The 56,614-nt window shown below is 60.7% G+C and carries 56 protein-coding genes (2 of these 56 only partly in view); 31 read left to right on the top strand and 25 right to left on the bottom strand.

What is annotated here, in order from left to right; genetic code table 11:
• The 4 genes in view from Q0908_RS15085 to iolD are tightly spaced (at most 11 nt apart) and all read right to left on the bottom strand, a layout consistent with a single transcriptional unit that may run on beyond the window.
• Positions 1-131 carry the beginning of a 5-deoxy-glucuronate isomerase gene (locus Q0908_RS15085; RefSeq protein WP_299286168.1) on the bottom strand. 712 nt of this gene lie to the left of the window's left edge, so the window shows 131 of its 843 coding nt (coding positions 1-131); it begins with the start codon at positions 129-131; its stop codon lies off the left edge, out of view.
• A gap of 11 nt (positions 132-142) precedes the next feature.
• Positions 143-1,123, bottom strand: a complete 981-nt coding sequence (gene iolC / locus Q0908_RS15080) for a 5-dehydro-2-deoxygluconokinase (protein ID WP_299286164.1) — start codon at positions 1,121-1,123, stop codon at positions 143-145.
• A complete protein-coding gene (locus Q0908_RS15075; protein WP_299286161.1) occupies positions 1,120-1,965 on the bottom strand; it encodes a phytanoyl-CoA dioxygenase family protein in 846 nt (281 codons plus the stop codon). The genes iolC and Q0908_RS15075 overlap by 4 nt, the downstream gene beginning before the upstream one ends.
• Before the next feature lie 3 nt (positions 1,966-1,968).
• Positions 1,969-3,837, bottom strand: coding sequence for a 3D-(3,5/4)-trihydroxycyclohexane-1,2-dione acylhydrolase (decyclizing) (iolD, locus tag Q0908_RS15070; RefSeq protein WP_299286158.1), 1,869 nt, complete (start codon positions 3,835-3,837; stop codon positions 1,969-1,971).
• A 120-nt stretch (positions 3,838-3,957) separates the two neighbouring features.
• Here iolD and Q0908_RS15065 point away from each other — a divergent pair, with 120 nt between their 5' ends.
• The 3 genes from Q0908_RS15065 to Q0908_RS15055 are packed head-to-tail and all read left to right on the top strand — an operon-like array spanning position 3,958 to position 7,133.
• Complete coding sequence (locus Q0908_RS15065; protein ID WP_299286155.1) at positions 3,958-5,061, top strand: Gfo/Idh/MocA family oxidoreductase; 1,104 nt, start codon at positions 3,958-3,960, stop codon at positions 5,059-5,061.
• A gap of 19 nt (positions 5,062-5,080) precedes the next feature.
• Positions 5,081-5,977, top strand: coding sequence for a TIM barrel protein (locus tag Q0908_RS15060; protein WP_299286152.1), 897 nt, complete (start codon positions 5,081-5,083; stop codon positions 5,975-5,977).
• Position 5,978: 1 nt separating this feature from the next.
• Positions 5,979-7,133 (top strand): Gfo/Idh/MocA family oxidoreductase, encoded by a 1,155-nt coding sequence (locus Q0908_RS15055; RefSeq protein ID WP_299286149.1) that lies wholly within the window; start codon positions 5,979-5,981, stop codon positions 7,131-7,133.
• On the opposite strand, the gene Q0908_RS15050 is transcribed toward Q0908_RS15055, so the two are convergent.
• The 7 genes from Q0908_RS15050 to Q0908_RS15020 form a co-directional block, all read right to left on the bottom strand.
• Positions 7,130-7,861 (bottom strand): SGNH/GDSL hydrolase family protein, encoded by a 732-nt coding sequence (locus Q0908_RS15050; RefSeq protein WP_299286146.1) that lies wholly within the window; start codon positions 7,859-7,861, stop codon positions 7,130-7,132. The two genes, Q0908_RS15055 and Q0908_RS15050, sit on opposite strands and share 4 nt — an antisense overlap.
• 33 nt (positions 7,862-7,894) lie before the next feature.
• Positions 7,895-8,899: a LacI family DNA-binding transcriptional regulator gene (locus tag Q0908_RS15045; RefSeq protein WP_299286143.1), complete on the bottom strand. Its 1,005-nt coding sequence runs from the start codon at positions 8,897-8,899 to the stop codon at positions 7,895-7,897.
• 3 nt (positions 8,900-8,902) lie between these two features.
• Positions 8,903-9,106, bottom strand: coding sequence for a hypothetical protein (locus Q0908_RS15040; RefSeq protein ID WP_299286140.1), 204 nt, complete (start codon positions 9,104-9,106; stop codon positions 8,903-8,905).
• A 6-nt stretch (positions 9,107-9,112) separates the two neighbouring features.
• Complete coding sequence (locus Q0908_RS15035; RefSeq protein WP_366869287.1) at positions 9,113-9,889, bottom strand: ATP-binding cassette domain-containing protein; 777 nt, start codon at positions 9,887-9,889, stop codon at positions 9,113-9,115.
• 8 nt (positions 9,890-9,897) lie between these two features.
• On the bottom strand, positions 9,898-10,971 hold the full coding sequence (locus tag Q0908_RS15030; protein WP_299286134.1) for an ABC transporter permease: 1,074 nt from the start codon (positions 10,969-10,971) through the stop codon (positions 9,898-9,900).
• Between the two features lie 84 nt (positions 10,972-11,055).
• On the bottom strand, positions 11,056-11,994 hold the full coding sequence (locus tag Q0908_RS15025) for a sugar ABC transporter substrate-binding protein (protein WP_299286131.1): 939 nt from the start codon (positions 11,992-11,994) through the stop codon (positions 11,056-11,058).
• Between the two features lie 221 nt (positions 11,995-12,215).
• Entirely contained in the window at positions 12,216-13,262 is a 1,047-nt protein-coding gene (locus tag Q0908_RS15020) for a LacI family transcriptional regulator (RefSeq protein ID WP_299286128.1), read from the bottom strand.
• Between the two features lie 187 nt (positions 13,263-13,449).
• On the opposite strand from Q0908_RS15020, the gene Q0908_RS15015 reads away from it, so the two are divergent.
• The 7 genes from Q0908_RS15015 (at position 13,450) to Q0908_RS14985 (ending at position 21,913) form a co-directional block, all read left to right on the top strand.
• The gene (locus Q0908_RS15015) at positions 13,450-14,679 is read left to right on the top strand and encodes an ABC transporter substrate-binding protein (protein WP_299286125.1); all 1,230 of its coding nucleotides are present in this window, start codon (positions 13,450-13,452) and stop codon (positions 14,677-14,679) included.
• A 67-nt stretch (positions 14,680-14,746) separates the two neighbouring features.
• Positions 14,747-15,652: a sugar ABC transporter permease gene (locus Q0908_RS15010; protein ID WP_299286122.1), complete on the top strand. Its 906-nt coding sequence runs from the start codon at positions 14,747-14,749 to the stop codon at positions 15,650-15,652.
• The gene (locus Q0908_RS15005) at positions 15,645-16,535 is read left to right on the top strand and encodes a carbohydrate ABC transporter permease (protein WP_299286119.1); all 891 of its coding nucleotides are present in this window, start codon (positions 15,645-15,647) and stop codon (positions 16,533-16,535) included. Before Q0908_RS15010 ends, Q0908_RS15005 begins: the two co-directional genes overlap by 8 nt.
• A gap of 3 nt (positions 16,536-16,538) precedes the next feature.
• Positions 16,539-17,612 (top strand): ABC transporter ATP-binding protein, encoded by a 1,074-nt coding sequence (locus Q0908_RS15000; protein ID WP_299286116.1) that lies wholly within the window; start codon positions 16,539-16,541, stop codon positions 17,610-17,612.
• Positions 17,609-20,005 (top strand): glycoside hydrolase family 2 protein, encoded by a 2,397-nt coding sequence (locus tag Q0908_RS14995; protein ID WP_299286114.1) that lies wholly within the window; start codon positions 17,609-17,611, stop codon positions 20,003-20,005. Before Q0908_RS15000 ends, Q0908_RS14995 begins: the two co-directional genes overlap by 4 nt.
• Positions 20,006-20,016: 11 nt before the next feature.
• The gene (locus Q0908_RS14990; RefSeq protein ID WP_299286112.1) at positions 20,017-20,772 is read left to right on the top strand and encodes a sugar phosphate isomerase/epimerase; all 756 of its coding nucleotides are present in this window, start codon (positions 20,017-20,019) and stop codon (positions 20,770-20,772) included.
• A 16-nt stretch (positions 20,773-20,788) separates the two neighbouring features.
• Entirely contained in the window at positions 20,789-21,913 is a 1,125-nt protein-coding gene (locus Q0908_RS14985; RefSeq protein WP_299286109.1) for a Gfo/Idh/MocA family oxidoreductase, read from the top strand.
• Here the strand turns inward: Q0908_RS14985 and Q0908_RS14980 are convergent.
• Complete coding sequence (locus Q0908_RS14980) at positions 21,906-22,679, bottom strand: MOSC domain-containing protein (RefSeq protein WP_299286106.1); 774 nt, start codon at positions 22,677-22,679, stop codon at positions 21,906-21,908. The genes Q0908_RS14985 and Q0908_RS14980 overlap by 8 nt on opposite strands.
• Before the next feature lie 286 nt (positions 22,680-22,965).
• Between Q0908_RS14980 and Q0908_RS14975 the strand changes: the two genes are divergently transcribed.
• The 10 genes from Q0908_RS14975 to Q0908_RS14930 all read left to right on the top strand — a co-directional run bounded on the left by Q0908_RS14975 (position 22,966) and on the right by Q0908_RS14930 (position 33,658).
• On the top strand, positions 22,966-24,285 hold the full coding sequence (locus Q0908_RS14975) for an extracellular solute-binding protein (RefSeq protein ID WP_299286103.1): 1,320 nt from the start codon (positions 22,966-22,968) through the stop codon (positions 24,283-24,285).
• 94 nt (positions 24,286-24,379) lie between these two features.
• Positions 24,380-25,324: a sugar ABC transporter permease gene (locus Q0908_RS14970; protein ID WP_299286100.1), complete on the top strand. Its 945-nt coding sequence runs from the start codon at positions 24,380-24,382 to the stop codon at positions 25,322-25,324.
• 100 nt (positions 25,325-25,424) lie between these two features.
• Positions 25,425-26,363, top strand: a complete 939-nt coding sequence (locus Q0908_RS14965) for a carbohydrate ABC transporter permease (protein ID WP_299286097.1) — start codon at positions 25,425-25,427, stop codon at positions 26,361-26,363.
• Positions 26,360-26,548 carry a hypothetical protein gene (locus Q0908_RS14960; RefSeq protein WP_299150841.1) on the top strand — a complete coding sequence of 63 codons (189 nt, stop codon included), beginning with the start codon at positions 26,360-26,362 and terminating at the stop codon, positions 26,546-26,548. Before Q0908_RS14965 ends, Q0908_RS14960 begins: the two co-directional genes overlap by 4 nt.
• Before the next feature lie 4 nt (positions 26,549-26,552).
• Entirely contained in the window at positions 26,553-27,650 is a 1,098-nt protein-coding gene (locus Q0908_RS14955; RefSeq protein WP_299286094.1) for an ABC transporter ATP-binding protein, read from the top strand.
• Entirely contained in the window at positions 27,643-28,638 is a 996-nt protein-coding gene (locus Q0908_RS14950; protein WP_299286092.1) for an ABC transporter ATP-binding protein, read from the top strand. Before Q0908_RS14955 ends, Q0908_RS14950 begins: the two co-directional genes overlap by 8 nt.
• 16 nt (positions 28,639-28,654) lie before the next feature.
• Positions 28,655-30,280, top strand: a complete 1,626-nt coding sequence (locus Q0908_RS14945; protein ID WP_299286089.1) for a dihydroxyacetone kinase subunit DhaK — start codon at positions 28,655-28,657, stop codon at positions 30,278-30,280.
• Positions 30,281-30,297: 17 nt separating this feature from the next.
• On the top strand, positions 30,298-31,350 hold the full coding sequence (locus Q0908_RS14940) for a LacI family DNA-binding transcriptional regulator (protein ID WP_299286086.1): 1,053 nt from the start codon (positions 30,298-30,300) through the stop codon (positions 31,348-31,350).
• A 25-nt stretch (positions 31,351-31,375) separates the two neighbouring features.
• A complete protein-coding gene (locus Q0908_RS14935; protein WP_299286084.1) occupies positions 31,376-32,431 on the top strand; it encodes a sugar phosphate isomerase/epimerase family protein in 1,056 nt (351 codons plus the stop codon).
• Between the two features lie 102 nt (positions 32,432-32,533).
• Complete coding sequence (locus Q0908_RS14930; protein WP_299286081.1) at positions 32,534-33,658, top strand: Gfo/Idh/MocA family oxidoreductase; 1,125 nt, start codon at positions 32,534-32,536, stop codon at positions 33,656-33,658.
• A 6-nt stretch (positions 33,659-33,664) separates the two neighbouring features.
• Here the strand turns inward: Q0908_RS14930 and Q0908_RS14925 are convergent, their stop codons facing one another.
• Entirely contained in the window at positions 33,665-34,393 is a 729-nt protein-coding gene (locus tag Q0908_RS14925) for a Crp/Fnr family transcriptional regulator (RefSeq protein ID WP_299286078.1), read from the bottom strand.
• Positions 34,394-34,481: 88 nt separating this feature from the next.
• Here Q0908_RS14925 and Q0908_RS14920 point away from each other — a divergent pair, with 88 nt between their 5' ends.
• Positions 34,482-34,853 carry a hypothetical protein gene (locus Q0908_RS14920; RefSeq protein WP_299286075.1) on the top strand — a complete coding sequence of 124 codons (372 nt, stop codon included), beginning with the start codon at positions 34,482-34,484 and terminating at the stop codon, positions 34,851-34,853.
• Here the strand turns inward: Q0908_RS14920 and Q0908_RS20430 are convergent.
• Both Q0908_RS20430 and Q0908_RS14915 read right to left on the bottom strand, forming a co-directional pair.
• The gene (locus Q0908_RS20430; RefSeq protein WP_366869285.1) at positions 34,804-35,139 is read right to left on the bottom strand and encodes a phage holin family protein; all 336 of its coding nucleotides are present in this window, start codon (positions 35,137-35,139) and stop codon (positions 34,804-34,806) included. The two genes, Q0908_RS14920 and Q0908_RS20430, sit on opposite strands and share 50 nt — an antisense overlap.
• Before the next feature lie 3 nt (positions 35,140-35,142).
• Positions 35,143-35,478: a DUF883 domain-containing protein gene (locus Q0908_RS14915; RefSeq protein WP_299286072.1), complete on the bottom strand. Its 336-nt coding sequence runs from the start codon at positions 35,476-35,478 to the stop codon at positions 35,143-35,145.
• Positions 35,479-35,638: 160 nt separating this feature from the next.
• On the opposite strand from Q0908_RS14915, the gene Q0908_RS14910 reads away from it, so the two are divergent.
• Together Q0908_RS14910 and Q0908_RS14905 are read left to right on the top strand one after the other, a co-directional pair.
• The gene (locus Q0908_RS14910; RefSeq protein ID WP_299286069.1) at positions 35,639-35,806 is read left to right on the top strand and encodes a DUF1328 domain-containing protein; all 168 of its coding nucleotides are present in this window, start codon (positions 35,639-35,641) and stop codon (positions 35,804-35,806) included.
• A gap of 207 nt (positions 35,807-36,013) precedes the next feature.
• Positions 36,014-36,697, top strand: a complete 684-nt coding sequence (locus Q0908_RS14905) for a YrbL family protein (RefSeq protein ID WP_299286066.1) — start codon at positions 36,014-36,016, stop codon at positions 36,695-36,697.
• A 48-nt stretch (positions 36,698-36,745) separates the two neighbouring features.
• Here the strand turns inward: Q0908_RS14905 and Q0908_RS14900 are convergent, their stop codons facing one another.
• Positions 36,746-37,555 carry a response regulator gene (locus Q0908_RS14900; RefSeq protein WP_299286063.1) on the bottom strand — a complete coding sequence of 270 codons (810 nt, stop codon included), beginning with the start codon at positions 37,553-37,555 and terminating at the stop codon, positions 36,746-36,748.
• A gap of 103 nt (positions 37,556-37,658) precedes the next feature.
• Here Q0908_RS14900 and Q0908_RS14895 point away from each other — a divergent pair, with 103 nt between their 5' ends.
• The 4 genes from Q0908_RS14895 to Q0908_RS14880 are packed head-to-tail and all read left to right on the top strand — an operon-like array spanning position 37,659 to position 41,612.
• Positions 37,659-37,823 (top strand): NepR family anti-sigma factor, encoded by a 165-nt coding sequence (locus Q0908_RS14895; RefSeq protein WP_299286060.1) that lies wholly within the window; start codon positions 37,659-37,661, stop codon positions 37,821-37,823.
• Positions 37,820-38,374, top strand: a complete 555-nt coding sequence (locus Q0908_RS14890) for an RNA polymerase sigma factor (protein ID WP_299286057.1) — start codon at positions 37,820-37,822, stop codon at positions 38,372-38,374. The genes Q0908_RS14895 and Q0908_RS14890 overlap by 4 nt, the downstream gene beginning before the upstream one ends.
• Complete coding sequence (locus tag Q0908_RS14885) at positions 38,374-40,077, top strand: sensor histidine kinase (protein ID WP_299286055.1); 1,704 nt, start codon at positions 38,374-38,376, stop codon at positions 40,075-40,077. Before Q0908_RS14890 ends, Q0908_RS14885 begins: the two co-directional genes overlap by 1 nt.
• On the top strand, positions 40,077-41,612 hold the full coding sequence (locus Q0908_RS14880; RefSeq protein ID WP_299286052.1) for a phospholipase D-like domain-containing protein: 1,536 nt from the start codon (positions 40,077-40,079) through the stop codon (positions 41,610-41,612). Before Q0908_RS14885 ends, Q0908_RS14880 begins: the two co-directional genes overlap by 1 nt.
• 68 nt (positions 41,613-41,680) lie before the next feature.
• Here the strand turns inward: Q0908_RS14880 and Q0908_RS14875 are convergent, their stop codons facing one another.
• Positions 41,681-41,869, bottom strand: a complete 189-nt coding sequence (locus Q0908_RS14875; protein ID WP_299286049.1) for a PLD nuclease N-terminal domain-containing protein — start codon at positions 41,867-41,869, stop codon at positions 41,681-41,683.
• A gap of 75 nt (positions 41,870-41,944) precedes the next feature.
• A complete protein-coding gene (locus Q0908_RS14870; RefSeq protein WP_299286046.1) occupies positions 41,945-42,751 on the bottom strand; it encodes a formate/nitrite transporter family protein in 807 nt (268 codons plus the stop codon).
• Positions 42,752-42,918: 167 nt separating this feature from the next.
• Between Q0908_RS14870 and Q0908_RS14865 the strand changes: the two genes are divergently transcribed.
• On the top strand, positions 42,919-43,842 hold the full coding sequence (locus tag Q0908_RS14865) for a mechanosensitive ion channel domain-containing protein (RefSeq protein ID WP_299286043.1): 924 nt from the start codon (positions 42,919-42,921) through the stop codon (positions 43,840-43,842).
• A gap of 77 nt (positions 43,843-43,919) precedes the next feature.
• Here Q0908_RS14865 and Q0908_RS14860 read toward each other — a convergent pair whose 3' ends face one another.
• Complete coding sequence (locus Q0908_RS14860) at positions 43,920-46,208, bottom strand: adenosylcobalamin-dependent ribonucleoside-diphosphate reductase (protein ID WP_299286040.1); 2,289 nt, start codon at positions 46,206-46,208, stop codon at positions 43,920-43,922.
• Positions 46,209-46,374: 166 nt separating this feature from the next.
• Here Q0908_RS14860 and Q0908_RS14855 point away from each other — a divergent pair, with 166 nt between their 5' ends.
• Positions 46,375-46,806, top strand: a complete 432-nt coding sequence (locus Q0908_RS14855; protein ID WP_299286037.1) for a DUF1489 domain-containing protein — start codon at positions 46,375-46,377, stop codon at positions 46,804-46,806.
• On the opposite strand, the gene Q0908_RS14850 is transcribed toward Q0908_RS14855, so the two are convergent.
• The 4 genes from Q0908_RS14850 to hisS are packed head-to-tail and all read right to left on the bottom strand — an operon-like array spanning position 46,801 to position 50,663.
• A complete protein-coding gene (locus tag Q0908_RS14850) occupies positions 46,801-47,412 on the bottom strand; it encodes a class I SAM-dependent methyltransferase (RefSeq protein ID WP_299286034.1) in 612 nt (203 codons plus the stop codon). The two genes, Q0908_RS14855 and Q0908_RS14850, sit on opposite strands and share 6 nt — an antisense overlap.
• A gap of 22 nt (positions 47,413-47,434) precedes the next feature.
• Complete coding sequence (gene hisG / locus Q0908_RS14845; RefSeq protein WP_299286031.1) at positions 47,435-48,124, bottom strand: ATP phosphoribosyltransferase; 690 nt, start codon at positions 48,122-48,124, stop codon at positions 47,435-47,437.
• The gene (locus tag Q0908_RS14840) at positions 48,121-49,191 is read right to left on the bottom strand and encodes an ATP phosphoribosyltransferase regulatory subunit (RefSeq protein WP_299286028.1); all 1,071 of its coding nucleotides are present in this window, start codon (positions 49,189-49,191) and stop codon (positions 48,121-48,123) included. The genes hisG and Q0908_RS14840 overlap by 4 nt, the downstream gene beginning before the upstream one ends.
• Positions 49,188-50,663 carry a histidine--tRNA ligase gene (gene hisS, locus Q0908_RS14835; RefSeq protein WP_299286025.1) on the bottom strand — a complete coding sequence of 492 codons (1,476 nt, stop codon included), beginning with the start codon at positions 50,661-50,663 and terminating at the stop codon, positions 49,188-49,190. Before hisS ends, Q0908_RS14840 begins: the two co-directional genes overlap by 4 nt.
• A 116-nt stretch (positions 50,664-50,779) precedes the next feature.
• On the opposite strand from hisS, the gene Q0908_RS14830 reads away from it, so the two are divergent.
• A complete protein-coding gene (locus tag Q0908_RS14830; protein WP_299286244.1) occupies positions 50,780-50,974 on the top strand; it encodes a SlyX family protein in 195 nt (64 codons plus the stop codon).
• A gap of 27 nt (positions 50,975-51,001) precedes the next feature.
• Here Q0908_RS14830 and Q0908_RS14825 read toward each other — a convergent pair whose 3' ends face one another.
• Both Q0908_RS14825 and dnaE read right to left on the bottom strand, forming a co-directional pair.
• Complete coding sequence (locus tag Q0908_RS14825; RefSeq protein WP_299286022.1) at positions 51,002-52,015, bottom strand: hypothetical protein; 1,014 nt, start codon at positions 52,013-52,015, stop codon at positions 51,002-51,004.
• 77 nt (positions 52,016-52,092) lie between these two features.
• A complete protein-coding gene (dnaE, locus tag Q0908_RS14820) occupies positions 52,093-55,593 on the bottom strand; it encodes a DNA polymerase III subunit alpha (RefSeq protein WP_299286019.1) in 3,501 nt (1,166 codons plus the stop codon).
• 212 nt (positions 55,594-55,805) lie between these two features.
• Between dnaE and xdhA the strand changes: the two genes are divergently transcribed.
• On the top strand, positions 55,806-56,614 hold the 5' portion of the coding sequence (gene xdhA / locus Q0908_RS14815; RefSeq protein WP_299286016.1) for a xanthine dehydrogenase small subunit. It continues 571 nt past the right edge of the window; only the first 809 of its 1,380 coding nucleotides appear in the window; its start codon is at positions 55,806-55,808; its stop codon lies off the right edge, out of view.

Genomic DNA, 56,614 nt, shown 5'->3' with positions numbered 1-56,614 from the left:
AACCCCGGCACGGTGTATTCAAACGCCTCGCCCTTCTTCAGCTTCACGATATTGAAGTAATTCAGCGGAACCGTCGGATCATCCACGTCCACGATGGGTTTGTTCTGGTTGTCATAGGGCGCGATGTGCATCTGCGGCCTCCTTAAGGTTGAGTGGGACCGGGATGGTTGGTCAGAAAATCGTCGAGCAGGTCGGGGGTCGGCATCGCGGGCGCGCACCCGGGTTGGGACACGGTGATCGACGCACAGGCCGAGCCGCGCAGGATCGCGCCCCTGAGGTCATGGCCATCGGCAAGGCCCGTCATCAGCCCGGCCATGAACGCATCGCCTGCGCCGTTGGGTTTGACAGCCGTGACGGGGTAGATGCCGGTTGCGATCTCTTGCCCGTCTGCATAGGTGACGGCGCCATTTTCGCCGCGCTTGTAGATGACGATTTCCGCCCCGCTTTGGGATAGGGCGCGGGCCTTGGCCTGCCCTCTGTCCATGCCGCCTGCCATAAAGCCGAATTCCTCATCGTTGCCGACGATCATGTCCGAGGCCTCCGCCGCGCGGCTCAGCACATCGGCGGCGACCTGTGGCGACGGCCAGCTATAGGGGCGGTAATCGACGTCAAAGATGATGGGCAATCCTGCGGCCTTGGCCAGTTCAAAGGCGCGGAAGGTGGCGGTGCGCGACGGCTCGGCAGCGAATACGGTGCCTGCGGTGATCAACGCGCCGTAGCCGCTGTAATCCACAACCTCGACGTCTGCGACCTCCATCTGAAAATCCGCCGCGCCGTTGCGGTAGATCACGTTGCGGTGTCCGTCGAGCACGCTTTCATAGAACGCCAGCGAGTTGCGGAACTCGCCCCCGACCCGGCGCACATGGGTGGTGTCGACACCGTAGTGCCCAAGGCGGTTGATGCAGTAGCTGCCCACCGAGTCATCCGAAACGGATGTGACCAACGCGGCCTTTCCACCCAGTTTGCAGATGCCTGCGCCGATATTGGCCGCCGAGCCGCCAAGGTCCACGGTCACGGACTCAGCATCCTCCGCGCGCACGCCCACATCCGTGAAAAAATCGATGCCCGCGCGGCCCACGATGACAAAGTCATTGGCCCTGATACCATCCAGAAGCGCGCTCATCTGATCCCTTCCGCGTTGACCGCATCGGCCTGATCGAGGATTTCGGGGTATTTGTAGTCAAACCCCAGCAGCTGGCGCATTTGTGGGCTGGCCGCATCCAGAAACGCCTGCGGCAGGGCCCCCGGCATATCCTCGAGAGGTTTGACGAATTTCGGGATGTAGTTGATCAGCACCGCATTGCGGTCGTGATCTGCGTGGTTTGGCATGGCGCAGTGCCAGGCCGCGCCGAAGAATACCACCACATCGCCCGGTTCACCCGTCATGCGCGCACAGTTTTCGTAGAACGCAGCGTGATCGGCGGGCTTGGGATAGCGCATGTCTTTCTGGCTGCCCGGCAGATAGGCGGTCGCGCCGCTGGCCTCGGTGAACGGGTCGAGCGCGATGGTCACCTGCGCGTTCATCGGGAAGCTGGCGTTCAGCCCCATCGGATGCGTTTCGGGCGCATGAAAGTCCCAATAAGGGAAGTCGATATGCGGCTCCTGCCCCGGCCCGCCGGGCAGGATGCGGTTGGCGGCGATCGAGCCCATGATGAACTCGGACCCGAGCCATTTGCGCAGAATATCCATGATCGCCGGATGGGTCGCCATGTCGGAGAATACATCCCCCTTGGCCAGCAGGTTCCAGACCCGGCGTTGTAGGTTGGCCCGGCCATCGTCGACCGCAGCCCCCTGAAAATGCGTGACCTTTTCGCTCTCGCGATCCGAGTGGGCCATGATGATGCGGCGGGCCTCGGCGATCTGGTCGGCGTTGAACAGCCCGGTGATCCGCACCGCCCCGGGGCCGTCCATCAGTTCGGCGCAAATGGTGTCGGGATCGATTTCGTCAGCGGCAAAGCTGCGCATCGCTCAGACCCCCTTGCGTTGTTTGGATCGGGTCGCTTCCTGATCGATGTGGGCGGCGGCGACTTTGGGGTTGTCGGTGACATGGGGTGTGCCGACCTCCCACCACGTGTGGCCCTCGGTCGTCCAACCCTCGAACGCGTCGACCTTCATGCAGATCACGTAGGTCTTGTCGCTGGCCTTGGCGCGCTGGAAGGCGGCACCAAGATCGGTCGCGTTCTCGACGGTTTCGGCTGTGGCCCCCATGGCCGCCGCATGCGCCTCGAAATCGACTGCGAAGGCCTCGGGAATGGTGGGCGCATCGCTCAACAGGTTGTTGAAACTCTCGTTGCCGGTGTTGTTCTGCAACTTGTTGATGACCGCAAAGCCACCGTTGTCGAGCACGAGCACGATCAGTTTCTTGCGCGTCAGGACCGAGGAATAGATGTCCGAGTTCATCAGCAGATAGGAGCCATCGCCGCAGAAGGTGATCGTGTCCGCCTCCGGCTCACGCTCGGATTGGGCGATGCGCGCGCCCCACGCGCCCGCGATCTCGTACCCCATGCAGGAGAAGCCGAATTCGACGTCCACCGTGCCAATATCAAGGGTGCGCCAGTTGGCCGTGACCTCGGCGGGCAGACCCCCTGCCGCAGCGACAATCCGGTCGCGCGGATCGCAGGCCGCGTTCACCGCGCCGATGGCCTGGGCATAGGAGTTGGGGCGGTTGCCGGGCGTGACATTGTCGGCCACATAGGTCGCCCATTTGGCCCGTTCGTCTTTGGCGAATTGGGTCCACTCTGCCGGCGCGCCGTAGTCTCCCATCGCCTCACCCAAGGCGGTCAGCCCCAGCTTGGCGTCCCCCACCACGGGCAGCGAGCGATGCTTGCCCGCATCGTGCCGCCCCGCGTTCAACCCGATGATCTGCGACTCCTGCGCAAAGGCCGTCCACGACCCGGTGGTGAAATCCTGCAAGCGACAGCCCACCGACAGGATCACGTCTGCCTTCTCGGCAATCGCGTTGGCACTGTCCGAGCCCGTGACCCCGATGGGCCCGATATTGAGCGGATGGGTATCGAGGAGGTTGGCGCGGCCCGCGATGGTTTCGACCACGGGGATGTCATACGCTTCGGCGAACGCGGTCAGCTCGGCAACCGCACCTGAATACTGCACCCCGCCGCCCGCGATGATCATGGGCCGCTTGGCGGCGCGCAATGCCTCCGCCGCCTCAGCGACCTCATGGGCGTCCGGCGTCTGTCGACGGATGCGATGCACTTTGCGCTCGAACATCGCGGTCGGATAGTCGTAGGCCCAGCCCTGCACATCCTGCGGCAGCCCCAGAAAGGCGGGCCCGCAATCGGCGGGGTCGAGCATGGTCGCAAGCGCATTGGGCAGGGACTGAATGATCTGCGCAGGATGCGTGATCCGATCCCAATAGCGGCTGACGGGCTTGAAGGCGTCATTCACCCCAAAGGTCGGATCGCCAAAGTGCTCAAGCTGTTGCAGCACCGGATCAGGCAGTCGGGTCAGGAACGTATCGCCGCACAGCATCAGCATCGGCAACCGGTTGGCATGGGCCAGCGCCGCAGTCGTCAACAGATTCGCAGTGCCCGGCCCGGCAGAGGCGGTGCAGAACATGAACCGCTGGCGCAGCCACTGTTTGGCGTAACCCGCTGCCGCGAACCCCATACCCTGCTCGTTCTGCCCGCGATACAAAGGCAGCGTGTCGCGGTGATCATAAAGCGCCTCGCCCAGACAGGTCACATTGCCATGGCCAAAGATGCCGAAACCACCGCCACACAAGCGCCATTCCACCCCGTCAATCTCGATAAATTGCGCGTCCAGATAGCGGATGATTGCCTGCGCTGTTGTCAGGCGCACGGTGTCGGTGCCAGCCATTGCCAATCCTCCCCTGACCGCGCGATATCCTGTGACGACGATTCTGTATTGACCGCTGCGTTGCAATGACGATACCAACCTTGCAACCGGTTGCAAATACTTTTTCAGGAAGGATCGCGGATGCCCGAAATCGGGATTGGGATCGTCGGGGGCGGCTATATGGGCAAGGCTCACGCGGCGGCTTACAGCGTTGTCGCGACCCTGTTTGACACGGCCCTGCGCCCGCGTCTTGAAATGGTGTGCGCAACCAGTGCTGCCGCTGCCGAACGCTATCGCGACGCTTACGGGTTTGCACGCGGCACCGACGACTGGCGCATGCTGGTGAATGACCCCAAGGTTGAGGCGGTGATCATCGCCTCCCCCCAGGATACGCACCGCGACATCGCGCTGGCCGCCTTTGGACTTGGCAAGCCGGTGTTCTGCGAAAAACCGCTGGCGGAGACCCCGGAGGCGGCGCGCGAGATGGTCACTGCCGCCGCAAGGGCCGGTGTCGCCAACATGATCGGGTTCAACTACGTGCGCACGCCGGCCACGCAATTCGCCCGCCAACTGCTCGCCGAGGGGCGCATCGGCACCGTCACCTCCTTTCGCGGTGAAATGACCGAGGATTTTCTGGCCGACCCCGACGCCCCGGCCTCGTGGCGCACAAGCGGGGATGCCAATGGCTGCATGGGCGATCTGGCACCGCATCCGATCAACTGCGCGCATGCCCTGATGGGCCCGATCGCGCGGCTGCACGCGGTGGTCGAGACCGTGCATGCGACACGCGGTGGCGTCGCGGTGACAAACGATGACCAAGCCCACCTTCAACTGGAATTCGCGTCCGGTGTATGCGGCAGTATGTTCATCAGCCGCGTCGCGACCGGGCGCAAGATGGGGTACGCCTATGACATCTACGGCACCCATGGCGCGATCCGCTTTGATGGGGAGGATCAGAACGCGCTGTGGCTCTACACCACCGACATGCCCGAGGCCGAACGCGGCTTTCGCAAGATCCTGACCGGGCCCGCGCACCCCGACTACCTGCCCTTCTGTCAGGGGCCGGGGCACGGCACAGGCTATCAGGATCAGATCATCATCGAGGCCAAGGATTTCCTGACGGCTATCCATTCCGGTACCCCCGTCTGGCCCACGTTCGAGGAAGGGTTGGCCGTCAATCAGGTGGTCGCCGCTGCCCTCGCCTCGTCAAGCGCGGGCGCGTGGGTGTCCGTCGCAGATTTCTAGAAAGATAAGGCATATCGACATGATCAAGATCGGCAATGCCCCCTGTTCCTGGGGCGTGGAATTTGCAGACGATCCGCGCAATCCGAGCTGGCGCAAGGTGCTGCAGGAAAACGCGGATGCGGGTTATACCGGCATCGAACTCGGCCCCATCGGGTTCATGCCCGAAGACCCGGCCGTTCTGGGGGACGCGCTTGAGGAATACGGGCAGGAACTGGTCGGCGGCGTGGTCTTTCGCCCGTTCCACGATGCGGCCAAATGGGACGAGGTGATGGATGCCAGCGTGCGCACGTGCAAGGCGCTGAAGGCCCATGGCGCGCAGCATCTGGTGCTGATCGACAGCATCTCGCCGCGCCGCGCGCCCACGGCAGGCCGCGCCTCGGAGGCTGAACAGATGGACGCCGCCGAGTGGACCGCCTTTCGCGACCGCATTGGCACCATCGCGTGCATGGGCGCCGAAGAGTACGGGCTGACCGTGGGCATTCACGCACATGCCGCCGGATTTATGGACTTTGAGCCGGAACTGGAGCGTCTGTTGGACGAGGTGGACGAAAGCATCCTGAAAATCTGCTTTGACACCGGCCATCATTCCTATGCCGGGTTCGATCCTGTCGCCTTCATGAAGCGCCATATGAGCCGCATCAGTTACATGCATTTCAAGGACATCGACCCGTCGGTCAAAGCGCAGGTCGTGGCCAATCGGACCGACTTTTACGAGGCCTGCGCGGACGGAATTTTCTGCAACCTCGGCGACGGCGATGTTGATTTCCCTGCCGTGCGTCAGGTGCTGCTCGACCATGGGTTCGAGGGCTGGTGCACGGTCGAGCAGGATTGCGACCCGGCGGGCGACACTTCACCGGTTGACGACGCGAAACTGAACCGCGCCTATCTGCAATCCATCGGATTTGAGGGGGCATAACATGGCAAAGCTGCAATGGGGCATGATCGGCGGCGGTGAAGGCAGCCAGATCGGACCGGCCCACCGCCTTGGCGCTGGCCTAGACGGGTTGTTCGAATTTTCCGCCGGTGCGCTGGATCACCGCCCGGATGAAGGGCGCGCCTATGGCCAACGGCTTGGACTTGGGGATCGCGCTTATGGGTCATGGCAGGACATGCTTGAGGGTGAGGTGAAACGCGACGACCGCGTCGATCTGGTGACTGTCGCGACCCCCAACGCGACCCATTTCGAGATCACCAAAGCCTTCCTCGAAAAAGGCTTTCACGTGCTGTGTGAAAAGCCGATGACCATGACGGTCGAGGAAGGACAGGAGATCGTCGAGATCGCCAAGAAAACCGGGAACATCTGCGCCGTGAACTACGGCTATTCCGGGTACTCCCTCGTGCGCCACATGCGGGCGATGGTCGCGCGGGGCGATATCGGCAAGGTGCGCCTTGTGGTTGCTGAATTTGCGCACGGTCACCATGCAGATGCCACCGATGCGGACAATCCGCGCGTGCGCTGGCGCTACGATCCGGCGCAGGCGGGCGTGTCGGCGCAATTTGCCGATTGTGGCATACACGCGCTGCACATGGCGTCCTTCGTGACGGGACAGGAGGTCGAAAAACTGTCCGCCGATACCGTATCCTGCATCGACGTGCGCACGCTCGAAGATGACGCCATGGTCAATTTCCGCATGGACGGGGGCGCAGTCGGGCGGCTGTGGACCTCCTCCGTCGCCATCGGGCGGCAACACGGGCTTGGCATTCAGGTCTTTGGCGAGACCGGGGGGCTGCGCTGGTCACAGGAACAGCCCAACCAGCTGTATTACATGCCGCTGAACGAACGCCTGCAGGTGATCGAACGGGGCGAAGCGAACCTGTCGCCCGAGGCCGACCGCACCAGCCGCGTCACCATCGGTCATGCCGAGGGGATGCCGCTGGCCTTTGCCAACATCTACACGGATCTGGCCGAAGCGATCAGCGCGCGCAAAGAGGGGCGGTTGATGGACCCGGCCGCCAATCTCTACCCCCGCGCTGAGGACGGATTACGCTCAATGGCGGCGGTGTTTGCGGTGGCGGAGTCGGGCAAGCAGGACGGTGCCTGGCTGGATGCAAGGCCGCCGATGTTCCGCTAGGGCGCGCGCAGTACATTCGCGATTTCGACCGCCCATGCCCGATACAGCTTCGGGCCGGGATGAAAATTGTCCGGTGCCATTTCTGCCGCGTGGAGCATGAAATCCAGCGGCAAATGGCGCACGTTCGACCGCTCCGCACACAGCGCGCGTAATTGCGTATCGAACGCCTCGGCGCGCGCGCCCAACACGTCGTTCAGAGGCCACGGCAGAATTGGGAAATGCCGGATCGGCGGCACCCCGGACACGCACACACGCTCGGGCGCGAACTTTTCGTCGACAAGGTTCAGCAGCCGGGCATAGCGATCCGCCCATGCGCGCGGACGCACCCCGTTTTTGACGTCGTTGACGCCAAGCGCGATGGTCACGAAATCCAGGCCGCGCGGGGCGAGCCCGTCGAGCAGCCGCAGGGTGCTGGCTGTGGTGCCACCTGACCTTGCGACCACCTGCCAGTCCACGCTGAAATGTTGCGCCAACACCGCGCTCAGTTGCCCTCCGAGGGCGAGGCGTTGATCGCTGGCCCCGACACCGGCTGCCGAACTGTCACCCAGCACCATCAGACGTCTCGGATCGCCCTGCCCGCACCGGCCCTGCCGCGCGCCGGGCGCCTCGGGCAAGCGGGACGCACGCGCCGCGACCCACAAGGCCTGCGGGACATAAAGCGGGGCGAGGGCAATGGACTTGATCGACATGCCGCCTGTTACCATCGGATATCGATGGACGGAACGCATGCGCTTGTTTTCCCGAAAAGCCGACACCCGGCATCAAACGCCCGAGCGCGCGCGCAGCGTCCCGCGCTCAACCACGTGACACTCAAAGCTCAGAGATTGGGCTGCGGTCTCTTCCCCATCCAGCATCGCCTCGACCAGATCGACCGAAGCGCGCACGATTTCGTCGATAGGGTTATGGATGGTGGTGAGGTTGATCAGCTCCCATCCGGCCATCTCCATGTTGTTGAGCCCTAAAATCCCCACATCTTGAGGCACCGACAGCCCGGCATCGCGGATCGCCGACAGCGCCCCGATGGATAGGACGTCATCGCCGCAAAAATACGCCTCCGCCGGGCCCATGGCGAGCAGGCGGGTCATCTCGTCCCGGCCGGCATCAAAAGAGTAGGCCTTGGCATAGGAAACCGACAGGGACACATCTGCGTGGCGTCCCAATTCTTCGGCGAAACCGGTGTGGCGGTCGCGGGTCGAGGTGGCCGAAAGTGGGCCCGCCAGAAACCCGACCCGGCGATAGCCGCGGGCCAGCAACTCGCGCGCCGCGATGCGGCCCGCCTCGCAGTTGTCGATCCCCAGCACGTTGATGCGCGGCGCGTCGGTAAGCCGGCCAAAAGAATGCACCACGCGCATGCCCGCCTCATGAAAACTCTCGGCAAAGCTGACGGGCAGAGTCGATGAGGCGACAATTACCGCATCCACAGAATACTGCTGAAGCATCCGCATCGACTGCGAGGGATCGGTTTCGTCAGACAGGTTCACAAGCAGCGGGCGCAGGCCGCGCTTTTGCAACTCACGGGTGACGAGGTCGAACACCTCGAGGAAGATCGGGTTGTGGAAGTTGTTCGAGACAACGCCCACCAGCTTGGTGCGCCCCGTGGTCAGCGACGAGGCCAGCGCATTGGGGCTGTAGCCCAGTTCGGTCGCGGCCTTTTCGACTTTTTCGCGGGTCTTGCCGCTGATTGAGGCCCCGGGTGTGAAACAGCGCGACACGGCGGAGCGTGACACCCCGGCGCGCGTGGCAACATCCTTGAGAGTGACGGCCACGGCCTAGGACCCGCCGTCGTATTTGGTCCAGTCGATCTGCATGAACCGCCATTGCGCAAGGCCCGCGAGGCCAAGGAAAATGATCGCCCACAGCACGGCACCCGTTGACAGCTCGAACAGGCCCCACAGCGCACAAATTGCCACCGTCACATATCGGCGGATGGGGCGCGCAAAAAACGCGTGGTCAAAGTTGATCAGCGGGCGCATGAAACCTCAGGCGGCGTCCTCGTAACCCTCTTGGGTCTTGGCCCCTGTGATATAGGCAACAACATCCTGACCATCCGTGTCCTCTTTCCTTAGGTTCGCGCAAATGCGCCCGCGTCGGAAAACCACGATCCGGTCCACCAAGTCAAACACCTGGCGCATGTTGTGGCTGACAAGGATCAGCGGCTCACCCTGATCCTTGAGGGTGCGGATGATGTTTTCAACCTGTGCGGTCTCCTGCACGCCCAAAGCTGCGGTCGGCTCGTCCATGATGGTCATTTTCGACGCGAACGTGGCCGTGCGCGCGATGGCGACGCATTGGCGCTGACCGCCCGACATATGGGCGATGGTGTTCTTGATGTTGGGGATCTTCACGCCAGTCTTTTCAAGGCCCGCAATCGTTTCCTCGCGCATCCCCTTGTAGTCGAGCAGGCGGAAGGGGCCGAGGAAGTTCCACTTGGTCTTTTCCCGGCCCAGAAACAGGTTGTCGGGCACGTTCAGATCGTCGGCCAGCGCCAGCGTCTGATAGACCGTTTCGATTCCCGCCTCGCGCGCATCAAGCGGGCCTGCGAAATGGACCTCTTGCCCGTCGAACATGACCGTACCGCGCGTGCGTTGTTCGACGCCCGTAATCTGGCGCACAAAGGTGGACTTGCCCGCGCCGTTGTCGCCCATGATCGCCACGTGCTCACCCTTGTGCAGGACGAAATCCGCGTTTTCAAGCGCGTGGACCCCACCGTAATGCTTGGTCAGGCCTTTGGTTTCGAGAATGATATCTGACATGATCCTATCCCCTATGCCCGCGCCGCAGCACGTTTTTGCTGCCACTGATCGAGCGCGACCGCCCCCACGATGATACAGCCCAGCACCATTTCCTGATAGAACGCCCCAAGGCGCAGGAAGGTAAAGCCGGACGTGATCACCCCGATGATCAGCGCGCCGATCACGGTGCCGATGATCGAGCCGCGCCCGCCAAACAGCGACACACCCCCGATCACGGCCATGGCGATGGCATCGAGTTCATAGGACAGACCCATGCCCGACTGCGCGGTCAGGTTCTTTGAGGTCAGGATCACCGCCGACAGACCCGCGAGCATCCCCGCGATGGCATAGACCAGGACCAGATGGCGCGGCACGTTGATGCCTGACATGCGCGCGGCCGCCTCGTTCGAGCCGATGGCATAGGTGTGCTTGCCGTAGATCGTATAGTTCATGATCAAGTGGAACAGCACCGCGAGGCCCAGAAAGATGATGACCGGGTTCATCCCCTGCCCGATCACCGCATAGGCTTCGGTGGGGAAAGACACGGGGTTGCCGCTTGACCACCACTGCGCCACGCCGCGCGCGAACAGCATCATGCCAAGCGTCGCAATGAAGGGCGGTATGCGGAAGAAGGCGACAAAGACGCCGTTGACGACCCCGGCGATGATCCCGCACCCGAGACCTACCATCACCGGCACGATCACCGGAAGGTCAAGGAACGCGGGGCCGAATATGGCCTTTGGGTTGGGGCTGCCGCTCACTTCGCCTACCTGCGCAAAGCTCATGCAGATCATGGCCGTGGCCCCAAGGACCGAGCCTGACGACAGATCGATCCCGGCGGTGATAATCACTTGCGTGACGCCAAGAGCGATGATGCCAACAATGGCGACCTGAATGATGATGATGCGCAGCCGCGCCTCGTTAAAGATGCTGTCGAAGCGGTCGCGGGTGTCAAACAGCAGGCTCTGGCCCATGAAATAAGCGCCCAAAGCCTCGAAAATCAGGATGATGAGGATCAGGGCCGCAAGCACGTTCAACTCGTTGGGCCATTGACGCTTGGACGTGTCGAACGTCAAACCACCTGTGCCGTGACTAGTGTCTGACATCGTCAGATCTCCCGCATCTGTCTTTGGAAAAACCTTGTCACAAGGGCAGCCGCGCCGCCCTTGTGTGTCTTGGCCGTGAGCGGCTTAGTTGACGAATTCGTCAATGTTATCAGGAGTCACCAGCTTGAAGGGGATGAACACGGTCTTGTCGACCTCTTCACCCGCGATCAGCTTGAGCGCTGTGTCGATCGATCCCGCGCCCTGTCCGGCAAGGTCCTGGAACACGGTCACGTCAAGGTCTCCAGCCTGCATTGCCTGAAGGGCGTCTGCCGTCGCATCAACACCGCCGACCTGCACTTCGTCCATGGACATGCCAGCCGCTTTCATCGCGTTGATCGCGCCAATCGCCATTTCGTCGTTGTTGGCGAACACCGCATCGAACGGCTCACCCGAGGACAGCCAGTTGGTCATCAGGTCGGACGCCTTGTCGCGCGACCATTCGGCGGTCTGCTTGTCGATGATGGTGATGAAGTTGCACATGTCCATGCCGATGACATCCTCGACATCCTTGGTGCGCTGCACCGCCGCCTGGTTCGACAGCTGGCCCATCATCAGGTACGCGGTCGCGCCACCCGATTTGCCTTCGGCGCGCAGGTTCTTGCAAATTTCAAAGGCTTTCAGCGTGCCGGATTCGATCTCGTTCGAGGCGACGAACGCCTGCCCGTCGGGCAGCGAGTCCATGTTGATGGGCTGGCGGTTCACATAGACCATGGGCACGCCAGCAGCGGCGGCAGCGTTGCTCATCGCTTCGGTGGCGTTGGTGTCGACCGCGTTCACGATGATCGCGTCAACACCGCTGGCGATGAAGTTGTTGATCTGGTCAAGCTGCTTGGCCACATCGTCAGTGGCGTCCTCGATTTGCAGGCTGACACCGTCCAGTGTTTCCTCATGCGCGGTCATACCGTTGCGCATCACGGTCAGCCCGTTGTCGTCAAAACGCGCGACAGACACGCCGATTTGCTGAGCCATGGCCGTGCCACCCATCAGCGTTGCGAGCAGGCTCGCGACTAGAATCTTTTTCATGGTTTCCTCCCTGGAATGCGTGCCCGGATCACGCCCCTCTTTTGGCCGGGCTGCCCGCCGCACCTGCACATTCATCGCACATAATCCGGTTGGCAACTGCACTGATCTTAGGCGAGTCGCTGCATTTTGCAACCGGTTGCATTCAAAAACTGAGTCCGGTTGTGCGGAGCAGTCCGCAGCGGCCTGTGGCGGCGTTTCAAACGCTCGGGCGGTTGATGGGGTCAGGGCACGGTGCCGACATCGGGCACATCCAACTGCTGCATCGGCGGCGCATCAGCTTGGGAAATCCGGTGCATCAGTGCGCGTGCCAGAAAATCCCCCGCCAGATCAATGTCTTCCTTGACCACGATAATGCCGGGCCGGAACCGGCGCAGGAAGGTGATCGCTTCCTTGGCGACCACGTCGAAATCCTGCTCGACCACGAGGCCGTGACTCTCGAGTGCACCCACCAGCGTCACGCATGCGCCGATGCTGGTCGTGATCAGCCCATCCGGCCGATCGTCGCTGCGAAACATAGGCGTGACCGCACGTTCGATCACGGGGTTGTCGCAATGGGCATCGACCCCTTCGATCACGCTGAACGCCACGCCAAGCGCATCCGCTGCCGCGCGCGCGCCCACGATCATGTCCTGGGCATAGGTCTGTGATTGTGGCGGGGCGAGCATGGCGATGCGGCGGCGTCCCCGCTTGGCCAGCGCGCGCAATGCCAGATCGCCAAACGCCCGGTTATCGTAGTCGAAATAGGCGTGCTCGGCCCCCATACGCGTCCGTCCGTGGGTCACGAAGGGAAACTTGTGCTCCATCAGATAGCGCACCCGCGGGTCGTCAGGTTCGATCTGGTTGATGATCAGCCCATCCGCCGACCCGGTTTCCACAATATAGCGAATCGGCACCATCGGGTCCTCGTCCGGGAAATAGGGGGTGATGATCATGTGATAGGGCGTGCCGCGCAGCGCGGAGGTGACGGAGGAAATCAGGCGCGCGGTGTGGTTCATCATGTCATGTTCGGTCGACATCACCAGCGAAATCACATTGGTGCGCCCCGTGCGCAGGCGGACGCCCGCCCGGTTCGGGCGATAGCCGATCTGACGGGCAATATCACGCACCCGCGCCTTGGTTCCCTTGCCGATATCAGGCGCATCCGCAAGCGCGCGGGACACAGTGGGAACAGCCATTCCCGACAGTCGCGCAATGGTTTTGAGCGTGGGGCGTTCGCCCGGTTGCAGGGCGATGGTTTCAGGCGAATCCGGCGGCTCAGACTTGGTCATCACAGCGCCTTTCGTGCACAAGCGACATAAATCGACGCGATCAGCGCCATAAAGTATTCCAACGGAATCAAACCGTTGTCTTTGATCACCTCGTTAATTCGAGCCATCGTATTATTCCAGCTTGATTGCGAAATCTAAATCGTTGTAGCAATTTCTATAACGATTTAGTAGTCAGGGAGGACACATTATGAAGACTTTTTCAAAGCTGCTCACCACCGCCGCGTTCCTTACGGCAGGGGTGGCGCATGCGACCGAACTGGAGGTCACGCACTGGTGGACATCAGGCGGTGAGGCCGCCGCCGTGACCGAATTTGCCAACGCGTTCAACGCCACCGGCAACACTTGGGTCGATGGCGCAATCGCCGGGTCCGGCGGCACGGCGCGTCCCATCATCATCAGCCGTATCTTGGGGGGCGACCCGATGGGTGCGACCCAGCTGAACCACGGTCGTCAGGCCGAAGAGTTGATCGAGGCGGGCCTGATGCTCGACCTCACCGACATCGCGACCGAAGGCGATTGGGCCAATGTCGTGAACCCGACCTCTCTGCTGGATGCCTGTACGCTGGATGGCAAGATCTACTGCGTGCCCGTCAATATCCACTCGTGGCAGTGGATCTGGCTCAGCAACAAAGCCTTTGCCGATGCGGGCGTTGACACACCAACCAACTGGGATGAGTTTGTTGCCGCCGCCCCCGCCCTCGAGGAAGCGGGCAAAGTGCCCCTCGCCATGGGTCAGCAGCCCTGGCAATCAAACGGCGCGTTCGGCGTGATTGCCGTTGCCATCGGCGGCGAGGACCTGTGGAACAAGATCAACGTGGACAAGGACGCCGAAGCGGCTGCGGGGCCGGAAATGGCCAAGGTGTTTGAAGCCGCTGTGACCGCCCGTGAGATGGCCGCCAACTCGCGCGTTCAGGACTGGAACCAGGCCACCAACATGGTCATCACCGGCGAAGCGGGCGGTCAGATCATGGGCGACTGGGCGCAAGGCGAATTCCAGATCGCAGGCCAGACAGCCGGTGAGGAATACGAATGCCTGCCCGGTCTGGGCGTGAACGAGGTGATCTCGACTGGGGGCGATGCGTTTTACTTCCCCAAAAGTGACGATCCCGACGTGACGGCTGCCCAAAAGGAACTGGCCAAACTGATGATCAGCCAAGAGGTCCAGGTCGCCTTCAACCTCAAGAAGGGGTCCCTGCCCGTCCGCGGTGACATCGACCTGAGCGCGGCTAATGACTGCATGAAAAAGGGCCTCGAAATCCTGGCTGCTGGCAATGTCATGGTCAGCGGCGATGAAGTGCTGTCGGCCGACACCCAAGGCCAGATCGAAGACCTGATGGTCGAATTCTGGAACGATCCCTCCTATTCGGCGGCGGATGCGCAGGCGGCTTATGCCGCCATCATCGCTGACGCCGACTGATAGGCACAAGGCCAGCCCCGGTGCGTCGTTCCGGGGCTGGCGCTTTTCGCCAAAAGGGGGGAGTTTCATGGCCACATCACCCGGCACATCCAAGCGGCCCATGCGCCTGTTGCGCAATCTGAACGCGAAAATCGCGTCGATCCCGATGGTGGCCACAGCACTGGTGATCTTTGTCGGATGTACGCTGTGGACGGTGGTGTATTCTTTCACGGATTCCAAGCTGCTGCCTCGGCTGAACTTTGTCGGCTTCGATCAATATGACCGGCTGTGGGGCACACGACGCTGGCTGGTCTCCATCGAAAATCTGGCGTGGTACGGGGTGTGCTCGCTGATCCTGACGCTCGTAATCGGCTTTACACTGGCGGCCTTGCTCGACCGTAAGGTGCGGTTTGAAAACACGTTTCGCACCATTCTGCTGTATCCTTTTGCCCTGTCTTTCATCGTCACCGGGCTGGTGTGGCAGTGGATCCTCAACCCCGATTTCGGCGTCCAGCAGGTGGTGCGTGATTGGGGCTGGACCAGCTTTACCTTCGATCCCCTCTACAACCCGGACATCGTGATTTTCGGCATCCTGATCGCAGGCATCTGGCAAGGGTCGGGCCTGATCATGGTGATCATGTTGGCGGGCCTGCGCGGCATCGACGAGGACATCTGGAAAGCCGCCCGCGTGGACGGCATCCCAACATGGAAAACCTATGTCGTGGTGATCATCCCGATGATGCGGCCTGTGTTCGTGACCGCGCTGGTGCTGATCGCATCGGGCATCGTGAAGGTCTACGATCTGGTCGTAGCGCAAACCTCGGGTGGGCCGGGGATCGCCTCCGAAGTGCCGGCCAAATACGTCTATGACAAGATGTTTGCCTCGCAAAATCTGGCGCAAGGCTTTGCTGCCTCGACCATGATGCTGGTGAGCGTAATCATCATCCTGATCCCGTGGGCCTACCTCGAATTCGGAGGCAAGAAACGTGGTTGATGCAAGCCAGCCCCGCGGCCCCAAACCCCGCAAGCGCCTGTCGCGCGGCAATATCATGCTTTATGGCACGCTGATCGTGGTGGCGATGTACTACGCGCTGCCGCTTTACGTGATGATCGTTACGTCGCTCAAGGGCATGCCCGAAATCCGCATGGGCAACGTGTTTTCACCCCCGGTCGAAATCACCTTTCAACCTTGGGTCAAGGCCTGGTCCGAGGCCTGCACCGGCATCAATTGCGACGGGCTGAGCCGGGGGTTCTGGAACTCCGTGCAGATTCTGGTTCCTTCGGTGTTCTTGTCAATCATCATCGCCTCGATCAACGGATATGCGCTGGCAAACTGGCGGTTCAAGGGGGCGGATGTGTTCTTTACCATCCTGATCCTGGGCGCGTTCATCCCCTATCAGGTCATGCTGTATCCCATCGTGATCATCCTGCGCGAGATGGGGCTGTATGGCAGCCTTTGGGGACTCGTTCTGGTGCATACGGTGTTCGGCATGCCGATCCTCACGCTACTGTTCCGCAACTACTTCACCGCCATCCCCGAAGAGTTGTTCAAGGCCGCCCGCGTCGACGGGGCCGGGTTCTGGGGCATCTATTTCCGGATCATGCTGCCCATGTCACTGCCGATCTTCGTGGTCGCGATGATCCTGCAAGTCACTGGTATATGGAACGATTTTCTGTTCGGGGTGATCTACACCCGCCCCGAAATCTACCCCATGACGGTGCAGCTCAACAACATCGTCAACTCGGTGCAGGGGGTCAAGGAATACAACGTCAATATGGCTGCGACCCTGCTCACGGGCCTCGTCCCCCTCACCATCTACTTCGTTTCCGGCAAACTGTTCGTGCGCGGCATCGCCGCTGGCGCCGTAAAGGGTTGATCCATGACCTCTGTTCTCGTCAAAGACCTCACGCTCAAATTCGGCGCGCTGACCGTGCTCGATACGCTGAACATCGACATCCCCGAGGGCGAATTCCTCGTGCTGCTCGGTGCGTCGGGCTGCGGCAAGTCCACGTTGCTGAACTGCATCGCGGGGTTGCTCGACGTGACGGACGGCGAAATTCACATCAACGACCGCAACGTCACATGGGCCGAACCGTCCGAGCGGGGGATAGGCATGGTGTTTCAATCCTATGCGCTTTACCCGCAGATGACGGTGGCAGGAAACCTGTCCTTCGGCCTCAGGAACGCGCGGATGCCCAAGGACGAGATTGCCGCCCGGGTCGCGCGCGCTGCCGAAGTTTTGCAGATCGAACCGCTGCTCGATCGCAAACCTGCGGCCCTGTCGGGCGGGCAGCGCCAGCGCGTCGCCATCGGGCGGGCATTGGTGCGCGACGTCGATGTCTTCCTGTTTGACGAGCCGCTGTCGAACCTTGACGCCAAGCTGCGCGCCGACCTGCGGGTCGAGATCAAGCGCCTGCATCACAACCTCAAGAACACCATGATCTACGTCACCCACGATCAGGTCGAGGCGATGACGCTGGCCGACCGCATCGCGATCATGAAGGGCGGCGTGATCCAGCAACTCGACACCCCGACCGAGATCTACAACCGACCCATCAACAAATATGTGGCCGGGTTCATCGGCTCGCCCGAAATCAACTTCTTTGAGGGGCGGATTGAGGGCAATCATTTCGTCACCGACGATCTGAATATTCCGCTTGCTGAGTATGCGTTTCAAAGCGGCAAGCTCGATCGGCCCGCTTGGTTCGGCATCCGACCCGAACATATTCTATCGGGCGACATGGCCCGCGATCTTCCGTTTTCTCAAGAGGTCGAGATCGAGATTGTGGAGCCCATGGGCTCGGACACGCTGGCCTGGACCACCCTTGGTGGACACCCTCTTCGCATCCGTATGGATGGTCAGGCAGCCGTGGCGTCTGGTACGCGCCTGCTGGTCGGATTCGACCCTGCGCGCGGCTCTTTCTTTGATGCTGCAAGTGAGTTGAGGCTTTGACATACGATCTTGCGGGTCTTTGGCAACTGGCCGACGAGACCGGGCAGTTCAGCACGCCCATGGCCGTGCCCGGTGATGGCATTTCGGCGCTGCACGGCGCGGGGCTGATCCCCGACCCGTATTTTGGTCGTAACGAATATGATCTGCGGTGGATCACGGATCGGGATTGGCTGATGAGCCGCGAGTTCGAAGTTTCCGACCTCGATCAAGTGCTGCATATCAGCATGCTGGACACGGTCGCCGATGTGTCGATCAATGGGCAGGTGGTGCTGCGCGCCGACAGTATGTTTCGCACCCACCGCGTTGATGTGGCCGAGGCTTTGCAGCTTGGGACAAATGTCATCACCATCCACTTCCGCTCCGCCCCGCGCGAAGCGGTGGCACGCGCCGCCAAACAGCCCTTTCCGGTGCCTTACCAAAAGTCGAATTGCCCCATTCCGCACGGCAATATGCTGCGCAAACCGCAATGCGATTTCGGTTGGGATTGGAACATCGCGCTTGCGCCCTTTGGGCTTTATGGCGACATCCGGCTTGAGCGTGCGGACCCGCGCGTCGACAGCCTCAGCGTGGATCAGACCCATCACAATGGCGATGTCACCTTGACTGTTGTCGCGCAGATAAGCGGCGCGCCGGATGGGGCCGAGGTCACCTTTGCCATCCTGGATCAGACGGTGCGCACCACGATCATCGACAATGCCGCGATCGCAGAAATCGGCCTGAAAGAACCCGCACTTTGGTGGCCCGCCGGCCAAGGCGCACAGGTGCTGCATGATCTGACGGTCAGCCTCGCAGACCACACAATGACCCGCAAAATCGGGCTGCGTAAGATCAATTTGATCACAACGCCGGATGACACCGGTGCCGGGTTCGCCTTTCACGTCAACGGATGCCCGATATTCATGAAAGGAGCCAACTGGATTCCGGCGGACGCGCTTGGCTCCAACATCACCCCCGAGGTCTGCCGCGACCTGCTGCAATCGGCCAAAGACGCCCACATGAATATGATCCGCATCTGGGGCGGAGGGCGTTATGAGTCGGACTGGTTCTACGACATCTGCGACGAGCTTGGGTTGCTCGTGTGGCAAGATTTCATGTTTGCCTGCCACCTTTACCCGTCAACTGACGAGTTTCTCGCCGACATCGACTCAGAAGTGCGCGAACAAGTCGCCCGTCTGAACCACCACGCCTGCATCGCGCTGTGGTGCGGGGACAACGAGTTGCTGGGGGCGCTGACCTGGTTCGAGGAAAGCCGCGACAATCGCGACCGCTATCTGGTGGCCTATGACCGGCTGAACCGCACGATTGAAACGGCACTCAAAGCAACCGCGCCGAATGCCAACTGGTGGCCCTCAAGCCCATCACCAGGGCTGATGAATTTCGGGGACGCATGGCATGACGACCGCTCGGGCGACATGCATTTCTGGTCGGTCTGGCATGAGGGGCGCGATTTCGATCATTACCGCGACGTGTCCCCGCGTTTTTGCTCGGAATTCGGGTTTCAATCTTATCCATCCATGGATGTGGTCCGCCGCTTTGCCGACCCGGCAGACTTCAACATCGCCTCTCCGGTGATGGAGAGCCATCAGAAAAACGCAGGCGGCAACGCGCGGATTGCCGAGACGATGTTTCGGTATTTCCGCTTTCCAAATGACTTCGAGAATTTCGTCTACCTGTCCCAGATCCAGCAGGGCCTCGCGATCAAAACGGCCGTTACCCACTGGCGCAGCCTGAAACCGCACTGCATGGGCACGCTTTATTGGCAGCTGAATGACACATGGCCAGTCTGTTCGTGGGCGAGCCTTGATCACGGCGGCGGCTGGAAACTGCTGCACCATATGGCGCGCCGGTTCTACGCGCCCGTTTTCGTAAGCGCTGTGCCTGTCACCGACGGGTTTGAGTTGCGTGCCATCAACGATCTGGATCACGCGGTAACGCTCGATCTGAAGGTCGAGGCGATTGCGCTCGACGGGACCACCCGCGCACTCGGGCATACGCCGGTGACGGTGGAGCCTGATGCAGCAGCACTCGCACTGCATATTGCCGCGGACACCGTGCAGGGGGATGAAATCATAGGGTTTTTGTGGACGGATACGGCGACCGACACTACCGCGTCGGACACGTTCGCGCCCAAGCCGTTCAAGGGCTACGACCTGCGCGCACCTGACATCTCAAGCACCGTGGCTCAAAACGGCACTGGTTGGGACATCACCCTGACCGCTCAGGCCCTCGCGCTATTTGTCGCGGTCGAGGCCGATCAGCCCGGCCGCTTTTCGGACAATGCCGTGACCCTGTGGCCCGGTAATCCGATCACCATTCACTTCGCGCCCGCCGCGCCAAGCGACGACCCAGTCTTTACTATCCGCGATCTGCATTCCGCCACATATCCTGCCTGAAAGGTCCTGACATGACTGCATTTTCCTATCAGCTTTATAGTTCCCGCATGTTCCCGCCTCTCGGTGACACGCTGCAAATGCTGGCCGATCTCGGCTACGCAGAGGTGGAAGGGTATGGCGCGTTGCTGGACGATCCGGCCATGATCACGGCCCTCGCAGACGGGCTCAAGACCACCGGTCTCACTATGCCCACCTGCCACGTCGCCCTTGAAATGTGCCAAAAGGACCCCGCAAAAGTGGTCGATATTGCAGCGCAGCTTGGCGTCAAAACCGCCGTCATTCCCTATATCCACATCGATGATCGCCCGACAGATGCCGCAGGATGGCGTGCCTACGGGGCCGGGCTGGAAGAGGTGCAAAAGCGGCTGGCAGAAGACGGCATCGCCCTTGCCTATCACAATCACGACTTTGAATGCGTCGCGATGGCCGATGGGACGATGCCCATTGATCTGATCCTTGAGGCGGCACCGTCCGTCTATCTGGAATACGATCCGGCCTGGGCCGTGCGCGCCGGAGCTGATCCTGCCGAAACAATAACCAAACATGGGGGCCGCATCCTGTGTGCCCACCTCAAGGACATCGCACCCGAGGGCGAGGCAGAGGACGAGGATGGCTGGGCTGATGTGGGGCATGGCACGATGGACTGGCCCGGACTATTTGGTGCCCTTAAATCCGCAGGCACCCGACATTTCATCATGGAACACGACAAGCCAAGCGACCACCACCGCTTTGCCCGCCGCGCGCTGGCGGCCGCAAAGACATTCTGAAAACAGGAGACGACCCATGCAAGGCATCGGCATCATCGGTTGTGGCAACATCTCATCAGCATATCTGCGGCTTGCGCCCCTGTTCAAAGGTCTGGAGGTGCGGGCCGTTGCCGACATCAACGCGGACGCAGCCCGCGCACGCGCGTCCGAGTTCAACGTGCGGGCAGAGACGGTCGAGGGATTGCTCAGAGCCGCTGACATCGACATTGTCGTGAACCTGACCATACCGGACGCGCATTTCACCATCACCCGGGACATCCTGCGGGCCGACAAACACGCATATTGCGAAAAACCCATCGTGTTGTCGCTGGCCGAGGGGGAAGAACTGCGCGCGATAGCGGCAGAAAAGAACCTGCGGATCGGATCCGCCCCCGACACATTTCTGGGGGCCGCCCATCAGGCTGCGCGTGCCGCAATCGATGAGGGTGCCATCGGCAATGTGATCTCGGGCACGGCGCATGTGATGTCGCATGGGCTGGAACACTGGCACCCGAACCCCGACTTCTTCTTTCTGCCGGGCGCCGGGCCGATGCTGGATATCGGGCCGTATTACGTGACCAATCTGATCCAGTTGATCGGGCCGGTCAAAAAGGTTGCAGCCTTGACTTCTACCCCGCATACCACCCGCACAATCCTGTCCGAACCGCGCCGGGGCGAAGTTATTCCGGTCAAGACCCCCACCACCATCCACGCGCTACTGGAATTCCACTCAGGCGCGACGATCACGTTATCGACCTCGTGGGATGTGTGGGCGCATCGGCATGGAAACATGGAACTTTACGGCACCGAAGCAACCATGTTTCTGCCCGATCCGAACTGGTTTTCCGGCACGCTTGAGGTTGTGGGCAAAGATGGGCAGTCATACGTGCTGGAGCCTGAAGGCCATCCCTTTGGCATTCCGAACCAACATGATCAGGACGAGCCCAAGGCCAATTACCGCACCGCCGGACTAGCCGATATGGCGGCGGCCCTGAACGAGGGGCGCGCGCACCGCTGTTCGCTCGATCTGGCGATCCATGCGGTTGATGTGATGACGTCGGTTCTCAAATCCGGTGAAACCGGCGAAATGGTAACGCTGTCGACGACGTGCACACGCCCCGACCCCTTGCCAGCCGAGGCGGCGCGCGCGTTGCTTAAATAGGGCGCACGTGGTCGCCGGGGACAATCCGACCGGCCCTGCGCACTTCGGCGTAAATGCCCATGTCAGAATGCCCATGGTGCGCGCGGATCAGGCCGGGGACGTCTAGATCACGCGTACCCCTTTCAAGGTTCACTTCGGTGGCCGGGCACCGTTTCGTGCGCTTGACGACCTCAAGGCGCACCTCGCCCACTTCGATCTCGCGGCCCACCCAGTCCAGCTCAGACCACGCGGGCGCGCCCGAAAACACGATGTTGCCGCGAAAGCGGGCCGGATCAATCGCATGACCGACCTGGGCACCGAATGCCGCGACCGTGTCCGCATTGATCAGCGACACGGCGTTCATCATCGCCTTTGATACGACGGACACATCCGTGAACTTGTGCGGCGCGGCGGACACCAGTCTTGGCGTTTCGTCATCGCGATATCCAAGGAACGCGGCCAAGAAGTCTGCCGCATCCGCTCGGCCCGCGTCCTTTGTGACATCAAAACTGCGCACCTCATCCGCAACCGACAATGTAAGCTGCTGCGTGCCAAGATCAAAGTGGGCGTTGACCAAGGCCAGCGCCGGATCACGCGCCAACACAACAAAGCGAGATTTCGGCAATGGCCGGGGATTTTGCGGATCAAAACCACTGTTGTGACGGGCAAACCCATAGGCGCGGTCGCCAGGAACGCCCTCGCCCAAAGCCAAAGTTAACGCGTCCAAATTTTGCGCGCTCAACCCTTTGACGGGATAGCGAAACAAACCGTCAACACGTGCGCCCATACTCCAACCGCCCTTCGTATTTTATGGGGGACGCATGGCTGCATCCTGCGTAACCATAGCTGCATCGCGGCAAAATGAAACAGACGACATCACCTAGCGCACTGAGTCCGACTGCGAAATTCTATTGTTAAATATCAATGTATTACGCAACTACTCTATATATTTGAGGTACGCACCTCAAAACAAAGCTAGACGTGAGGTGCGTACCTCAAATAGCGTTGAGACGTCACTAAGACGATTCGGCCCATAAAAACCAAACGCCGATTTTCAACTGGGAGGACTACCAATGAAAACTTTGAAACTGGCATCTGTCAGTGCGCTCAGTATTGCCGCTGCGTCCCTTGCCAACACCGCACAAGCCGAGGATTTGACGCTGTGCTGGGCCGCCTGGGATCCCGCAAACGCGCTGGTCGAACTCAGCAAGGAATTTGAAGCGCAATCCGGCCACACGATGAGCTTTGAGTTCATCCCATGGCCCAATTTCGCGGACCGGATGCTTAATGAGTTGAACTCAGGCGGCAAACTTTGCGACCTGCTGATCGGCGACAGCCAATGGATCGGCGGCGGTGCCGAAAACGGCCACTACGTCAAACTGAACGACTTCTTCGACGCCGAGGGCATCTCGATGTCGGACTTTGCCGACGCGACTGTCTACGCCTATTCCACATGGCCCAAGGGCACCGAAAACTATTATGCCCTGCCCGCCATGGGGGATGCGAACGGCTGGTTCTATCGCAAGGACTGGTTTGAGCGTGAAGACATCCGCGCTGCATTCCTTGAGGCCACAGGCCGTGAATTGGGCGAGCCAAAAACCCAAAAGGAAATGCTCGAGATCGCGCAATTCTTCCAGGGCCGCGAGATCGACGGACAGACCGTCTATGGCGCCTCGATCTTTACCGAGCGCGGGTCCGAAGGGATCACGATGGGGGTTACCTCGGCGCTTTACCCATGGGGCTTCAAATACGAAAACACACCCGGCTCTTACGACATGGACGGGGCTGTGAACTCACCCGAAGCGGTCGAAGCGCTGGAATTCTATAAAGAGTTCTACGAGACTGCGACCCCGCCCGGCTACACCAACTCGTATATGGGTGAATCGCTGGATGCGTTCAAATCCGGTCAGGTTGCGATGGCGATGAACTGGTTCGCGTTCTTCCCCGGCCTCTATGCCGATCCCAACACCGGCGGGGACAAGATCGATTTCTTCGTCAATCCACCCCAGAACGTGGCCGGATCGACCCTTGGTGGTCAGGGCATCAGCGTCGTAGCCTATTCCGATAAGCAGGACGCGGCACTTGAATACATCAAGTGGTTCGCCGACCCCGAGGTTCAGGCCAAATGGTGGGATCTGGGCGGCTATTCGGCCCACAATGCAGTGCTGAACGATCCCGGCTTCAAGGACAGTGCACCATTCGCGGGCGACTTCCTCGAAGCGATGGGCTCGGTGCAGGACTTCTGGCAGGAACCGGCCTATGCCGAATTGCTGCTGGCGATGCAGAAACGGCTGCACGATTACATCGTGGCCGATCAGGGCACCGCGCAAGAGGCGCTCGACAAGCTGGTCGAGGACTGGACCGAAGTGTTCGAGGACGAAGGCAAACTCTGATCCCTCCCCGGGGTGGGCGTAAGGCCCACCCTACCCCTCTTTTCGCCAGACCGTGCCGGGTGGACCCATCCACCCCTTTCGAAAGACATGCCCGATGACTGACACGCCCGCCACACGCGCAGCCTCTGCGACACCGCCCCGGGTCGCGCGCAAGATCCGTGGTCTCAGCGACCGCGCCATCGCGTGGATCTTTGTCGGGCCGACGATCTTTCTGCTGCTGGCAATCAATATCTTCCCGCTGATCTGGACGATCCGGCTGTCCTTCACGAACTTCAAGGCCAACCGCAATCGGCCGCTCGAATGGGTCGGCACCCGCAATTACGAACGTATCCTGACCGACAGCGATATCTGGCTGAACATGCAGGCCACTGCGCATTTCCTGTTCTGGACGATCTTCTTTCAGGTGCTGATCGGGTTCACGCTGGCTTACCTCATCAACAAGAAATTCAAGGGCAATGACCTGTGGACCACGATCATCGTGCTGCCCATGATGCTCTCGCCCGCCGTGGTGGGCAACTTCTGGAAATTTCTCTACCAGCCGCAAATTGGCCTGTTCAATTACATCGTGGGCTTCTTCACCGGCAAGGATCCGTCCAGCTTTGAAATGCTCGGCTCGGTCGAACTTGCGCCATGGTCCATCGTGATCGTGGACACATGGATGTGGACGCCCTTCGTGATGCTGATCTGCCTTGCGGGGCTGCGCTCGATTCCCGACTACATCTATGAAGCCGCAGAGGTCGACCGCGCCTCAAAGCTCCGGCAATTCTTCACCATCACCATCCCCATGGTGCTGCCCTTCCTGATGCTCGCCGTCCTCTTCCGGGGGATCGAGAACTTCAAAATGTTCGATCTTGTCGTGCAACTCACCGGCGGCGGCCCCGGCTCGACCACCGAACTCACCTCGATCAATCTCAAGCGCGAAGCGTTCGAGAAATGGCGCACCGGCTACGCCAGCGCCTACGCGATCATCCTGTTCGTTACGGTGTTCGGCCTTGCCAGCATCTACGTCAAAGCCCTGAACAAGGTGAAAGAACGATGACACACCCCATCCTTCCTTTCGCCCAAAATACCTTCGGGGGGGCGCATCAGCGCGGGGGGCCGACAGCCCCCCTCCGACCCCCGCAACGAAAGCGCGAACCATGAGCAGCTTCTCCGTCACCGAACCGACACAGCGCACCAAATGGGTCTCAGGCACGCTCGTGATCATCTACGCGCTGGTCACGATGCTGCCTCTGGCGTGGATCATGCTGACCGGGTTCAAGTCGCCTGCCGATGCGATCAGTTATCCGCCCAAGGTGATCTTCGATCCGACGCTCGAGGGCTACGTGAACCTGTTCACCACCCGCACGCGGCAAACGGACGAATTCCTCGCCGCCAACCCGCCCGAGACATGGTACGAAGAGATCGTGCGCGAATACGATATGGTCATCGCGGGCCCCTCGAAATTCGGCGAACGGTTCCTCAATTCGGTGATCATCGGCTTCGGCTCCACCTTCCTCAGCATCGTTCTGGGCACGCTGGCGGCCTACGCCTTCTCAAGGTTCAAAATCCCGCTGGCGGACGATCTGCTGTTCTTCATCCTGTCCACCCGCATGATGCCCCCCATCGCCGTCGCCATCCCCATTTTCCTGATGTATCGACAACTGGGGCTGTCCGACACGCATCTGGGCATGATCCTGCTCTATACGGCCGTCAACATCTCCCTCGCCGTCTGGCTGCTCAAAGGGTTCATCGACGAAATTCCTCGCGAATATGAAGAGGCGGCGCTGATCGACGGCTACACCCGCTTTCAGGCGTTCTACAAAGTCGTGCTGCCCCAGGCGGCCACCGGCATCGCCTCAACGGCCATCTTCTGCCTGATCTTTGCGTGGAACGAATACGCCTTTGCGGTCCTGCTGACCTCGGGCACGGCACAGACCGCACCACCCTTCATCCCGACCATCATCGGCGTTGGCGGCCTTGACTGGCCCGCGGTTGCGGCGGGGGCGACGATCTTCCTGCTGCCGGTCATGATCTTCACGATCCTGCTGCGCAAACACCTGCTGCGCGGCATCACCTTCGGAGCGGTGCGCAAATGAGCAACTTCTTTTCCGGCCTTCTCGCCCTCAAACGCGGCCCGTGGGAGATGGTGGCAACCATTCTCATCGGCCTCGGGGTCTTCATGCTGATGCAGCCCTTTGTACTCTGGGCCTACACCTATTCCTTCATCACCACGCTGGTGGGAACCGTGATGTTCATCATCGTCTCCCACTTCAAAGAGTAGCCCCATGGCCCAGATCATCATCAAGAATGTGCGCAAAGAATTCGGTAATTTCACCGCCGTCAAAGAAAGCAGCTTCACCATCGAGGACGGCGAGTTTTTCATGCTGCTCGGCCCCTCGGGCTGTGGCAAGACGACAACGCTGCGGATGATTGCGGGGCTCGAACTGCCCACCTCGGGCGAGATTTACCTCGACGGAGAAGAGATCAGCCAGAAACCTCCAAGCCAGCGTGACATCGCCTTCGTGTTCCAGATGTTCGCCCTCTACCCGCATATGAACGTGCGCAAGAATCTCAGCTATCCGCTGGTCAGCCAAGGCATGGCGCGCCGCGACGTGCGCGCCAAGGTAGACGAGGTCGCGGGCATCCTCGGCATTCGCGACATCCTGAACCGCCCCGTCGGCGGGTTGTCAGGCGGGGACCGGCAGCGTGTCGCCCTGGGCCGCGCCATCGTGCGCGACCCAAAAGCATTCATGATGGATGAGCCACTCGGCGCGCTTGATGCCGAGTTCCGCGAACATATGTCCGAAGAGCTACGCGCGCTGCACGACCGGATGGGGGCGACGACCGTTTATGTGACCCATGACCAGCTTGAGGCGATGCAGATGGGCGACAAGATTGTAGTGATGAACAACGCCGTGGTCGAACAGTTCGGCACACCGCAGGAAATCTATGACACGCCCGCGACCATGTTCGTGGCCGATTTCATCGGCTCCCCTTCCATGAACTTCCTCGACTTCAGTGGATCGCTCGCCCCGGGTGCCGACACCGTCGATCTGGGCGGCCAGCACCACGCGGTGCCGACCCAACGGGAAGAGGCCTCCGGCGATCTGGTGTTTGGCGTGCGGCCCGAACACGTGAGGCTCACGGATGCAGGTGCTTATCGGGGCGAAGTGCTGGCCACCGAATATCTCGGCACGACCCAGATCATCACGCTCGACACCCCGAACGGAGAGCTGAAGGCGCGCACCGACAGCGCGCAGATTGCCAAGGTGGGCGAAACTGTCGGGCTAACCTTTGAGGGGCCGAAAATCACACTTTTCGACAAGGCCAGCGGGCAGGCCCTGCGGTCGGAACTCAATGAAAAGGTGCTGGCCCATGGCTGAGGTTGTCCTGAAATCACTCAGCAAGTCCTTTGGCCGCGACGTCGGCGTCGAAGACATCTCGATGACCATCCCTGATGGGGCCTTCGTGGTGCTGCTCGGGCCAACCGGGGCGGGCAAGACCACGACGCTGCGCCTGATCTCTGGCTTGGAAAAGGCGGATGCGGGCGAAGTCTGGATCGGCGGGCGCAATGTGGCGGACGAGATGCCGGCACAGCGCGACGTGGCGATGGTATTCCAGCAATATTCGCTCTATCCGCACCTCACGGTGCGCGACAATCTCGCCTTTCCGCTGAAATCCCCGATCCTCAAGACCCCACCCGAAGAGATCACGCGCAAGGTCGAAGAGGTCGCGCGCGTGCTTCAGATCAGCCACAAGCTCGACAACAAGGCCACGGCCCTGTCGGGGGGCGAGATGCAGCGCGTTTCCATCGGGCGGGCGCTGGTACGCGATCCGGCGATCTACCTGATGGACGAGCCGCTGAGTTCGCTCGATGCCAAGCTGCGCACCGATCTGCGGGTCGAGTTGAAGCGCATCCACGCAAGCCTTGGCGCGACCCTGCTTTACGTCACCCACGACCAGATCGAAGCGATGACCATGGCGACCCATGTGGGCGTGCTCGATCATGGGCGGCTCGTGCAATACGGCACGCCGCGCGAAATCTACGAAAACCCCAATTCGCTCTATGTTGCCTCGCGCCTTGGCCTGCCGCGCATCAACGTGCTCCCCGCTGACATCTTCGGCGGTGTGCCCCCCGGGACCACACAAATCGGCCTGCGCCCCGAACACATCACACAAGGCGACGGCCAGGAGGCCGAAGTCCAGCGCGTCGAACATCTGGGCGATCAGAACCGCCTGCACCTCACCCTCAAGGGCCACGCGATCACCACCATCGCCGATCCCGCGACGGACTACGCGCCCGGCACCATGCTGAAGATTTCGCCGAAAAACCCACTTTGCTTTGACGCCCAAGGCCACCGCATCCGCTGACATCAGGAGCCCGCCCATGACCCAATTCATCAATGCAAAACAAACGCTTGTAACGGACGCCATCGACGGGCTTTTGGCCACATCCGGCGGAGCCCTCACCCGGCTTGACGGCTATCCGCACATCAAGGTCGTGTGCCGCGCCGATTGGGACAAATCGCAGGTCGCGCTGATCTCGGGCGGCGGGTCCGGGCACGAACCGGCCCACGCGGGCTTTGTCGGCAAGGGGATGCTGACGGCGGCCGTCTGCGGCGAGGTGTTCGCCTCCCCTTCGGTCGATGCGGTGCTGGCGGGCATCCTCGCGGTGACCGGCCCTGCGGGCTGCCTGCTGATCGTCAAGAACTACACGGGCGACCGGTTGAATTACGGGCTGGCGGCAGAGCGCGCGCGCGCCTTCGGGCTGGATGTGTCGATGGTGGTCGTCGACGACGACATCGCACTGCCTGACCTGCCGCAGGCGCGCGGAGTCGCAGGCACGCTGTTCGTCCACAAGATCGCCGGAGCGATGGCCGAGGACGGTGCCGACCTTGCCTCCATCACCGACGCCGCCAATACTGCCATCAGCCACATGGCCTCGATCGGCACATCGCTTGACACCTGCACGGTGCCCGGTTCGGCCAAGGAGGACCGGATCGCCCCCGGCATGGCCGAACTGGGCCTCGGCATTCACGGCGAAGCGGGCGTGCAGCAGGTCGCCTTCACCGACGCCGCACACGCGATGGACCTTGTGCTGGAAAAGCTTGCCCGGCACATGGGCGAGGGCGCGCATGTCGCCATCCTGAACAACCTCGGCGGGACGACCCCGCTCGAGATGAGCATTCTGGCCCAGGCGCTGGCCACGTCCGACAAAGCGAAGGGGATCAAGCATGTCATCGGACCTGCTCCGATGATGACTTCGCTCGATATGCACGGCTTTTCGGTCTCGATCCTGCCAGTGGATGATACCACCCTGCCCTACCTGACCCGCGCCGTGGACCTGCCCGCCTGGCCGGGTGTGACGGACATCACGCAGGTCTCGGTACGCCCCCTGCCCGACGGGCTTTCCCCTATCCAACCCGTACCGTCGGACAAGCCCGAAACCCGCGCGCTGATCGAGAAGTGTTGCGATCTGCTGCTCGCTGCCGAGGGCGATCTCAACACGCTCGACGCCAAATCCGGTGACGGCGACACGGGCAGCACGCTGGCCACGGCATCGCGCGCGCTCAAAGGATCGCTCGACCGCCTGCCGCTGGCTGATCCTACGCAACTGTTCCGCGCCGTGGGCAATGAACTCAGTCAGACCATGGGCGGCTCGTCGGGCGTGATCCTCGCGATCTTTTTCGGGGCAACGGGTGATGCCTGCGCCAACGGCAAACCCACCACCAAGGCCCTGCTGACGGGGCTCAAGCGGATTACCGAGGTGGGCGGCGCGACGAAGGGCGACCGCACCATGATCGACGCACTGGAACCGGCGCTGCACGCGCTGCCGGATGGGCTGGACGCTGCCGCCAAGGCGGCCCGCGCCGGGGCGGATGCCACGGCACAGATGGGGCGGGCCAATGCGGGGCGCGCCAGCTATGTGCCCTCTGAAAATCTGATCGGGCACAATGATCCCGGCGCCGAGGCGGTGGCGCGCCTGTTCGAAGGGTTGGCCAAGCATACGTAACCACGCATAAGGGCGCGATGAAACAAGGACTTACCCCCCACTCCACCCCCACGGTCAACGACATCGCCCGCGTTGCCGAAGTGAGCCTTGCGACCGTGGACCGTGTGCTCAATGCGCGCCCCGGCGTGCGCGAAAAGACCGTCGAAAAGGTCAATCAGGCGATCGCTGAACTGGGTTACGTACGCGACACGGCAGCGGCCAATCTGGCGCGGGGGCGGGTCTATCGGTTCGTGTTCATATTGCCTTCGAACAGCAACGAATTTCTGACTTCGCTTGAGGCGCAAATCGAAGCGCTTGGAAACGATATCCGGCGGGATCGCACGCAACTGAGCTTTGTGCGGGTGGCGGCGTTCGATCCCGTCGCGCTGGCCGATGCGATTGCGGCCATCGACGTTACAGCCGTTGACGGGGTCGCCATCTTCGGCCCGGAAACGCCGTCGGTGCGCGACAGCATTGCCCATCTCAAAGCCCATGGGGTCACGGTCGTGTCGCTGGTGGCCGATATCCCGAGTTCCGGGCGCGACCATTATGTGGGCGTCGACAATATCGCGGCGGGGCGCACCGCCGCGCATCTGTTGGGGCGCTTTGTCGGGCCGCAGCGTGGGAAAATTCTGGTCCTGACCGGCTCGATGTTGGCGCGGGATCATCTGGAACGCCGCCTTGGCTTTGACGAGGTGATGGGGCGCGATTTCCCGCATCTCGACATCCTGGCTTCACTTGAAGGCCGCGATGACCCCGATCTGATCGCACGCCTGATGCCCGGCGCACTGCATGACAATGCGGGCGTCATCGGCATCTATTCGTCGGCGGCCGGAAACGAAGGCCTTCTGCGCTTTCTCAACAGCCAGCGCAGCGCCCCCCGCCCGGTCGTCGTCGCCCACGAACTGACGCAATTGTCGCGCAGTGCCTTGCAAGACGGGCTGTTTGACGCGGTGATCAGCCAAGACACTGGGCATTTGGTGCGCAGTGCCGTGCGCATCATGCGCGCCGAACGGGATCGCACGCCCATTCACGCCGCGCAGGAACGCATCCGCATCGACATCTATTTGAAAGAAAACATGCCGCTGTGAGCGGTCCAATTCGGGAGGATTACACATGAAAACCATCAAGGGGCCGGCGCTGTTTCTGGCGCAGTTTGCAGGCGATGACGCGCCGTTCAATTCGTGGGATGCCATCACCAAATGGGCAGCTGATTGCGGTTACAAAGGCGTGCAGGTGCCAAGTTGGGATGGGCGATTGTTCGATCTGGCCACAGCGGCGACCAGCAAGGATTATTGCGACGACTTCAAAGGGCAGGCTGTCGCCAACGGGGTTGAGGTCACCGAATTGTCCACCCACCTGCAGGGCCAGTTGGTTGCGGTGAACCCGGCCTATGACGCGGCCTTTGACGGCTTTGCAGATCCTTCGGTGCGCGGCAATCCCAAGGCACGGCAAGAATGGGCGGTCGATCAGGTCATGAAGGCCATCAGCGCATCGGCCAATATGGGGATCGGCGCTCATGCGACCTTTTCCGGCGCACTGGCGTGGCCCTATATCTATCCATGGCCGCAACGCCCTGCGGGTTTGGTCGAGACCGCCTTTGACGAATTGGCGGCGCGCTGGCGTCCTATCTTGGATCATGCGGACGAAAACGGCGTCGACATTTGCTATGAAATCCACCCCGGTGAGGACCTGCACGACGGCGTCACCTTTGAGATGTTCCTCGAGCGGGTGGACACTCATACGCGCTGCAACATGCTCTATGATCCCAGCCACTACGTGCTGCAATGCCTTGATTACATTGATAACATCGATATCTACAAGGACCGGATCAAGATGTTCCACGTCAAGGATGCGGAGTTCAATCCGACCGGGCGGCAGGGGGTTTATTCGGGGTATCAGCCGTGGGTGGACCGCGCGGGCCGCTTCCGCTCGCTTGGCGATGGGCAGGTCGATTTCGCGGCGATATTTTCAAAGATGGCGGCCAATGATTTCGACGGATGGGCCGTGGTCGAATGGGAATGTTGTCTGAAGCATCCCGAAGACGGTGCCCGCGAAGGGGCAGCATTTGTCAGTGACCACATCATTCGCGTGACCGAGCGCGCCTTTGACGACTTTGCTGATGGCGGCACGGACGAGGCGGCGAACCGGAAGTTGCTGGGCATCGATTAAGCACGTCCCCCGGATGCCGGATCAGTTGGCGAACCGGCCCTCCGGGGTGAGTTTATTTGGCAAGATGAAGATTGGATCGCGGCCTGCCGCAGGGAGAGTGAGATGAAACGGATCAAGTTGGGAATGGTGGGCGGCGGCAATGACGCCTTTATTGGTGCCGTGCACCGGATTGCGGCGCGCATTGATGACCGGTTCGAACTGGTTGCGGGCGCACTGTCGTCAACGCCGGAAAAATCGCAGGCCTCTGGTGCGGCGCTTGGCTTGGAGCGCATCTATGACGACTTCAAGTCGATGGCCATACGCGAGGCCCGCCTGAAGAATGGCATTGAGGCTGTCAGCATCGTCACCCCCAATCATATGCACTATGCCGCCGCCAACGAGTTTCTGAAGCGGGGCATTCATGTGATTTGCGACAAGCCGCTGACCTCGACCCTTGCCGACGCCCGCAAGTTCGCCAAGGCGGTTGAAAAATCCGATGCGCTCTTTGTTCTGACCCACAATTACACGGGATATCCGATGGTGCGCCAGGCCCGCGAGATGATTGCCAACGGCGAGATTGGCAAGGTGCGCGTCGTGCAGGTTGAGTATCCGCAGGATTGGCTGACCATCCATCAGGAGTTCAAACAGGCCGAATGGCGCACGGACCCGGCCCGGTCAGGTGCGGGGGGATCAACCGGCGATATCGGCACCCATGCTCACAATCTTGCCTGTTTCGTCACCGGGCTTCAGGTCAAGGCGCTGGCGGCTGATCTCGACGCTTTCGTGCCGGGCCGGCAGGTGGATGACAACGGACATGTCATGCTGCGCTTTGAGGGGGGGGCCAAGGGTATGCTGTGGTGCAGTCAGGTCGCACCCGGCAATGAAAACGCGCTGCGCCTTCGGGTCTATGGTGAAACGGGGGGGCTGGAATGGGCGCAGGAGGATCCGAACTATCTGTGGCACACGCCATTTGGCGCGCCAAAGCGGCTGATCACACGCAATGGGTCGGGCGCGGGCGATGCAGCAGGGCGGGTCAGCCGCGTGCCACCGGGTCATCCGGAGGGGTATCTGGAAGGGTTTGCCAACATTTATTCGGAAGCGGCCACCGTGATAGAAGCGCACCGCACAGGTGCGCCCGTCCCTGCCGACGTCATCTACCCCTCGATTGAGGATGGGGTGCGCGGGATTGCATTCGTTGACGCGTGCGTGCGCTCATCCGCGCGGAACGCGGCATGGGTCAGGCTCTAGCGGCGATCAGATAATCGGCCTGGTGGCCGGTTCGAGATTATCAAGTAACCCGACCTCTGCCAGTGCCTCGAGGTCAGGAATGCGCAATGTGCCATCCGACCAATGAGCCAATTGTTTGGCCTTGAGCGCGGCCAGCGTCTTGTTTGTGTGGACAAGCGACAGACCGAGTGCGTCTGCAATGTCCTGCTGCTTGTAGGGGAACTTCATCGCGCCGTTGTGCACCATATCGAGCGCCTGGCCGCGCACGAAAACGCGCGAGAGCGCCCAAGCGATTGATTGCATGGCCGTGCGCTGACCAAGGGTGGCCAAAGTGTCACCCAGAAAATGCTCCTCCACGGCGGCGAGCCATGTCAGGGAAAATGCCCGCTCGGGGCGCTCTTTGAAAAAGGACCAGATTTCGGAGCGGTCAAAAACGCAGAGCGTCATTTTGGTTGTCGCCTCGACCGAATGACCCATTTCGCCCATGATTCCAGCCTGCAAACCGATGAAGTCACCGGGGAAGATCAGACTGACGACCTGGCGCCTTCCGTTAGGTAATAGTTTATAACGCAATCCCATTCCGTGCAGGGCTGTGAACAGTTGGGGACTGTTTGAGCCCTCCATCAGGAGTGGCGTGCCTGGGTCGACACTCAGCTCACCCACCTTAAATCGTTGGGTAAATTGAATATCCTCACCGTTCATTTTCTCGAAAATCTCAGCCTGTCGCAGCGGGCAGCTGTCGCATCTGGTCGCCATAACTGTCCTCCTTGCTATGTCATAGATTAATGCGGGGGGGTAGGGTATATTGTTAATGTCGAAGCGCTAGGACAAAGGATCCGTAGGCGTGATTCAAAGCATTATCGTTATAGAACCCGATCCGTTGGTGCGAATGGACCTCATGGGTGCTTTGCAGGATGGGCACGTCGACGCAATTCTTTCTGAATGCGCGACGGTCTCTGACGCCACACCATTGGTTTTGCAGGCCAAAGGGCCGGTGACGGTGTTTGTCAACAGCAGCCTCATGCCTCAACTTGAACCAGCGACGCAGCACGCCATTATCCAGTCGCGCGGCAAGATCATCTGTGTCGGCGACGCGCGGCCAACCGTTGTTCCGATCACCATTCTCGAAAAACCTTTTACGACTCCAATGATCATGGATGCACTGTCTAATGGCGCGCACGGTCGGCCTGTGTCCCGGCCTGAAGTCCGTACATGAAAGCTTGGACGATGGGGGGACTGTCAGGCGCATCAGCCGCTTGTTGAGGTTGTGCGGGACGATGGCCCTTGGTTTGAACGGATCCAACCCCGATGAGTATCAGCCCGATACCCGCATAAGCCGCCCCGACGATCAATGCCGTCACCGTTATCCCAACGGTCGGCAACAAGGCGAACCAAGCCGCGGTCGTCAAAAATCCGAATCCCACCGTGCAAAGCAGCAGGCCCCCCGAAAGGAGACCTGCGCGTCTGGCGGTTTGCGCCACTTTTTCTCGGATTCCGAACATCAATTATTTCCGCGACCCAAGGAAGCCAACAAGAAACCCCAGACCGGCTGCAATACCAAGTGCGGTTGCAGGTTGGTTCCTGATGAAGGCGTTCGCCTGATCACCAACTTCCATGGCCTGCAGACGCGCTGTTTCGGTGGCATCCGCAGCTTTGCCGCGCACATCGTTAAGGGTTGACCGAGCGGCTTCAGCCGCCTCTTGGCCTTTGGCGAGGCTTAGATCAGAGATCGTTTTGGTCAGCGCGGCAATGTCATTGCGCAGAATTTCAACCTGATCTGCCACATCACTCGCTGTCACGTCGTCACGCTTGTTGTTCAGTTTCTGCAAAGTGCTGGCCATTGATCTTCTCCTTATTTCTGTTGTCATCCCAACACGCCAACAACAGGGATGTTCCATCAAATCGTCAGAAAAAATCGGGAACTCTACGTTGGTGCGCGCATTGGGTCCCCTCAAGGTGCCTAACAGGCGCGATCGGCATCAACAGCGAAAGGAGCAGGAAATGTTATATTTTGCGGTACTGTTTCTCGTGGTTGCACTCGTGTCTGCGCTATTTGGCTTTGGTGGATTTGCGGCGGCATCGGCAGGTGTTGCCCAACTTCTGTTTGTCGTGTTCCTGGTCCTGTTTATCGCCACGCTTGTTCTGCATCTGGTAAGCCGCTTGAAGTGACCGACGCACAGCGCCATTGCTATGCGCGTTGCCCCAACAGTCCGAAAAAATGTAATTGTCGCGCGTCGACCGTTGCCAAACGCCGCGATCTTGTGTCTGGCTGACAAGCCGGATGTCATGATTTACCATGGTGTTCGAGCCGCTTGCCTGTCACTGATCCGCAACCCTTGGATGCCCAACATCAAAGAACAAAAGTATACCATAAATATGACGAATACTGACACGACCGCTGGTCTGACGATACTCAAGGACTACGAACCCATCGCCAATGGCGAAGTTCGAGACGTATGGCATCGCCCCGGCCACCCCGATCAGCTTCTCAAGACCATCCGCACCTACAAACGCGAAAAATATGAGCGGCGCCGGGGTCTGCGCCGCGCCCTCGACTATTTCCGCATGGGCCCCTACGGCACGTTCCGGATCGAATATCGCTGCTATCTGAAAACCGCCTACCGCTGTGCGCAGCAAAAACGCCCCCTCCCCATCGCTGAAATGGGCGGTTTGGTGATCACCGATCGTGGCCTCGCGCAAGTGTGCGAGAAGATAGCCGACGCGTCAGGCAATGTTGCTCAGACGCTTGAGGATGTCTTGCGAGAGGGTCCGTTGAGCGATGAACGGCTGAAATGGCTGAATGACTTTGTCGCCAACATCTTTGCGCTGAACGTGAATGTACCGGACTTGCGACCCTCTAATATTGCCCTTGATGAGGTAAATCGCCGGTTTGTGGTTATCGACGGCTACGGCGACAAAACACTGATCCCGATCCGGTCGTGGCTAACATGGCTGAACCAAAAGCACCTCGATTACCGCTTCTCCGAGATGGAAAAACACCGCAATCTCAAGTGGTCGTCAGAAAGGCAAATCTTTACGGTCGTCCATCCGGCTGACTAAGCGTGCCGCATGAAAAAGCCCCACGCATTCATAAGCGCGGGGCCCGTTTTACGCCTTAAGCGTTGCGGTTGAAGCAAAGAACATCGCCTGACTGACGGCTGACAGCACTTGCGCCTCTTGGAACGGCTTGGAGATCAGGAACGCCGGTTCGGGGCGATCCCCGGTCAGCAAACGTTCGGGGAACGCCGTGATAAAGATGACCGGCACGTCCATCATCTCAAGCAAGTCGGCGACCGCGTCGATACCGGACGAGTTATCGGCCAGCTGAATGTCAGCAAGGATCAGGTCCGGATGCTGTTCCTTACCCAGTTCCAGGGCCTCGGTGTGGGTGCGGGCAATGCCGGTGACCTCGTGGCCAAGGCTGGTCACGATTGCGCTGATGTCGGCGGCGATGATCGGCTCATCCTCAATAATCATCACGCGACCCTTGATGCTTTTGGCAAGCTCAGAGTTGGCCGCAGAGATCAGGTGGCGCACTTCGTCCGCGTCCACCTGCATGATGGCAGCTACGTGTTTGATATTGAATTCTTCGATGGTGCGCAGCAGCAGCGCTTCGCGTGAATTGGGGGTCAGCTTGGCAAGCAGACCGTGGGCGCGGCTGCGCAAATCACCCTCTGGCTCGGTCAATGCCTGTCCGGTGGTCGCCCAGATCGAGTGAAAGCATTTGAACAGGTTCACCTTGATCGGATCGTCATTTTCGAAAGGGGTGCGATCTTTGAGGATCGCTTCGAGGGTTGCGACGGTGTACTTGTCCCCGCGTGATTGTGATCCTGTCAGAGCACGGGCATAGCGCCGCAAGTATGGCAATTCAGCTGCCAGGAGGTCGGAAAAAGTCATCTCCGCACTTGTATCACTCATATTTTCGACCTTTTTTTGTATTTAGATGGAACCGAACGCGCCACAGTGCAGTTGGTTCCGGTTACAGGCACACTTTTTTAACGAAATGAGGCATCGAGGTTCAATGGCAAGTAAGCAAGACCCCAAGAACGCCCAAATCGATGCGTATATCGACCAAAATCTCAAGAAGGTGTTCGCTGAATTGCAAACCGGCGATCTACCTGACGAAATCACCGATCTGTTGTCCGTCCTGCGCGCGCAGGATCAAGAGGCGAAGGACAGCAAATGAGCGACATGGACCCAAGGGATGAGCTGGTAACACATTTGCCAGCACTACGGGCCTTTGCGCTCAGCCTGACGCGCAACCGGGCAACTGCCGACGACATGATGCAGGACACCGTGCTCAAGGCGTGGACCAACATGGATAAATTCACGCCCGGTACCAATATGCGCGCCTGGCTGTTTACGATCCTGCGCAACAACTTCTACACGTCCCGCCGCAAGCTGAACCGTGAAGTGGCCGACGTGGACAACGTATTTTCCGATACCCTGTCCGTCAAACCTGAGCATGACGGACGGCTGCAGATGTCCGATTTCAAAAAGGCGCTGAACCAGTTGCCGGATGAGCAGCGCGAGGCGTTGATCCTTGTGGGGGCCTCCGGCTTTGCCTACGAAGAGGCGGCGGAGATGTGCGGCGTGGCCACAGGCACGATCAAGAGCCGGGTCAATCGCGCCCGCGCCAAACTCACCGAGCTGCTGCAACTCGAGGATGATGACGTGCTGGAACTGACCGATAGTGCAACAACCGCCGTCGTGGGCAGTCCGGGCCTGCCTGCGTGATGAAACCGACGTGGTACAGCAGTCTGCTTGTGCAGATCATGCTGCTGTTGACGCTCGCCTTGTTTCCACTTGGCGCTGTTGCCATCTACCAGACCAACCGCGTCGCCTCCGAGGCGGATCGCAATGCGCAACTGGCCCTTCTGGCCCTCACAGGCCGTGCGGCCAAAGCTGAGGAGTTGCTGATCGAACGCGCCTTTGGGGCGGCGCGCGTGCTGGGAACGATGGTCAAGGATCTCGAACAGAACCCGGATCGTTGTGCTGCCGTACTCAGCCAATTTGTGACGACCGATGATCGCTACAGCTTTGTCGGGATTCTGCCACGGTCAGGCCTGATGACCTGTAACTCGCAGGGCCAGACCTATGATTTTGCCGACTGGCCCAACTTCGATCAGACCATGGCTGCCGAGAAACGCACGATCGTCGTGAACACAGAGGCACCACTGAGCGGGCAGTCGGTGTTTATAGTATCCGAACCTTACGAAGTAGACGGCCTGTTCGGTGGTTTCGTCTCTATCTCGATCCCGTATTCGGGCCTGCCTGACACACCCGACGCACTATCCGATCTGGGTCTCGAAGAGCTGATAACGTTCAACGAAAACGGCGCGATCCTGACCTCGCGCGCGGGCAGAGCGGAGGCGATGGGAGAGCTGCCCAGTAACACCGCGCTCGACGAATTGAAGGGGACGGAGGCCAAGGCCTTCCAGTCCCGGAACCAAAACGGCACCCTGCGCACCTACACCGTGGTGCCCATCGAAGGCAGCCCCGCGACCGTGATGGGTGTTTGGCGTACCAACGAAGGCCTTGCCCTGCCGGCTGCAGGGCTTGTCCGCCCGGCACTTTTTCCGGTCCTGATGTGGTTTGCCAGCATGGGGGTTGCGATGCTGGCGATCTATATGCTTGTGCTGCGCCATCTCAACGCGCTGCGCGCGCGTATGCGTGCGTTCTCAGATGACCGCGACATGATCTCGGCCCAGAATGAGACCGCCATGCCAACCGAAATCCTCGCGCTGCATCACCACTTTGATGACATGACGCACAGCATCGTGCGCGAAGAGGCCAATTTGGAAGACGCCCTGCACGACAAGAACGTGTTGATCAAAGAGGTCCACCACAGGGTCAAGAACAACCTTCAATTGATCTCGTCCATTATGAACATGCAGATGCGTATGGCTGAACAGCCAGAAACCAGATCGGTGCTGTCCCGGTTGCAGGAACGGGTTCTGAGCCTCGCCACGATCCACCGCGATCTTTATCAGTCGCAGAACGGGGGTATGGTCAACATGGGTGCGCTGGTCAGCGAAGTGATCGACAATTCGGTTGATATGGCGATGACCTCAAGCAACGCGATAAATCTAACCAAGGATGTCGACCCAATCCTGCTTTATCCCGATCAGGCTGTTCCGCTGTCGCTTCTCGTTGCCGAGGCGACGACGAATGCGATGAAGTATATCGGCGCGCCCAAGGGCACGCGTGCCTGGATGGACGTCTCTTTGAAACAGGACGACGGCACCTGTACCCTGTCGCTCAAAAACGCGCTTGGGCCGACGAAAAAGGTCGAAAGCACGGGCCTTGGCAAGCAGTTGATGGATGCCTTTGCCATCCAGCTAGGCGCGCGCATCGAAAGCGAAGAGACAACCGACAGCTATGCGTTGCACGTTCACTTCAAAGTGGCCGATTTCGAACCGATAAGCCGCGACTTCTGATGACCGCCGCCCCCGACAGGCAGTTCAAGGTCCTGCTCACGGCGCAAAACGCCTTTCCTGAGTTGGAGCGGCAATTCCTGCAGGCCCAGACCGAGATCATCGCCGGGTTTCGTATTTTTGATCCGTGGACCAAGCTGCACACCACTGAGGCAAAGGCGTTTGGGGACACCTGGTTCGACTTGATCGTTGCGACCCTCAACCGTGACGTGAAAGTGACCTTTATTCTTTGTGACTTTGATCCAGTGCTCGGGGCCGAATTGCATATGCAGACATGGGACTCGATCCGCGCCATGGCTGCCGCTGCGGAGGTGTCGCGCAATCCACATCTTCTGTCCGCCCGCGCCTCACTGCATCCCGCACGGGTCGGCTGGCTGCCACGCCTTTTGTTGTGGCCCCGCGTGCGCAAAGAGGTCGCAAGCAACCTGTCTGGCCTCAACAATTTACCCCGTGACCAGATCGAGCACCGGTTACGGTCTGCCCCCCACTTCCACGATCTCGTTAAATGGAAAGGGGAAAGTGTCGTGCCGCGCCTGCGACCGCCCCCGCTGGTGCCGGTCACCCATCACCAAAAGCTCGCGGTCTTTGACGACGAGACGCTCTATGTCGGCGGGTTGGACCTGAACGACAGACGCTATGATACCCCACAGCACAGGCGCGACGCGGATGAGACGTGGCACGATACGCAAGTGTTGGTGACTGGCCCTGTGGCACAGGAAGCCGCGCAGCATTTGCGCAATTTTGAGGCTGTGACCTACGGCAAACCTGCGTTGCCGACGCGGCATCTGTTGCGCACGATTTCGGCCAAGCGGCGCATCGCCCTGCCCTTTTTGTCGCCCAAACCGGTGATCAACGAGCTGGCCCAAATGCACCACGCCCAGATCGACCAGTCCGAGCGGCTGATCTATCTTGAAACCCAGTTCTTTCGCGACCGCACCTTGGCCAAACACCTCGCAAAGCGCGCGCGGGCGAACCCGGATCTGACGTTGATCCTAATACTGCCTGCGGCCCCTGAAGAGGCCGCGTTTTATGACAAGACCGGCAGTGACGTGGCCTATGGCGAATATCTGCAAACCAAGTCTATCGAAATTGTGGAAGACGCATTTGGCGACCGCTTTTTTGTCGGATCACCGGCTCAACCTCGCGACACCGACCGCACCGGGCGTGACGCACATTACAATGCTCCGATCATCTATCTCCACGCCAAGGTTTCGATCTTTGATGATCGGTTGGGGCTGGTCTCGTCCGCAAACCTCAACGGACGATCCATGGCCTGGGACACCGAAATCGGGGTTGCCACACAGTCCGCGGATGAAGTGCAATCGCTGAAAAATCAGTCCTTCGAACACTGGCTCGGGCCGGATGCAGGGCCTGAATTCTACGACGTCAAAACCGCTTGTGCGGTCTGGGCGGCTCAGGCCCGCCGAAACACTGCACTGACCCCGAAAGAGCGTTCGGGCTTCATCCTGCCCTACGCCAAGGCACCGGCCGCTGAATTGGGCTACGATCTGCCCGGTGTCCCCGAAGAGATTGTTTAGGGCGCTGGCACAACGAGAAAAGCGCGCCGGTTGCCCAACGCGCCTTTCCATTGAAGTGGTCCGTCAGCTTATGCCAGACGTTGGTTCGACCGTGGGCCAGCGATCAGCCAGATCACAAAACCGACGATGGGCAGGATCAGGACCAGCAAAGTCCACAGGACTTTGGACCCTGTCGATGCTCCCGAGCCGACAATCGAAACGATCGCCCAGATGTTCAGGACCAGTACGATAAAACCGCCAATACCTGCATATTCCATGTCGAAGTCTCCTTTGAATTCGCTTGTCTGACAAACCAACCCCGCGTCAGGCACAAAGGTTCCGGACGATTTTTTCTATCGTGCGTTCAGCTCGTGGCGCACCTGCCCGAAGGACAGCAATGCAAAGATTGCCGTGCCCCCAAGAACATTGCCCGCCAACACCGGGATAAAGAAGTCGAATAGCGCGTCGCTTGGCGACAAAAGCCCTTGGATCAACAAAAACGCCATCTCCACCGAACCGGCGATGATGTGAGTGAAGTCACCCGCAGCAATCAGCCATGTGAACATGATGATGGTAAGCGCTTCGAACCCCTCGGATTGCGGCAACATCCAAACGATGGCCGCAACCAGGACCCCCGCCGGGATGGCCCGTTGGAACGCCTCAAACGGCGCAAACCCGGTTGCGTGCTCGGATAGCTCTTGAATGGCGGGGATCAATTCGGCAGGGATGGCAGACGTGAATGCAAACACACTTGCCACCGCAAAGGCCCCGACCACATTGGCCAACAGTACAATGGCCCACAAAGACGCGGTGCGCCCGAACATCGAAGCCGTGGGCGTGGTCATCACAGGCAGAACCGTGGTGATCGTGTTTTCTGTAAACAATTGCATCCGGCCCAGGATGACGACCAGAAACCCAAGGCTGTAGCCAAGGTTTTCCACCAGATAGGACCACTGCGCATCCGGCAGGTAGGTGCGAAAGATCGCCTCGCCCAGTACCGACAATGAGATCATGATGCCTGCAGCCACCCCGGACCACATCAGCGACAATTTTGGACGGGCCAATTCTTCGACCCCGTCGCGGCGGATCACCTCAAATATCAATTTCGAAGTCAGACCCTCAGCGTCTTCAATCGCCGCTTCTTCGTGCGTCTTGCTCATTGCCGCCCCTTCGAAATACCCAAGTGTCAACGCGCGACCACGCGGGTTCGTTCCGCGCCACGCCCAAAATCGGGGAACAAATCAACGGCTGGCGCATTGAGGTCGCGCGCATATACAGAAGCGCGCACAGGCAGACCAATCCGAACGGGTGGACAATCGAGGACGACATGGAACAAATTTCAGACGCGACAGACACCGTTTGGGCGCAAATTCAACAACTCTTCAGCGCGGAAATCTACAACGGCAAATCCTTTTCGGACCTGCTCACATTTGAATCCCTGATCGGCCTGGCTGGCAATCTGCTGGCCGCCACGGTGATAATCTTTCTGGGCTTCACCATCTCGGCCATGTTGCAGCGGCGGGTGCGCCGGTTGGGTGAAATGCACGCCAGTCTGGACAAGACTTTGTTCGATTTTCTGGCCAACATCGTGCGCTACACCGTGCTTGCGTTTACGGTTCTGTTCGTCCTGAACACCTTTGGTATCCAGACTACGTCGATCATTGCGCTGCTTGGCGCGGCAGGGCTGGCCATCGGTCTGGCCTTGCAGGGCACCCTGTCGAATGTGGCCGCAGGGGTGATGATCATCCTGTTTCGCCCCCTCAAGATCGGCGATTTCGTGCAGATTGACGACACCCTTGGCACTGTCAAGGAAATCACCCTGAACTACACCGAGATCGCCGATATGGGGAACGTGCGCGTTGTCGTCCCTAATTCCGAGGTTTGGGGCAACACGATCAAGAATTTCTCAAGCTACCCCACCCGCCGCGCGGAGTGGACGTTTGGGGTTGGATACGGTGCCAACCTCGCCAAAGCCGAGCAGGTCATTCGCGACACCGTCATGGCCGACGAACGCTCGCATTCGGACCCCGAGCCGTTCTTGCAGGTCAACAACCTTGGCAGCAGCAGCGTCGACTTCCTGCTGCGCGTGTGGGTCGACTCAGCAGATTATTTTCAGTATCAGGCCGACATCAAACGCAAAGTCAAAGAGGCGCTGGACGCCGCTGACATCGACATCCCGTTCCCCACGCGCACCATCGTGTCTCAATCAGACGACAGCGCGCAGGCCGAAGACGCCATGGCCGCAGAGTAGGTCGGGTCGACTGTGGGGCCCGGTAGGCGGCGGCTGTTAGAGGTTGAAGGGGGGTAGTCCCGCAACGGTCGGCGCGGCTATCCGCATTTCGAGAACCCGCAGGACGCGCAGGTCATGCACCCCTCGACCATCCGCAACTCATAGCTGCCACAGGACGAACACGCCTTGCCGCGCGGTGCGTCCAGTCCCACAACCTCGGCCTTGGGGTCGGATTTCAGTCCCATACCCTCGCCCGCGATGAACCCGGTCGATATCATGTGCTGTTCGATCACCCGGCCAATCGCGGCGAGGATCGATGGAATGTACTTCCCTTGCATCCAGGCACCACCACGTGGGTCGAACACCGCTTTCAACTCCTCGACCACAAAGCTCACATCGCCCCCGCGCCGGAACACCGCCGAGATCATGCGCGTCAGCGCCACGGTCCACGCGAAATGCTCCATGTTCTTGGAGTTGATGAACACCTCGAACGGGCGACGATGCCCGCCGATGACCAGATCGTTGATGGTAATGTAAAGCGCATGCTCGCTGTCGGGCCACTTGACCTTGTAGGTGTTGCCTTCAAGCGCGTTGGGCCGGGCCAGCGGTTCGGCCATATAGATGACGTCGCCATGAGGCTGCATCGGCTCTGCGTCGCCGTCGGCCATGACCGGCGTTTCAGCGGATTTTTCTTCGGCCACGCTCAGCACGCTACCTGTCACCGCGTTGGGCCTATAGGTCGTGCAGCCTTTGCAGCCGGTATCCCAAGCCTGCATATAGACGTCTTTGAAGTCATCGAACCCAATATCCTCGGGGCAATTGATCGTCTTGGAAATGCTGGAATCGACCCATTTCTGTGCGGCCGCCTGCATCTTGACGTGATCAGCGGGCGACAGGGTTTGGGCGTTGACGAAATAGTCGGGCAGGTCCGCGTCCCCTTTCAAGTCGCGCCACATCTGCACGGCGTAGTCCACCACCTCTTCCTCGGTGCGCGAGCCGTCTTTTTGCAGCACCTTGCGGGTGTAGGCATAGGCGAATACCGGCTCGATCCCGGAACTGACATTGCCTGCATAGAGGCTGATGGTGCCGGTGGGCGCGATGGAGGTCAGAAGCGCGTTGCGGATGCCATGTTCGGCAATGGCGGCGCGCACATCCTCGTCCATGGCCTGCATGGTGCCGCTGGCCAGATAGCCTTCGGCGTCGAACAAGGGAAACGCGCCTTTTTCGCGCGCCAAGTCAATCGACGCCAGATAGGCAGCGCGCGCGATCCCTTTCAACCAGGCTTCGGTCTGACGCGCCGCTTCGTCCGAGCCATAGCGCAAGCCCACCATCAACAGCGCATCGGCCAGACCCGTCACGCCAAGGCCAATCCGGCGTTTGGCCGCCGCCTCGCGCGCCTGCGCCTCGAGCGGGAATTTCGACGCATCGACCACGTTGTCCATCATCCGCACCGCCGTGCGCACGAGGCTGTCCAATGCGTCGACATCCAGCGTCGCGGCGGCGTCAAACGGGTTGCTCACCAGCCGCGCGAGGTTGATCGAGCCAAGCAGGCAAGCCCCGTAAGGCGGCAAAGGTTGTTCGCCGCACGGGTTCGTTGCCGCAATCGTTTCGCAATAGTTGAGGTTGTTGGCGGCATTGATCCGGTCGATGAAGATCACACCCGGCTCGGCATAATCATAGGTCGACTGCATGATCGCGTTCCACAAATCACGCGCCCGTACGGTCTTGTATACAGTATCGCCAAAGACCAGATCCCAGGACCCGTCGCCCTTGACCGCCTCCATGAACGCATCGGTGATCAGGACCGAGACATTGAACATGCGCAGGCGGGCCGCATCGGACTTGGCGGTGATGAAATCCTCGATATCGGGGTGGTCGCAGCGCATGGTCGCCATCATAGCCCCGCGCCGCGACCCGGCGGACATGATGGTGCGGCACATCGCATCCCACACATCCATGAACGACAAGGGCCCGGACGCATCTGCCGCAACCCCTTTGACCCCAGCCCCCTTGGGCCGGATCGTCGAGAAATCATAGCCAATGCCGCCGCCCTGCTGCATGGTCAGCGCGGCCTCTTTCAACATTTCGAAAATGCCGCCCATGCTGTCGGGGATCGTGCCCATGACAAAACAGTTGAACAGCGTGACCGACCGCGCCGTGCCCGCCCCGGCGGTGATGCGACCTGCGGGCAGGAACTTGAAGTCCTCCAGCGCGGCATAGAACGTGTCTTCCCATGCTGCCGGGTCGTTTTCGACCTGCGCGAGATCGCGCGCGATGCGCCGCCAGCTGTCTTCGACCGTTGCGTCAATCGGGGTGCCGTCGGCCTCCTTGAAGCGATACTTCATGTCCCAAATCTGTTCAGCAATTGGTGCGGCAAAGCGTGTCATGGAGGCATCCCCGTTGGTCACAGCCGATTCTGTCGGCTGCCTTGGCAGGCAGCCAGCCTATCGCGGCGAGCGGGAAAACGCCACGATAAATCCCTGCGACAAACACCACTCATTGCAGAAACGGCACAGGGCACTACAATATAAGGTGTGGCTTGGGGACGACTCTGTGGATAACTTTATCAACCTGATCAAACTGTCCGTCGGCAGCGAAACCTATGAGGACATCCTTGCGTGGCAGTCCTCAAAACGCGCGCAGACCAAGGATGGCTTGCCCCGCCATGTGACGCGCATGTGGCCCAAACGCGAGGCCGAAATCCTGAATGGCGGCTCGATCTATTGGGTGATCAAGGGCGTGCTGACCTGCCGCCAACGCATCTTGCGGCTGGACGAAGTGATTGGCAGCGACGGTATTCGACGCTGCGCCATCGTGTCCGATCCTGACTTGATCCGCGTGCAAACCGCGCTCAAACGCCCGTTCCAAGGCTGGCGCTACCTTAAGCCGGCGGACACGCCCCCCGACCTGCCAAAAGGGCGCACCGCCGAAGACCCGCTGCCTACCGAGTTGAACCGAGCCCTTGCCGAAATCGGGGTGCTATAGGGGCGCTGAGGCCTCAAGCACCAGCCACGTCCACGCCACATCCGCGTCCTTGTTCTGGGTTTGCACCGAGGGGGTCGTTGCCTTGTGGACCACAGCCATCCCGGCCTCGTGCGCCATTGCAACGGTCTGAGAAACGTCCGCGGAATATCCCACACGATCTGGCGCTGAGGCCCCTTCACGGATCGAAATGATCAGCCGCCCATTGGGCTTCAGAACCTCCGCCAACCGCCGCAGCGCTTGACCCCGGTCCGTCCTTCGCAAATGGTGCCATACCGCCACCACGACGATCAAATCAAATGGCTCCGCTTTGAAGTCAGCCAATGCTGGCAAGGTGGCGTCCTGCCAAGTGATGCGAGGATGCGGGTGCAAGCGCCGTCCGGCTGCGCGCAATGGCTCCACCGGTTCAACCGCAACAACCGCGTGACCTCGTGCGGCAAACCACGCGGCATCCCGCCCGGTGCCAGCCCCCACATCCAAAACCCGCGATGCCGAGCGGGGCAGGAAATCCACCACAGGCGCGAACAGGTCCTGTGAAGAGATACGTTCGAAGCGGTCGGTCAGGTCAGATGCGGCAGCGGCATAGCCATCCAGGACAGGATCACGCATCACTCACAAACCCTTTGATCTGTTACGCCAACCGCTCCGACAGATCGCGCAAGACGGCCCGATCCGCGTCCTCAAGCGGGGCCACCCGACTGCGCCAGAGCGTCGCCTGACTGGCCAGGATCAACCCATCCGACAGCACCTTGAGGTGATTGGCGCTCAGCGTCTCTCCGCTGGACGTGATATCGGCAATCGCCTCGGCGGTTTCGTTTGCAACCGTGCCTTCGGTTGCGCCCTGGCTGTCGACAAGGGCGTAGTCGGCGACGCCGGCATCGCGCAGGAACTCGCGCACAAGCCTGTGATATTTCGTGGCGATGCGCAGCCGGAACCCGTGCCGGGCCCGGAACATCGCCGCAACTGCGTCGAGGTCATCGGTCAAATCGACATCGACCCATGCCGTCGGCACCGCCAGCACCAGATCGGCGTGACCAAAGCCCATTTCGACAATCGGTTCGACCTGCTGTTCCCACAGCGGCAACTTGTCCTGAACAAGGTCGGTGCCCGTGACACCCAGATGGATACGCCCCGCTGCCAGTTCCCGAGGGATTTCGCCGGCCGACAACAGCACGAGCGCCACACCATCGATCCCGGCCACGGCCCCTGCGTATTCACGATCCGACCCGGTGCGCGTCAGGGTCACGCCGCGTTTGGCAAACCAGTCAAAGGTCTTGTCCATCAGCCGCCCCTTGGACGGCACACCCAGTTTGATCGTCATGGGGGCCCCTCCAGTTCGACCATCAGACCGGGGCGCAGCACGGCACCAACAGCCGGGATCTCATCACCACCACCAAGGCGCTGTGTCAGCGCGTCATAGCGCCCGCCACTCGCGATCGGGGGCAGATCAGGGCGGCCATCCGCATAGAACGCAAAGACAAAGCCGTCGTAATATTCCATCAGCGTGCGCCCGTGGCTCGCCTCGAAGGTAAGCGCATCCACATCAATGCCCCGCGCGCGCAACGCCTCGGCGCGGGCCGCGAAGCGGCGCACGGCGGGCTTGATCGCGGGCATGTCCACGCTCAGATCGTTCAACTGCTGCAAGGCAAAGGGGACGGTTTCGCGCACCGCCAACAGCGCCTCGAGGCCTTCAAGCTCCTGCGCGCCGATGGGTGGCTCAGCGGCATCTGCACGCAACGCCGCAATGCGGGCGTCGATTTCGGACCGCGTGCGCAAACCTGTGAGGGGTGCGGTGCTTGTCACGTCGCCAGCGATCAGGGCGGCCCGGCTCGCCGGGACAGGCACGCGCCCGCCAAACCGATCCAACAGCGCGCGAAACCGGCGAGGCCGCCAAATGTGGCGGCGCAGGGCCGCCTTGCGACGGTCAGAGGTTTGCAAGCTCTCAACAGCTGCCATGAGTATGCCGATATCCCCGGTCACCGCGCGCAGTGGCAGATGGGTCAACGTATTGGCAATCAACGCAAAAACCTCGGCATCTGCGGCTGGTGGGTCGGCGCGGTCAAATACCTCATAGCCGACCTGCCAATACTCATTGGCCCGCTCGGCGTCGTCTTCCTGACGGCGAAACACCTCACCCGCATAGGTGTAGCGGGCCGGTTCCGCGCCAGTCGCCATGTGCATCTGCACAACCGGAACCGTGAAGTCAGGGCGCAGCATCTGCTCGCCACGCAAGGCATCAGAGGTCACATAAGCGCGGGCGCGGATATCTTCGCCATAAAGGTCCAAGAGCAGCTCTGCGGGTTGCAAAACGGGTGGCTCGACCACGCGCGCGCCCGCCGCTTCGAACGCGGCACGCAAAGCCAATGCACGGGCGCGGGGCGTGCTCATCCCTCAAGGATCTCGCGTACTTTGGCGAGCATTTCCGCGCGGGGCACTTCGAACTGGCTTGGCCGGTCCTTCCACTCTTCATGGGTGGCGGTTTCGGCAATCTTTGCGCCCAGAACGAGATCCTTTATCTGGACGACGCCGCGTTCTTTCTCGTCGCCACCTTCGATGATGGCGACGGGCGATCCGCGTTTGTCGGCGTATTTCAACTGGTTGCCGAAGTTCTTTGGATTGCCCAGATAGACTTCGGCCCGGATGCCAGCCTCGCGCAATTCAGCCACCATCGCCTGATAGTCGGCCATGCGGTCACGGTCCATGACGGTCACGACGACCGGTCCCGGCGCTTCCGTGCCGATCCGGTTTGTCGCCCGCAAAGCGGCCAACAAGCGGTCGACACCAATGGAGACGCCCGTGGCGGGCACCTCCTGCCCGGTGAAGCGTTTGACGAGGTCGTCATAGCGCCCGCCCCCTGCGACCGATCCGAAATTGCGCGGACGGCCCTTGTCGTCGGTGACTTCGAAGGTGAGCTCGGCCTCGTAGACGGGGCCGGTGTAATAGCCGAGGCCGCGGACGACCGAGGGGTCAACCTCGACCCGATCCGATCCGTACCCTGCTGCATCCAGCAATCCAGCGATCTCTTCTAGTTCATCGACTCCTTTTGTCCCGATGTTCGAACCTTGGACCAAGTCCCGCAAACGCGCGATGGTTTCGACGCCCGTCTCTCTTTTGGCCTGCATAAAGCCCATGATGATTTCGGACTGCGGGTCGCCAAGACCAGCACCCTCAGTGAAATCCCCGCTCTCGTCCTTCCGGCCTGCACCCAACAGCGCGCGCACGCCGTCCGCACCAAGCCGGTCCAGCTTGTCGATCGCGCGCAGCACAATGCCGCGCTCGGCCTCTTTATCGTCGCCGGAAAGGCCCGCAACCTCCATGACGCCGTTCAACACTTTGCGGTTGTTGATGCGGATCACGTAGTCGCCGCGCGGAATGCCGACGGCTTCAAGCGTGTCGGACAGCATCGCGCAAATCTCGGCATCCGCGGCCATGCTCGCAGTGCCCACCGTATCCGCATCGCATTGATAAAACTGGCGAAACCGACCCGGTCCCGGCTTTTCGTTACGCCACACCGGGCCCATCGTGAAGCGACGATAGGGCGTGGGCAAATCATTGCGGTGCTGGGCATATACACGCGCCAGCGGAGCGGTCATGTCATAGCGCAGGGCCAGCCAATCGCCGTCCTCTTCCTGCCAGGCAAAGACACCCTCGTTCGGGCGATCCACATCCGGCAGAAACTTGCCCAACGCCTCGACCGTCTCGACCGCGCTGCTTTCGAAGGCGTCAAAGCCATAGCGATGATAGACCTCGCCGATGGCGCGCAGCATGTCGTTGCGGTCGCGCACATCCGTGCCAAAGTAATCTGCAAAGCCCTTGGGCGTCTGCGCCTTGGGGCGGGGGGTCTTTTTGGGCTTGGCCATGATGCCACTCCGATAGGGATCGCGCGGGCCATATCGCAGGTGGCCAAAGGGGGCAAGGCGCGCTTGGGTTGCGCGCGCCCCCGGATTGGCGCACATGAGGGGGCATGGACACGCGGATCGAACGACTTGAAGAGCAGATTGCGCACCTGACACGGACCGTGGAGGACCTGTCAGATGTGGTTGCGCGGCAGGAAACGGAACTCGCCATTCTGACCCGGCGGGCGCAGATGCTGATGGCACGCGAGGCCGAGCGCGAGGCGCAAGGCGGTGGCGGCGTCGTGGTCGGGGATGAGAGACCACCGCATTATTGACAAGGATGCCACGGGCATCGGACCCCTTCAGGGCCGCTTGAGCGACTTTGCCAATACCGCGCCGTCATGCAGCAGCATATCGGCCCAACGCGCATTCTCTCCGAAATTTTCGTAGGCGCTTACGAACACCGTCGTCCGGTCCAGCCGCGAAATACGCGCGCCACATGGTTTGCTGCGCCCGACATTGCACACTTTGGCCTTCACCTTTTCATACGCCTGATCCGTCGTGGAATAGGGGTACTCCTTGGCAGGCAGCCCATAGCGGAGTTGTTCGTGAAATTCCGGTGCCCCGAACAACGCGAGCGATGCTGTGAACTGACGCGGGCAGTTGTCGGTGAACCCGGTGATATAGAAGGTCCGCGGACCCCCTCCATTCGGAACCGTATCGAACAACTTGTATCCCCGCCCTTTGCGCGCACCCTGATCCACGAGTGTGCCAAGCTGGGCCGGTTTCGCCTCACACACCCGCGCAATTTCACCAAAGGCCAGCATTGTGCCAAGCGGGACATCGCCCGCATCCGGACCGGAGCGGTTCGCGTTCTTGCCACCTCCAAACAAGGTCAGCGTTGGTTGATTGGTATCAGTTGAGCGTGTCGGCTGGTCCGGTTCAAGCGCGGCAACCTGCTCGGGGGCATTGTCGGGTTGTGGCTCCGCTGTGGCCGTCACGGTGTTCTCGTCGCTATCGCTTTGCACAACCGCTTCGGCGGTTGCGGCGCGACGCAACCAGCCAACGATTCCGCCTTGTCGTGGCGCGGGGTCAGCAGTCGCAACGGTTGTGTCAGTATCTACCCCGGCATCGGCAGGGTCCGGCGCGACCGTGACCTCGCCCGTCACATCATCTTCGGGGGCGGGTTGATCGGTGCGAAACAGACCGGCCAACACGCTCTCTTCACGCGCCAGTTCCGCCTCACTTGGTAAAGCGGCGCTGGCGTCGAACGGAGTCAACGGCGCGTCTTGCGGAACGGTCTCGATCTGCGACATGGGATCACTGCACGCGCCCAACGCACAGACGATCCCGGATGTGAGCCACATCTTGCGCATTGGTTTCTCCCCCCACCTCTGCTAGCGCGTATACTTAGTGCCTAGGCGGGCTTTCGTCCAGTCGGCGGGACGCGCGGCTAGATTTCCTGAACCTCAATCACGCCGGAAAGCGACTTGATCGCACCCTTGATCTGGGGCGTGACCGGGAAGTCCGCGCCCAGATCCATTTCGACCTCACCCGGCAGGCTGTCGTCGCGCAGGCACAGCGTGATCGGCCCGCGCCCCCCCGTCCGCGCCCCTTGTGCCGCCCCCTCAAGGACGGTCGCCACCGAGGCGAGTGCAGAGGGTACTTCGACAAAAATGCGCAGGCCCATGCCGCCCACATCCGCCACAACCGTGTCCACAGGCGCGACCGAGCGGCCCAGCAATTTCAACTGCTCGCTTTCCATGGTCGCTTCGACCGTGACGATGACCTTGGCCCCGGTCTCAAGAATATCCTGTGCCTTTTCAAGGCTTTCAGAGAACAGGGTCACCTCGTAAGCGCCCGTCGTGTCCGACATCTGACAAAACGCAAACCGGTTGCCGCGCGCCGATTTGCGGATTTGAAGGCCCGATACGACACCGGCGAGCTTGGCCACAAGCGGCTGGCGCTCCGCCTTGGCGATCACCTCATCAAGGGTGATGATCCCCTTGCGTTTCAACTGGCCCATGTAGTCATCCAGCGGGTGGCCCGAGAGGTAAAAGCCCACCGCCTTGTGTTCCTCGCCCAACCGCTCGGCCGGCAACCAGTCATCGACGGGCATCATTCGGGGCTCAGGCAGATCATCACCTGCTTCGCCAAAGAGCGATACCTGATTGGACGACTTCTGGTCATGGACTGCTGCGGAATAGGCCGACAACGCGTCCAGCGCGTCAAACACGCGACGCCGGTTTGGATCGAGCTGGTCAAAAGCACCGGCACGTGCCAACATCTCAAGCGGGCGCTTGCCCACCCGTTTCAAATCGACCCGGCGGGCCATGTCAAACAGGGTCGCGAACGGCTTATCACCCCGCCCCTCGACGACTAGTCGCATCGCCTCCACCCCAACGTTTTTCAACGCCCCAAGCGCATAGACCAGTGCGCCGTCCACCACTTTGAACGTCGCATCAGACCGGTTTACGCAAGGCGGCACCCATGGCAGGTCCAGTGATTTGCGCACCTCTTCGAAATAGACACCCAGCTTGTCGGTCAGGTGGATATCGCAGTTCATGACCCCGGCCATGAATTCGACCGGGTGGTTCGCCTTGAGCCATGCGGTCTGATAACTCACCACAGCATACGCTGCCGCATGGGATTTGTTGAAACCGTAGTTGGCAAACTTGTCGAGCAGGTTCCAGACCTCGACCGCTTTGGGTTCGTCCACGCCGTTTTCAGCCGCCCCTTTGAGGAACTTTGGCCGCTCGGCGTCCATCGCTTCCTGGATCTTCTTGCCCATCGCACGACGCAGCAGATCCGCCCCCCCCAAGGAGTACCCCGCCATCTCTTGCGCAATCTGCATCACCTGTTCCTGATAGACGATGATGCCTTGAGTTTCGTCAAGGATGTGGTCGATGGTCGGGTGCAGCAACTCCCGCTCCGACAGCTTGTTCTTAACCTCGCAGAACTTGGGAATGTTCTCCATCGGCCCCGGACGGTACAGCGCCACAAGGGCGATTATGTCCTCGATGCAGTCCGGTTTCATCCGTTTGAGGGCATCCATCATGCCCGAACTTTCCACCTGAAACACGGCTACGGTTTTCGCCGACGCATAGAGTTTGTAGGACGCCTCGTCATCCAGAGGGATGCCGCCGATATCGTTTTCCATGCCCTCGGCGGGCACGTACAATTCTGTTCCGTCCGCTGCCGTATGCAGCGTGCGGCCCGACGCCAAAATCTGATCCACCGCGTTCTGGATCACGGTCAGGGTCTTGAGCCCCAGAAAGTCGAATTTGACGAGGCCCGCCTGCTCCACCCATTTCATATTGAACTGGGTCGCAGGCATATCCGAACGCGGGTCCTGATACAGCGGCACAAGCGCATCCAAGGGCCGATCACCAATCACCACCCCGGCCGCATGGGTCGAGGCGTTGCGCAACAGCCCCTCGACCTGCTGACCGTATTCAAGCAGGCGCGCGACGACCTCTTCATTGCGGGCCTCTTCGCGCAGGCGCGGCTCGTCCGCCAGCGCCTTCTCGATGCTGACGGGCTTTACACCCTCCACCGGAATCAATTTTGACAGCCGATCCACCTGCCCATAGGGCATCTGCAACACGCGCCCGATGTCACGCACCGCCGCCTTGGACAACAGCGCGCCAAAGGTGATGATCTGCCCCACCTTGTCGCGCCCGTATTTCTGCTGAACATAGCGGATGACTTCCTCGCGCCGATCCATGCAGAAGTCGATGTCGAAGTCGGGCATGCTGACCCGCTCGGGGTTCAGGAACCGCTCGAACAGCAGGGCATAACGCAAGGGATCGAGGTCGGTCACCGTCAGCGCGTAGGCCACCAGAGACCCCGCACCCGAGCCACGTCCGGGACCGACCGGAATATTCTCATCCTTGGCCCATTTGATGAAGTCGGCAACGATTAGGAAATAACCCGGAAAGCCCATGCCCTCGATGATATCCAACTCGAAATCGAGCCGTTTTTGGTAGTCCTCAACGCTGGCGGCATGCGGAATGACCTTGAGCCGCTCCACCAGCCCCGCATTGGCCTGACGGCGCAACTCCTCGACCTCGTCATCGGCAAACTTGGGCAGGATCGGGTCACGCCGATAGGCCATAAACGCGCAACGACGCGCGATTTCCACCGTATTTTCAATGGCCTCAGGCAGGTCGGCGAACAGGGTCACCATCTCGGCGGGGCTCTTGAAATAATGCTGGGCGGTCAAGCGGCGGCGTGGTTCCTGCTGATCGACATAGGCACCTTCGGCGATGCAGATCAGCGCATCGTGGCTCTCATACATATCCGGTTTGGGGAAATAGACATCGTTGGTCGCCACCAGCGGCAGATCCATCGCATAGGCCATCTCGACAAAGCCGCGCTCGCTCAAACGCTCCGCTTTGGGCAGGCCATCCTCGCCCGGGTGGCGCTGCAATTCGACATATAGACGATCGCCGAACATCTCGGCCAGTTGCGTCATGAACGCCTCCGCCGCCGGACGTTGCCCGGCTTGCAGCAGCATGCCCACAGGCCCGTTCGGCCCACCGCTCAGACAAATGAGGCCAGCGGAATGACCCGCCAACTCAGCGAGTGTCACATGCGGCAACTCGGACCCCTCGCGCAGATAGAGGCACGAGTTCAACTTCATCAGGTTCTCATAGCCCGCCTCACTCTGGGCCAGCAAAACCACCGGGGCGGGATCGCGGGGCCGCTCGCCGGGGCGCGGCGCGACATATTGTACATCAACCTGACAGCCAATGATGGGTTGCACCCCGGCACCCGCCATTCCCACCGAAAACTCGAGGGCGGCGAACATGTTGTTGGTGTCAGTCAGGGCAATAGCCGGCATCCCCGCACCACGCACCAGATCGGGCAGCTTCTTGAGGCGCATGGCCCCTTCCAACAGCGAATATTCGGAATGGGTGCGCAGGTGAATGAATCGGGGCGTGTCTGTCATGAAGCCAACGTAGAACACCTGTAGCCCCCATATCCAGTGGTGCTGCAAAGTTATGCACACCAAATCAAGCCCGCCACCAAATCCGCAATCGCCCTTGCCACCTCCATCGCCCCCGCATAGCCTGTTATGCGATCCGCCCGAGCCCCGCCTCTACGCCGCATCGAGGCTGCGCCACATCCATGGGCTTTGGTAGAGCGGCAGGTCCTGTTCACATGCGCACGCGTTTCCACCTCAACGGAACACCCGTCACCGCCGAGACGTCCCCCACTACAACCCTGCTCGACTGGCTGCGTGAGGATCAAAACCTTACCGGTACCAAGGAAGGCTGTAACGAAGGGGATTGCGGGGCCTGTTCTGTCATGGTCACGGATGAGACCGGAGCCCGCACGCTCAACGCCTGCATTCTGTTCATGCCCCAGATCGAGGGCAAGGCGATCCGCACCGTCGAAGGGATCGCCGCACCGGACGGCACCCTGCACCCCGTCCAAGAGGCGATGATCAAACACCATGGCAGCCAGTGCGGGTTCTGCACCCCGGGCTTCATAACAACCATGGCCACCGCGCACCTGAATGGGGCCACCGATCACGACACGCAGCTGGCCGGGAACCTGTGCCGTTGCACCGGTTACGCCCCGATCATCCGCGCTGCACAAGAGGCCGAAAGCGCGCCCGCACCTGGCCACATGGACGACACGGCCCATCTTTTGACCGAAAATACCGCGGGGGAGCCGCAGGCGGGGGCAGCGCCTCCAACCACGCCCGCAGCCCTCGCCGCATGGATGGATGAGAACCCCCAGGGCGCCCTGATCGCAGGTGCAACGGATGTGGGACTGTGGGTGACCAAGGATTTCCGCGACCTCGGACCGATTGCCTTTCTCAACCGCATTCCCGAACTGGCGGGGGTCGATGTCAACGACGATACAATCCGCATCGGCGCGGCCACAACGCTCAGCGATCTGCAACGCGCAATCGCGCCGCACCACCCCGCCTTTGCCGAACTGATCCGGCGCTACGGGTCAGT

The sequence above is a fragment of the uncultured Tateyamaria sp. genome (genome assembly GCF_947494755.1).
GTDB lineage: Bacteria > Pseudomonadota > Alphaproteobacteria > Rhodobacterales > Rhodobacteraceae > Tateyamaria.
The sequence above is the reverse complement of the archived record's forward strand: the minus strand, read 5'-3'. Positions and strand labels throughout refer to the sequence as shown.

What these genes read in the sequence shown, in the direction of transcription:
- Q0908_RS14825 (WP_299286022.1), bottom strand. Translation starts at nt 52,015, where the DNA reads ATGCGCAAGATGTGGCTCACATCCGGGATCGTCTGTGCGTTGGGCGCG.
- Q0908_RS14950 (WP_299286092.1), top strand. Translation starts at nt 27,643, where the DNA reads ATGGCTGAGGTTGTCCTGAAATCACTCAGCAAGTCCTTTGGCCGCGAC.
- Q0908_RS14865 (WP_299286043.1), top strand. Translation starts at nt 42,919, where the DNA reads ATGGAACAAATTTCAGACGCGACAGACACCGTTTGGGCGCAAATTCAA.
- Q0908_RS14895 (WP_299286060.1), top strand. Translation starts at nt 37,659, where the DNA reads ATGGCAAGTAAGCAAGACCCCAAGAACGCCCAAATCGATGCGTATATC.
- Q0908_RS14970 (WP_299286100.1), top strand. Translation starts at nt 24,380, where the DNA reads ATGACTGACACGCCCGCCACACGCGCAGCCTCTGCGACACCGCCCCGG.
- Q0908_RS14935 (WP_299286084.1), top strand. Translation starts at nt 31,376, where the DNA reads ATGAAAACCATCAAGGGGCCGGCGCTGTTTCTGGCGCAGTTTGCAGGC.
- Q0908_RS14900 (WP_299286063.1), bottom strand. Translation starts at nt 37,555, where the DNA reads ATGAGTGATACAAGTGCGGAGATGACTTTTTCCGACCTCCTGGCAGCT.
- Q0908_RS14905 (WP_299286066.1), top strand. Translation starts at nt 36,014, where the DNA reads ATGACGAATACTGACACGACCGCTGGTCTGACGATACTCAAGGACTAC.
- Q0908_RS14880 (WP_299286052.1), top strand. Translation starts at nt 40,077, where the DNA reads ATGACCGCCGCCCCCGACAGGCAGTTCAAGGTCCTGCTCACGGCGCAA.
- Q0908_RS14850 (WP_299286034.1), bottom strand. Translation starts at nt 47,412, where the DNA reads ATGCGTGATCCTGTCCTGGATGGCTATGCCGCTGCCGCATCTGACCTG.
- Q0908_RS15030 (WP_299286134.1), bottom strand. Translation starts at nt 10,971, where the DNA reads ATGTCAGACACTAGTCACGGCACAGGTGGTTTGACGTTCGACACGTCC.
- Q0908_RS14930 (WP_299286081.1), top strand. Translation starts at nt 32,534, where the DNA reads ATGAAACGGATCAAGTTGGGAATGGTGGGCGGCGGCAATGACGCCTTT.
- Q0908_RS14975 (WP_299286103.1), top strand. Translation starts at nt 22,966, where the DNA reads ATGAAAACTTTGAAACTGGCATCTGTCAGTGCGCTCAGTATTGCCGCT.
- Q0908_RS14875 (WP_299286049.1), bottom strand. Translation starts at nt 41,869, where the DNA reads ATGGAATATGCAGGTATTGGCGGTTTTATCGTACTGGTCCTGAACATC.
- Q0908_RS14985 (WP_299286109.1), top strand. Translation starts at nt 20,789, where the DNA reads ATGCAAGGCATCGGCATCATCGGTTGTGGCAACATCTCATCAGCATAT.
- Q0908_RS15040 (WP_299286140.1), bottom strand. Translation starts at nt 9,106, where the DNA reads ATGCGCCCGCTGATCAACTTTGACCACGCGTTTTTTGCGCGCCCCATC.
- Q0908_RS20430 (WP_366869285.1), bottom strand. Translation starts at nt 35,139, where the DNA reads ATGTTCGGAATCCGAGAAAAAGTGGCGCAAACCGCCAGACGCGCAGGT.
- Q0908_RS14980 (WP_299286106.1), bottom strand. Translation starts at nt 22,679, where the DNA reads ATGGGCGCACGTGTTGACGGTTTGTTTCGCTATCCCGTCAAAGGGTTG.
- Q0908_RS15055 (WP_299286149.1), top strand. Translation starts at nt 5,979, where the DNA reads ATGGCAAAGCTGCAATGGGGCATGATCGGCGGCGGTGAAGGCAGCCAG.
- hisS (WP_299286025.1), bottom strand. Translation starts at nt 50,663, where the DNA reads ATGGCCAAGCCCAAAAAGACCCCCCGCCCCAAGGCGCAGACGCCCAAG.
- iolC (WP_299286164.1), bottom strand. Translation starts at nt 1,123, where the DNA reads ATGAGCGCGCTTCTGGATGGTATCAGGGCCAATGACTTTGTCATCGTG.
- Q0908_RS14990 (WP_299286112.1), top strand. Translation starts at nt 20,017, where the DNA reads ATGACTGCATTTTCCTATCAGCTTTATAGTTCCCGCATGTTCCCGCCT.
- Q0908_RS14860 (WP_299286040.1), bottom strand. Translation starts at nt 46,208, where the DNA reads ATGACACGCTTTGCCGCACCAATTGCTGAACAGATTTGGGACATGAAG.
- Q0908_RS14840 (WP_299286028.1), bottom strand. Translation starts at nt 49,191, where the DNA reads ATGAGCACGCCCCGCGCCCGTGCATTGGCTTTGCGTGCCGCGTTCGAA.
- Q0908_RS14915 (WP_299286072.1), bottom strand. Translation starts at nt 35,478, where the DNA reads ATGGCCAGCACTTTGCAGAAACTGAACAACAAGCGTGACGACGTGACA.
- Q0908_RS15000 (WP_299286116.1), top strand. Translation starts at nt 16,539, where the DNA reads ATGACCTCTGTTCTCGTCAAAGACCTCACGCTCAAATTCGGCGCGCTG.
- Q0908_RS14870 (WP_299286046.1), bottom strand. Translation starts at nt 42,751, where the DNA reads ATGAGCAAGACGCACGAAGAAGCGGCGATTGAAGACGCTGAGGGTCTG.
- iolD (WP_299286158.1), bottom strand. Translation starts at nt 3,837, where the DNA reads ATGGCTGGCACCGACACCGTGCGCCTGACAACAGCGCAGGCAATCATC.
- Q0908_RS14965 (WP_299286097.1), top strand. Translation starts at nt 25,425, where the DNA reads ATGAGCAGCTTCTCCGTCACCGAACCGACACAGCGCACCAAATGGGTC.
- Q0908_RS15015 (WP_299286125.1), top strand. Translation starts at nt 13,450, where the DNA reads ATGAAGACTTTTTCAAAGCTGCTCACCACCGCCGCGTTCCTTACGGCA.
- Q0908_RS14940 (WP_299286086.1), top strand. Translation starts at nt 30,298, where the DNA reads ATGAAACAAGGACTTACCCCCCACTCCACCCCCACGGTCAACGACATC.
- Q0908_RS14910 (WP_299286069.1), top strand. Translation starts at nt 35,639, where the DNA reads ATGTTATATTTTGCGGTACTGTTTCTCGTGGTTGCACTCGTGTCTGCG.
- Q0908_RS15075 (WP_299286161.1), bottom strand. Translation starts at nt 1,965, where the DNA reads ATGCGCAGCTTTGCCGCTGACGAAATCGATCCCGACACCATTTGCGCC.
- Q0908_RS14960 (WP_299150841.1), top strand. Translation starts at nt 26,360, where the DNA reads ATGAGCAACTTCTTTTCCGGCCTTCTCGCCCTCAAACGCGGCCCGTGG.
- dnaE (WP_299286019.1), bottom strand. Translation starts at nt 55,593, where the DNA reads ATGACAGACACGCCCCGATTCATTCACCTGCGCACCCATTCCGAATAT.
- Q0908_RS14945 (WP_299286089.1), top strand. Translation starts at nt 28,655, where the DNA reads ATGACCCAATTCATCAATGCAAAACAAACGCTTGTAACGGACGCCATC.
- Q0908_RS14925 (WP_299286078.1), bottom strand. Translation starts at nt 34,393, where the DNA reads ATGGCGACCAGATGCGACAGCTGCCCGCTGCGACAGGCTGAGATTTTC.
- Q0908_RS14890 (WP_299286057.1), top strand. Translation starts at nt 37,820, where the DNA reads ATGAGCGACATGGACCCAAGGGATGAGCTGGTAACACATTTGCCAGCA.
- Q0908_RS14885 (WP_299286055.1), top strand. Translation starts at nt 38,374, where the DNA reads ATGAAACCGACGTGGTACAGCAGTCTGCTTGTGCAGATCATGCTGCTG.
- Q0908_RS15025 (WP_299286131.1), bottom strand. Translation starts at nt 11,994, where the DNA reads ATGAAAAAGATTCTAGTCGCGAGCCTGCTCGCAACGCTGATGGGTGGC.
- Q0908_RS15060 (WP_299286152.1), top strand. Translation starts at nt 5,081, where the DNA reads ATGATCAAGATCGGCAATGCCCCCTGTTCCTGGGGCGTGGAATTTGCA.
- Q0908_RS15065 (WP_299286155.1), top strand. Translation starts at nt 3,958, where the DNA reads ATGCCCGAAATCGGGATTGGGATCGTCGGGGGCGGCTATATGGGCAAG.
- Q0908_RS14955 (WP_299286094.1), top strand. Translation starts at nt 26,553, where the DNA reads ATGGCCCAGATCATCATCAAGAATGTGCGCAAAGAATTCGGTAATTTC.
- Q0908_RS15010 (WP_299286122.1), top strand. Translation starts at nt 14,747, where the DNA reads ATGGCCACATCACCCGGCACATCCAAGCGGCCCATGCGCCTGTTGCGC.
- Q0908_RS15020 (WP_299286128.1), bottom strand. Translation starts at nt 13,262, where the DNA reads ATGACCAAGTCTGAGCCGCCGGATTCGCCTGAAACCATCGCCCTGCAA.
- Q0908_RS15050 (WP_299286146.1), bottom strand. Translation starts at nt 7,861, where the DNA reads ATGCGTTCCGTCCATCGATATCCGATGGTAACAGGCGGCATGTCGATC.
- hisG (WP_299286031.1), bottom strand. Translation starts at nt 48,124, where the DNA reads ATGACGATCAAACTGGGTGTGCCGTCCAAGGGGCGGCTGATGGACAAG.